This is a genomic window from Acinetobacter calcoaceticus (assembly GCF_051947995.1).
Lineage (GTDB): Bacteria > Pseudomonadota > Gammaproteobacteria > Pseudomonadales > Moraxellaceae > Acinetobacter.
Genome location: NZ_JBLVVH010000001.1, coordinates 288,358 through 346,028, shown reverse-complemented (window position 1 = coordinate 346,028; position 57,671 = coordinate 288,358). Strand labels below are relative to the sequence as shown.

The following is a 57,671-nucleotide window of genomic DNA, read 5'->3' as shown; positions in this document are numbered from 1 at the left end:
CAGAATACGAACACGGCCTGTTGTAGATGCACCACCAGCCTGTTCAATCAACATGCTCATCGGGTTTGCTTCATACATCAAACGTAAACGACCTGCTTTTTTAGGGTCTTTCAAGTCATATGGATAAAGGAAGATACCGCCACGGCATAAGATACGGTGAATGTCACCCACCATGCATGCAACCCAACGCATATTGAAGTCTTTTTCACGCACCGAAGTTTTACCCGCAAGTAACTCATCAATATAACGTTTTACCGGATTTTCCCAATGACGTTGATTAGACGAGTTAATGGCAAATTCTTGTGTATCTGCTGAAACCTGAACTTTTTCAGAGGTTAACAAGAAGCTTTGTGTCTTCGGGTCAAAAGTAAAGAATACAACACCCGCGCCAACAGTCAGGGCGAGCATGGTTGATGGCCCATAAAGTACATAACCAGCAGCAACTTGCTCAGTCCCTGCCTGCATAAAATCAGCAGCTTGGGTGACTGCATTTTTTGCTGGAAGGATAGAGAAAATGGTACCCACACACATATTGATGTCGATGTTGCTTGAACCGTCTAATGGGTCAAATAACACCAGATATTTACCGTTTTCTTGAGCAGGGGTGAAGTCATCCAGTTCTTCTGAAGCCAAGCCACCTACTTGTGGATGTACTTTCAATGCATCAATCAGGTAATCATTGGAAATGACATCTAATTTTTTCTGGGTTTCACCTTGGACATTTTCGTTGCCCGCGCTGCCTAAAATACCTGCTAAAGCACCTTTCTGTAAGGCTTGGTCAATGGTCTGGCAAGTTGCTGCAATTGTTTCAATGACTTGTGCCAACTCTGGAGTCAAATTCCCATTTTGTTGTTCTAGGTATTGGGTCAAAGTAAGGTTTGACATATTGAATAGCTCCGATTTAGCCGTGTCAAAAATTGATAAAAATGAATGTGGCTATTCTAGATGAGATCGTCCAAAAATAAAAATTATCTTACTTTATTTATGTTGCTTTTATGATTACAACTAAGCCATTACATGCTATGTTGCATAGATACTAAACAGGATGTTTGGAGGCTAAAGATGACAACCAAGAATTTTGAGGCAACGCCCACGCCAAGTGAACCCATTAACTTAGATACGATTTCCAAAGAAAGTGTGAAGGATGCATGGAAAGAGTATGAGGCCAAGCCAGAATATAAAGAGTTTAATAAGCATGATTTGATTGAGTCGATGCAAAATAAGCCTGACGCTCAATCCTCATCTTAAGCAATGAAATAAAAATGCTCACATGAAGTGAGCATTTTTATTTACAGCGAAACCACAATTATTTTAATAGTGGTGGAACTGCTTCGTAGTTAATTTCTACGCGGCGGTTCTCTTTCCATGCAGCTTCGTCATGACCTGCATTCACTGGAGATTCTTTACCGTAACTAACTGCTTCAAGCTGTTGCGGATTCACACCATTGGTAATCAAGAAGCTTTCAACGGCTTTGGCACGACGCTCACCAAGTGCCATGTTGTATTCACGTGTACCACGCTCATCGGTATGACCTGTAAGGGCAACACGAGAATTCGCATTTGCAACCAGGAACTGGGCATGGGCTTGTAATGTTTGATAATCTTCGTTTGATAAATCACTGCTGTCATAGTTGAAGTGAACAACACGTTTTGCCAAGAATGCTTTATTGGCAGCAGTGACGCCTTTTGAAGATGCGCCAGCAAGATTTTGTGCATTTAAAGCGGCATCTTCACTTAAACCGTCAGTGCTGACTGATGATGCGCCATTCGGATTCGTACCTGTAGTAATTTCAGCAGCAGGTTTACGGCTTGCACAACCCGTGAAAACCAGTGTCGCAGCAATCAGTGGCAGCGTTAGATATTTAATGTTCATATGATTCTCCAATCAATTAAATTTATTTTGGTGCCCAAGCAGGTTCACGAACTTCACCTTGTTCGCTTGGTAAATTCATGCGGAAACGACCATCAGTAGACATGACTGATAAAAGGCCACGATTTCCTTCACGCGTTGCGTAAACCACCATTTGACCATTTGGCGAGAAGCTCGGTGATTCATCTAAACTGGTTGGCGTGAGAATATTGGTGATCCCTGTATTAATATCCTGAATCGCAACTTTGTAGTTACTGCCACTTGGACGATGCACCAGGGCAATCTTTTTACCGTCTGCGCTTAAAGTACCGCGCGCATTAAATGCACCTTTAAAGGTAAGACGCTTGACTGAACTGTCATCAAAGCTATAGCGGTAAATCTGTGGTGAACCGCCACGATCCGAGGTAAAGATGAAGGATTTGCCATCTGGTGAGTAGCGTGCTTCGGTATCAATCGCAGAGTCATTGGTCATGCGTTGTACTTGGCGGGTGCTTAAATCCATTTGATAGACTTCAGGGTTGCCGTGCATCGATGCAGTAAATAGCATTGATTTACCATCTGGCGAGAAGCTTGGTGCACCGTTTAAACCACGGAAGCTAGCTAGCACTTCGCGCTGGCCAGTCGCTAAATCCTGTAGATAAATTGCAGGTCGTTTGGTTTCAAAAGACACATAGGCAATTTTCTTGGCATCAGGTGTCCAGGCCGGAGAAAGGATCGGATCACGTGATGACAGAACTGTTTTAGGTTGTTCGCCATCCGTATCTGCAATTTGCAAGGTATAACGTTGTGCAGGAGTGGCCTGATTACGTAATACATAGGCAATACGGCCGCTAAAGTCACCTGCGATACCAGTTAAGGCCTGATAAATCGTATCACTGATCAGGTGGCCTGCCTGACGCACACGTGAACGAGGCACAGTCAGGACTTCATTCAGTAGATATTGTTGTTTTTGTACGTCGTACAACTGGTAGTGAATTTCAAATGTATTTGCATCCACAGCCTTCATTTGGCCCACGACGACATAAGGCACACCTGCAGTTTGCCAATCGCCTGCCTGTACCTGATTGAGGCTGGCAGTTGCAGGTAAGTTCTGAGATGCACTGGTAAAACGGCCTGAACGATTCAAGTCGCTTTCCACAATTGGATAGATCGCATTGTCATTGGCAAATGGAATGATCGCGATTTTGGGTGCTTGTTCAGGTGCTTTGGCAATTTCTAGGTGTAATTGAGCAAAAGTTGCAGTAGGAACAACTGTGCTAATTGCAGCGAAAACTGCTAAAGAGAGGAGGTGTTTACGAGTCTTGTCCATAGTTACAATTACTTGCGTCGTATTTTTGTGGCTGTTGATTATTTAACACAGTTACAGGCTTTGTGCTATTAAAAGCCTGTAACGTTAACTATTCATTACTATTTTGCAGTAAAACTTGAAGTAAAGCTTCTTGCCTCACGGCGTGCAACCGGATCATCTGGCATTGGATAAGGTGCAGCAGCACGAACTGCAGCCTCTACACTTGCTTTCACATCTGGATCGCTCGCAGAAACAACAACAGATAATACAGCACCGCTATCGCTCAAGGTGACACGTGCACTGGCACGCTGACCTGATGAACCAGCAGGCATATTCCATGCACGATAGATTTTTTGTTCAAAATCCCGTTTAGCTGTTGAGGCGATGCGTTTTGCATCGGCTTTTTTCTGAGCTGCATCCTGTTCCGCTTTTTTAGCAGCAGCGGCTTTTGCGTCGGCTTCTGCCTCAGCTTTACGTTTCGCGTCTGCCTCAGCTTTGGCTTTTGCATCGGCATCGGCCTTGCGTTTGGCATCCGCGTCAGCTTTCGCTTTGGCATCTACATCAGCCTTACGTTTGGCGTCGGCCTCAGCTTTGCGTTTTGCATCGGCATCAGCTTTTGCTTTCGCATCTGCATCAGCTTTACGTTTGGCGTCGGCCTCAGCTTTGCGTTTTGCATCGGCGTCAGCCTTGCGTTTTGCATCGGTATCAGCTTTGGCTTTCGCATCTGCATCGGCTTTGCGTTTGGCATCGGCGTCAGCCTTACGTTTCGCATCGGCATCTGCTTTACGCTTGGCATCTGCATCGGCTTTACGTTTAGCATCTGCATCGGCTTTGCGTTTTGCATCGGCGTCAGCCTTACGTTTAGCATCTGCATCCGCTTTGGCTTTTGCATCTGCGTCGGCCTTGCGTTTGGCATCTGCCTCAGCTTTACGTTTCGCGTCCTGTTGAGCTTGAAGCTTGGCATTTTCAGCCGCTTTCTGCTGTTTTAACTTAGCATCTTGCTCTGCTTTCTGGCGAGCTTTAGCTTCAGCTTCAGCTTTCGCATTTTGTTCAGCTCTGCGTTTTGCTTCAGCTTCATTTTTAGCTTTTGCATCGGCTTGGCGTTTTGCTTCAGCTTCATTTTTTGCTTTCGTATCGGCCTGACGTTTTGCTTCAGCATCTGCACGTTGTTTTTGTGCTTGTGCTTCTGCAAGTTTACGTTGTTGTTCCTCTTGCTGAGCACGAGCAGCTTCTTCAGCTTTACGTTTTTGTTCAGCTAATTTTGCCTGCTGTGCTTGAGCTGCCTTTTGCTTCTCGGCTGCAAGTTGTTGAGCCGTTGGTGGTGGAGGGGCTACAGGAATATTTTCAGGCAGGGTCGGATCTACATTCGGACTGACCACTTCTGGTGCCTGTTTGTCAGCCGTGACTTGCTGTTCAGGCTGCTGTAGCGATGAAGGTAAATCTTCTGGCTTCACCAAAATAGTGGTGAGTTTTTTAGGCTCTTCCGGTGGTTTACTCAAGCCTAAAAACAGTAAGCCAACAATCGCGATTGCATGCACACCGAGTGTGAAACCCAGCGCAATCGCATTTTGTTTAAAAGGCGGCTCTTGAAATTTTTTCATAGCTTATTTTAACGGCTCGGTCAGTAAGCCAACTTGAGTTAGGCCGGCTTCTTGTAGACTCGCCATCAGTGAAACTACTTCACCATAAGGACGAGATTTATCACCATTCACCAGAACAGTCAGTTGCTTATTTTCTTGCTCGGCTTGAGTTTGTGCCTCACTTAAAAGGGTTTCAAGCTGGACAAGTGATAACGGTTCACTGCCTTTGTGTTCTTGATATTGCAAAAAGATATCACCATCTTTACCAATCGTGACCATTGCCGGCATGTCTTTAGATTCAATGGGGTGGTTATTGGCTTGAGGTAAATCCACTTTGATACCACTGGTGATCATGGGTGCGGTTACCATAAAAATGACCAGTAGCACCAACATGACGTCGATATAAGGAACCACGTTCATATCGCTTTTTAGTGGTTTCTTAATCCGCTCAAAACGTCCAGATCGTTGAATCGCCATTATGCATCTTCCTGTGTCGTTCCAATTGCTTGACGCTGTAAAAGAGCAACCATTTCTTCTGCAAATAAGGCACGGTCTGAATAGATTGATTCACCTTTGGCGGTATAGTGGTTAAACGCAAGTACCGCTGGAATGGCAGCAAATAAGCCGATTGCGGTAGCGATAAGGGCCTCGGCAATACCCGGTGCAACGGTGGCTAAAGTGACTTGATCAACTGCAGCGAGACCAATGAAGGCATTCATGATACCCCAGACAGTACCAAATAAACCGATATAAGGTGCAACCGAACCAATGCTGGCCAACGCGCCTAAACCTTGCTCCAAACCACCCTGATCACGGCTTAAACCGACACGAAGAATACGTTCAGTTCCTTCGATAGTCTGGTTGGTATCTGCTTTACGTTTTTGTAATTTAAAAAACTCACCCAACCCTTGATAGAAGATGTCTTCCAAACCACGACGTTTAGAGTTGAGTTGAGCATTGTTATAAAGGGTATTTAATTCGGCACCTGACCAGAACATCTTTTGAAAATGCTCATCATCTTGTCCTGCTTTTTTGAAGCCCATATGTAATTTTGCAATCAGATACCAGCTATAAATCGAAGCAAGTAATAAGATCAGCATGACCAGCTGTACAACAGGACTTGCTTGTAAAATAAGGTCGGAGATGTGTAGAGAAGATTCTAAATTAGTTGCCATAAGTTACTGTGCCGAAAGTTTATTTTAGTCCTGTGCCAATTCTTTTTGAATCAGGTCACGAATTTCATCAGGAAGACGACGTGGCATTAACTCTTTGTTTAAACATGCCAACACAACCTCACCTGAAGCCAGCAAGATTTCACCACGATAAATATTTTGTTGCAACACAAATGATGCGGCTTTACACGAAATAACACGTGCTGTAACGGTAATTAAATCATCCATTAATATAGGTCGTACATATTTGACCTGAATCTGATGCACTACAAAGTTGTAATCTTGTTGATGCCAGTAATGATCTACACCCGCAGCACGTAACCATTCAGTGCGCGCACGTTCCATAAAACGGATATGGTTGGCGTGATAGACGATACCACCCGCATCTGTATCTTCAATGTAAACGCGAATTTTAAATTCAAAATGATTAGCCATGTTTTTACCTATTTCCATGCTCAGTCGGCAGCAATCAGGGAATGATAGGGGGTCAATTCGAAGATGGAAATAGTAATAAATAACATATTGTTGAACTTGATAAAAAAGAAGCCCTCCGAGAGGAGGGCTTTTTTTAATAATTTAAATCTTGCCAGTCTACAACTTTAGGGAAGCCAGTTACGCTTAAACCGTTAGAATAGGCACGAATTAAAGCTTTATAATCACTGGTTCTTGTAATGGTGATTGCATTTTTACGGTTGCTACTATCCTCAATTACAATTTCAGCAAAACTTGGATAAAAAGCCAGTGCATCCTCAACACTTCCAAATTTGATTTGATTGTTAAAATTCACCGAGAACTCTTTGTTATTTGATATTCCAGTTAAGCTTCCTTTGGTGATAGATCCGGTAGACCAAGGTTCAAAACTATAGTTGGTGATTTTATAGGTTTCTGTATCGTTTTTATCGGTCCAGTTAGTTTCTATTTTGCTGATATCATATTTAAATGGACGTGAATTAGGGGAATAAGACAGGCTACTTTTGCTACCGTTATAGGTAGTTGTTTCGTTGTCTATTTCTGCTTTAAACTGAGTGAGTGTCGTATCAATTTTAAAGTTATTCTCTACCCAATAACCCTGAGTATTAATCTTTCCAGATAAAAACATGGGTTCCTCAAAGATAGGCTGTGTAATTCCATCTTTTGTAAATTGTAGTTCACATTTATTGAGCGTAACACTTTGGCTATCTTTGCTGAAACTACCGCCTTTGTTACGGCAAGATGCCTTATAGCCAGATTGTTCTCCGCCTTGTATTAAATAAAAAACAGATTCAGCAAGCGTGATAGTATCAATCAGTTGATTTCCATTAATGCTTGATAAATTGATAATGGGTGCATAAATGATTTCAAGATTCTCTGGTTTGCTATAATCTAGTTTTTCTTTTCCTTGAAATGAATTGCTATTATCTGCATTATCATTTCCGCCCCCACAGGCTGCTAGAAATAAACTACTCACAAATACGGCAGTTAAAGTTTTAATTTTCATTTTTATCCTAAAAATAATGAGATGATTAAAATCATGGATATGCTATTCCAATCATCTCATTATATGAAGGGTTTAATTGAAAATATTTATATTACTCAGGTGGCGTCATACCAAATTGCAAATACGCCATATTGGTTGCAATACGGCCGCGTGCCGTCCGCATCACATAACCTTGCTGAATCAAATACGGCTCAATCACATCTTCCAGCGTTCCGCTGTCTTCTGCCATCGCTGCGGCTAAAGCTTCAACACCGGTTGGTCGTCCTTCAAAACGTTCCAGTAACATACTGAGATAACGTCGATCGAGCGTATCTAAACCTGCTTTATCGACATTAAGCATGTCTAAAGCACGTTGTGCCATATCTTGAGTCACTTCACCTGTGCCCTTGACTTGGGCATAATCACGAACACGACGTAATAAACGGTTGGCAATACGTGGAGTGCCGCGTGCACGGCGGGCGATTTCGGTTGAACCCTCATGGGTAATCGGCACGTCCATCAAATTGGCAGAACGTGTCACGATATGGGTCAAATCCTCAACCGAATAGAACTCTAAGCGTTGCACAATCCCGAAACGGTCACGTAACGGCGAAGTGAGTAAACCCGCACGTGTGGTGGCTGCAACTAAAGTAAACGCAGGTAGATCGAGCTTGATTGAGCGGGCAGCAGGACCTTCACCGATCATGATATCCAGCTGATAATCTTCCATCGCCGGATAGAGGATTTCTTCAATCACGGGTGAAAGACGATGGATTTCGTCAATAAACAGAACATCACCTTCTTCCAGATTGGTCAGCATGGCAGCCAAATCTCCAGCACGCTCTAACACTGGACCAGAAGTCGATTTTAAATTACCGCCCATTTCACGTGCGATAATATTCGCCAAGGTGGTTTTACCCAAGCCTGGTGGGCCAAAGATCAGGGTATGATCGAGTGCCTCACCACGACCACGGGCCGCGCCAATGAAGATTTCCATTTGTTCACGCACTACAGGCTGACCGATATAATCAGCCAAAGACGTAGGGCGAATGGCACGATCAAAATGATCTTCCGGTTTTTCTGTTCCGCTAATAAGACGATCTTGCATATATCTATTACTTCATCATGGATTTAAGCGCAGCACGGATAATGTCGGCTGACTCAGTATAATCTGCTTTGACGGCTGCAACGGCTTTTTGTGCTTCAGCCGGCTTATAACCGAGTGATTGTAATGCGGCCTCGGCTTCGGCAACAGGTGAGTTTGACATGAACTGGATTTGCGTTGCCGCAGCATTGCTTGAGCCACCTGCAGGATGGGCCAATGCTTTAAATCGGTCACGTAATTCAATCATTAAGCGTTCAGCAGTTTTTTTACCTACACCCGGAACTTTAATCAGGGTATTTACATCGTCATGTTCAATGGTATGAATCAATAATTCAACACTCAAGGTTGAAAGAATACCGAGTGCCATTTTAGGTCCTACACCATTCACTTTGAGGAGTGTGCGGAAAATGGTTTTTTCCTGAGCATCGCTAAAACCATACAGTTGCTGCGCATCTTCACGGACCACTAAATGCGTCCATAAAGTGACTTTTTGTCCTTTTTGTAATTGGCAAAATGTCGAAAGTGGTGTGTCAATTTCATAACCTACACCATTTACATTGAGTAATACGGTTGGGGCTTCCAGGGCAAACACTTCGCCAATCAAACATCCGATCATTGAATCTTTCACTTATTTGTTAATGGTTGAATAGTAGTAGCCATTTGTTCTAAACGCAAAATAGCTTTCAGGATTTCTTTGCGATTTCGTGCGGATTTTATCCAGGCAGGCAATCGGCTTAAGTAAGTTTTATTCTTATTGGTATAGGTTCTCTGTCTTAGCTCAGCAGAGATGTAAGCCTTCAAATCATTTAACTGTTCCGTGTTATACACGAAAATAAGACCATGCCTTGTTTCTGTAGTGAGATACAGCCGATAACCAAAGAAAGGATCTTTATTGATTTCAAACCCTGATTTTCTCGGGATTTTATAGGTCAATAACGGATAAGGAGAATTATACACTTGCTCTTTTTGGCAGAAAGTACAATTCAGTTTGATAAAAGGCGGAAGAGTACTGGGCCGAGCATAAGAGTGGGAAAAGTAATATTTCCCACGTTTACAAGTGCAGGTTTGATTAATTTCTACGTTGATCTCGTCAAAATAGCCTAAGTTATTTTGTTGCTGCTGGTCTTGATCAAAAGTTTTACAGCAGAATATACAACTAAAAATTATTTTATTTTCAATCTGATCATTTTGTTCGGGTTGAATTACTCGTGCATGACTCTGGCAGAAAGGACATACAACTAAAATAGGATACTTCGCAAACGTACCCCAAGTCTTCCCGTCATCAATAAATCGCTTCACTAAAAAAAGCCTATCTTATTGCCTTGCAACTCTTGCGCCAGACTATAAGCCTGATGGTCTGAGAACTTACTAATAATATCAAGAACTTGCATAATATTATTATAATGGTTGTTTTGCAGATTTACGCCTGAATGTTGCAAAATTGACATCAATCGCTGCTCTTTAAAGCTGAGTGCCTTATGGGGCATGGTCAGAGGAATAAAGGCATCCAGAATGGTTTGCAAACTTTGATGTGCAATAATTTCTAAACCGGATTTTTGAGGATGTTCAAAGATACGGTCTCTGGCAAGATTCTTGGCGGTTTGAATACCGGCTTCAATATCCGGTGAACAATATTGTAGCAGGCTACCTTTGAGCTGGCCTGTCAGAATTTCAAAGTGATGCTTGGCAAAAGCAGTGGTGACTTCATCGACCAAACGCTTCATGACACGACCACGTAAAGCTGCGATCTTCTGCTGCCAGGTGGTATGCGGTAAATGGAGTTCCTCGGGATAACCGTAATCGGCAATCAGATTCAAAAAAATCGGTTCAACTTCGGCATAGTTCAACATATTCAGAATAATGCCATCTTCCAGATCAATCAGCGCATAACACATGTCATCAGCAGCTTCTAATAAATAGGTCAGGGGATGACGACAATAATGATATTCACCGAGTTGAATCAGGCCGAGCTGTTCAGCCAGTTGTTTTAAAATTTCTTTTTCAGATTGATAGCAACCAAATTTTTCCCGTTGATGGGAAGGCGTATCACCTTGTTCTTCAATGGTTTTGGATAGCCATGGATATTTTAAATAGGCGCCTAGCGTGGCACAGGTCAGGCGCATTCCGCCATCATCTGGATGATAATCAATCCGGCTAAGCAGGCGAAGTCCCTGGGCATTGCCCTCGAATTGACGCACATCGGCTTCTTCTTCAGGTGTCAGTTTGGTGAGGAAGTCCCGATGAGAGGCATCATCAAACCATTCACGAATGGCATATTCACCGGCATGACCGAAGGGTGGATTGCCAATATCATGTGCCAGACACGCCGCCTGAATGATCGCCCCGACATCGGCAGGTGAGATCCACATGGGTAATTCATCTTTAATTTTTTCAGCCGCAAGCATGCCGAGTGAGCGGCCGATACAAGACACTTCTAGCGAGTGTGTGAGGCGGGTATGAATCCCATCATGTTGAGTCAGTGGGTGAACCTGGGTTTTTCTATTGAGTTGGCGAAAGCTTTGGGAAAATATAATTCTGTCATAATCTTTATGGAATGGGCTTCGAGCCAATTCTGTACTGCTTTTTTTACTACCTAAACGAATTGCAGAAAGCAATTCTAACCAACGCATTTGTTCCATTTATCATTATTCACTATGAATTCAGTTTCATCATGCCAAAAAAAAGATTAAAGCACTAGAGTAGGGCGACATAAATTGTCTTGCTGCTTGTTTTAGGGGCTTAAGGCTATCGAAGCGACTGCTATGCTGCGCAATAAAAAGCCTAAGAGCAGCAGACTTATCGCAGAACGTCCTAGCAAGTCAGACAAAAGATCTGACTTATTCATACATGAAATAAAAACCTATAAATAAGTCAGAGCAAAGATATTGAATTGAGCTTAAAAAAATCTGGAGAAGAAGCCCGGTTTTTTCCATGACTTCTTGTAGTGGGCGGCAATAGGGATATGGTCGCTATATGACAGGATGTGATCCAGATGTTGGTGCGCCTGTTTGATCTGACCGCTGTTATAGTATGCTTCAGCTTCAAGCAGATAGATGTTTTCCATAAGATCATTATAGGCCCAGGCTTGCTGTTCATAAATCATTCGAGACTGTTCCGCCAGCTGATGTACCATTGCAAAATCACCCAATCTGAGAAAGCTTTTCATGAGATATTGATAGAGCAACGGATAATCTTCTGGATCAAATTCCTGCTCTATTCTGGCTGCATGGTGCTGATAAAACTGGATCGCTTGCTCATGTTGTTCAAGTAAGCAGTAACTTTTAATGATCAGGTAAATCGTCTTGTCCCAGTCCTGTTGTGCCATCATAAAACTGCGTTTCAACTTTAAATAACGATAAGCGGATGCATTTATATTTTCATAATCCTCTAACTCATTATAGACCTGCATTAACACATAATGGGGTTGAGACGCGAGAGGGAAGCGCGTAGTAACACCTTCATAATAGTCTTTGCGAATCAATGCATCCTGATCTTCATACAGTTCATAAATCAGATTCTCTACTGCACATTCTGCCACCTGTAGGTTGCGATAATCTTCATCATGCAGATGAGGTTTCTTAGCAGCATATTGATATAGCTTAAACAGGACTTTTTCAGCTTCTTCCTGAATATTGTCGATTTTGCCTAATTTTGCTTGGCAAGCCACATACTCTGCCACCCGAATTTGATGTTCAGTAAATGGCACACAGCTTTCATCATATTTTTCAAAATATTCTGCTAAGGCATGCTCCATGTCTTGGTAATTTTGCGCCTCTTTATAAGCCCAGATTCGGGTAAAATGTAATTCCATAAACTCGGAGTAATTTAATCCTTCCGTGGCAATAGCAGCTGCCTGTTCATAGTGTCCGGTTCTGATCAGCTTGATGGCATAGTTATTACAACACATCGCAAAATAATGGTAATTACCGTGATAGTCGCTTGGGTATTGATTCTGCTCATAGTACTGTTTAAAGGCGTGATAAGACTGACGATAAATTTCACAATTTAAATGAGTCAGCTCGGATGTGATCTGATCATCGAAATCGTAATTTTCCTCATAAAACTCGTTTAGACTCACCCCTGCAGCATAGAGATCTCTGGGCAGGGCCGTGCTGAATACCGGAACCTCCAGATTGATGGGTTGTTGCAGCAGATATTTTGATTCTAGCCATCTACGCCAGGTCACGACATCCGGTTTTAAGGCTTGGGCTTTTTCCAGATAAGTCAATGCTTGCTGATATTTTTCGTTTTCATATAGATAAGTTCCAGCAAAATGCAAAGCAGAAGCTTCATCTGGATATTTTTCAATAGTGGCTAAACTGCGTTGATAATAGGCAGATTCTGTCTTATTGAGTTGTTCATAATAGTTCCGCTCAATAATGATTTGGTAATAGCGCACTTCCGGATGCTCATAACCGTTGTTAATCAGCTCTTCAAAACGGTGATACCAGCGGACTAATCCAACCGGAACTTCGGGTTGGTAATTTAATCCTTTGATCAGTTTTAATAATATTTTTCGCGCCAGCGTGATTTCTTGATGCTCATACGCAATTTCTGCCAAATGCAAATACTCGGTTTCATCTTCAACAGAGAGCAGATCAATACCATTTTCGATTTGCGTGATTAAGTCAGGATGTTGTTGTGACGCTAAAAAATATACTTTGTCGAGCCAGAGCTGTGAAATCATGATATCGCGGCATTCACGGTTATGAGCATACTGCTGCTGATAAAGCTCAGTATATTCAGCATCATATTTTAAGAAATCGTTTACATCCTTCTGTTGTTTGGCGAGCAATAAATAATAACGCAGTGCTGCTTCTTTCTCACTTTCCTGCTGATAAAGGCGTTGTATCAGCGCTTTATATTGATCTGCATGTTCACTATTCAGTAAGGAGAGAGGTTGAGTTGTACTTTCTAAAGAGGCTTCATGCTCAAATAGATAGTCCAGCATGGTCTTGAGGGTATCCAGATCATTGGGATGTTCTGTTAGATATTCTTCAGCAGCTTCAATACATTGGGAAATTTTCTTTTGTTTAAATAGTTGCTCGATTATTTGCTTATTCATTAAAGCTCTCTAGGCTGTTCTAAGTTGTTAGGAAGACAGGTCTGTATTATATATTTTTTCAGGCAAGTTACTATCAAGCTATTGATCTGATCCAGGTCATGACAAATAGAGCTGAGAAAATTAAAGCTTAGCTATTGAGATAAACAGGAGATGGGCGCTGGTGTAGGTTTAAGTGATGCACCCATTCCACCGTATTTATCGAGTGGCTGAGCTTGTTATGATCTCTAGTGAGGTAGAGCGGCGCATCAGCGTATAGAAAAGTCGTTTTATGGTCGGCTTGATAGGGTGAGTGGTATTTGCTGCCCGATCAGGAAACCAAATTTGGAATGCACCGATATTTTGTCCCTCGCAGTAAATGAATTGTTACGAATAAAGTAAAATGGATAAAGCTACAATAAATTAAGTCATTTGAAGCAGAAAACTCTGATTTTTAAGATGGATATGGCTAGCTGAAAAGCGCCTTTCACAGTAGAATATGCGCTCTCTTATAAGTCACATTGTGGTAGGTTCGTTAGACCCGCCCGTGGAGCCAAAGTCAACATGTTTATCGTGGCCGGTGCATCAGCACATTCTTCTTTCAAGAAAGCTCAACTCTTAAACCGATTAACGTCAATGAGTTCTGTTCAATCTTTTGACAGCCAGTGGGTTTATTTGTTTGATCAAGCGCTCAACGAGCAGCAACATCAATCGGCATTACAACTTTTAAACGATGGTCAATCTTTCGAACTTCGCCAAGCTGCAAGTGATGAAATCCAGATTTTAGTGACACCGCGTGTCGGGACAATCTCGCCGTGGTCATCTAAAGCAACAGATATTTTCAAAAACTGTAATACCCCGGTTCACCGTTTGGAACGTGGTCTGTTATTTACCTTGAAAGGGGTGAAAGAGATTTCAAACGAAGTGAAACTGGCTTTGCATGACCGTATGACAGAAAGCGTTTTTGCTCATATTGATGATGCAAAAGCGTTATTCTCGGAAACTGCACCGAAGCCGTTAAACTCAATTGACATCTTGGGTCAAGGTAAAGAAGCATTAGTTAAAGCCAACAATGAGTTTGGCTTTGCTTTATCTGAGCAGGAAATTGATTACTTGACCGAAGCTTTTACCAAGCTCGGTCGTAATCCAAACGACATCGAATTGATGATGTTTGCTCAAGCGAACTCTGAACACTGTCGTCATAAAATCTTCGGTTCAGAATGGACAATTGATGGTGAGAAACAACCATTGTCCTTGTTCCAGATGATCAAGAATACCTATAAAGAATCGCCAACCGATGTGTTATCGGCATATAAAGATAACGCGTCTGTAATCGTGGGTTATGACACCATGCGTTTTTATCCGAAAGCGGATGAAAATGGCCATTTCGTTTATAAATATAAGAGCCAGGCTGCTCATATCCTGATGAAGGTGGAAACCCACAACCATCCAACTGCAATTGCGCCATTTGCGGGTGCTGCAACAGGTTCGGGCGGTGAAATCCGTGACGAAGGTGCAACCGGTCGTGGTGGTAAACCAAAAGCAGGCTTAACGGGCTTTACCGTTTCAAACTTGAATATTCCTGGTTTTGAACAACCTTGGGAAGAAAACTACGGCAAACCTTCACGTATGGCATCGCCATTACAAATCATGATTGAAGGTCCATTGGGTGGTGCTGCGTTTAACAACGAATTTGGTCGTCCTGCATTAAATGGTTATTTCCGTACTTTCGAACAGAATGTCAATGGGGAAGTGAAAGGCTTCCATAAGCCAATCATGATCGCTGGTGGTTACGGTAACATTCGCCCTGACCATGTTGAAAAAGATGCGATTCAACCGGGTGACTTGCTCATTGTATTGGGCGGTCCTGCCATGTTGATTGGTCTTGGTGGTGGTGCGGCATCTTCTGTAGACAGCGGCACCATGGGCGAGAGCTTAGACTTTGCTTCTGTTCAACGTGAAAACCCGGAAATGGAACGCCGTTGCCAGGAAGTCATCGATACTTGCTGGCGCTTGGAAGACTTTAACCCGATCGTGTCTGTACATGACGTGGGTGCGGGTGGTCTCTCCAATGCCATGCCTGAACTGGTGAATGATCACGAGTTAGGCGCGGTATTGAATCTTCGTAAGATTCCATCGTTAGAGCCGGGTATGAGCCCGATGGAAATCTGGTCAAATGAAGCGCAAGAGCGTTATGTACTTGCGATTCGCCCAGAGTCTTTAGAACAGTTTGAAGAAATTTGTGCACGTGAGCGTTGCCCGTTTGCAGTATTGGGTGAAGCGACTGAAGCGCGTCATTTAACTGTTGAAGATCCATTGTTCGACAACAATGCGGTCGACATTCCAATGCAAGTGATGTTGGGCGGTACGCCACGTATGCAACGTGCCTATGAAACGATTGAACGTACTGGCAATGACTTTGATGCTGCAAAAGTTGATTTAAAAGATGCGATTTTCCGCGTCTTGAAAAATCCAACCGTTGCGTCTAAATCGTTCCTGATCACCATCGGTGACCGTTCGATTACCGGTATGGTTGCACGTGATCAGATGGTGGGTCGCTGGCAGGTGCCTGTTGCTGATGCAGCAGTGACTACCACAAGTTTGCAGGGTTTCACTGGTGAAGCCATGGCTATGGGCGAACGTCCACCAGTCGCGTTGTTGAATCCGGCTGCATCTGCACGTTTAGCGGTTGCGGAAGCGATTACCAACATTGCGTGTGCCAACATCGAACAAATTAGCGATATCAAACTTTCAGCAAACTGGATGGCAGCGGCAGGTCAAAAAGGTGAAGACCAAGCCTTGTTTGAAGGTGTGAAAGCCATTGGTATGGAAATGTGTCCTGCTCTAGGTATCGCAATTCCAGTCGGTAAAGATTCACTTTCAATGCGTACGACGTGGAACGATGGTGAAGAGAAAGCCGTGACTTCGCCAATGTCGGGTGTTATTACTGCATTTGCACCTGTATTGGATGTACGTAAAACTTTAACACCTGAACTTAAAAATTTAGAAGATTCAGTCCTCGTGCGTATTGACCTATCTAAAGGGCAGTTCCGTTTAGGTGGTTCGATCTTGGCACAGGTGTATAAAGCCATCGGTTCAGTGACACCTGACGTCGATAGTTTTGATGACTTCAAAGCATTCTTTGCCTTGATTCAGGACTGGAATAATCGTGGTGTGATTAAGGCTTATCATGACATCGGTGATGGTGGTTTATTGGCGACTGTGGCTGAAATGATGTTTGCTTCACGCTTAGGTGTAACTTTAGAAAATCAAACAACGGAAAGCTTATTTGCTGAAGAAATTGGCGCTGTACTGCAAATCACAGCAGCTGATTGGGCGCAATTGCAAGTTGAAGTTGCAGCATCAAGCCTGAAAGATGCAATCGCAGTTGTCGGTCGTGTGAGTACAACTGATCAATTGGCTGTCAATGGTTTAACGCTAGAGCGTGCTGAATTGCAACAAGCATGGGCAGAAGTATCGCATCAGATCCAACGCTTACGTGACAACGTAGAAACGGCTGATCAAGAATTTGCATTGATTGCAGATAAAAATCATAAAGGTTTGATTGCACAAGCGACTTATGATTTGAATGAACCTGTTGAAGCGCCGTTTATCAATACACGTCGTCCAAACATGGCCATCTTGCGTGAGCAAGGTGTCAACGGTCACGTTGAAATGGCTGCTGCATTTGACAAAGTTGGCTTCAATACCATCGACGTACACATGAGTGACTTGCTTGCCGGTCGTGTCAGCTTGAGCGATTTTGAAGGTCTAGTGGCATGTGGTGGCTTCTCATACGGTGATGTCATGGGCGCAGGTGGTGGCTGGGCAAAATCAGTCTTGTTCAATGCCAAGTTACGTGACCAGTTTGAACAGTTCTTCCATCGTGAGAGTACCTTCAGCTTAGGCGTATGTAATGGCTGTCAAATGATGTCGCAACTTGCACCACTGATTCCGGGTGCAGAGCATTGGGGCCGTTTCCACCGTAATACCTCAGAAGTATTTGAAGCACGTGCTGTGAACGTTCGCGTAGAAAAATCAGTGTCGGTATTGCTTGAAGATATGCAAGGTTCGATTTTACCAATCGCGGTTGCGCATGGTGAAGGTCGTCTGGTTGCAACTGAACAGCAAATTGCTGCTTTAAATGCCGAGAATCAGGTGATCTTGCGTTATGTAGATAGCTTGGGTAATCCAACTCAGCACTATCCGTTGAACCCGAACGGTTCACCTGAAGCAATTACAGGCTTAACCTCTAAAGATGGCCGTGCAACAGTGATGATGCCGCATCCTGAGCGTAACTTCCGTGCTTTACAGCATTCTTGGAAGCCAGAAGACTGGGCTGAAGATGGTGCTTGGTTACGTATGTTCCGTAACGCACGTAAATTTATTGGTTAATCAATCCATGCCATAAGCCACCGTCAGGTGGCTTATTTAATTCCAAATACAATAATCATCAATGGACAACAAAAATGAAATCAAAAATCCATTTCCACGAATTTGCATTGTTGATGGCATTACTGATGTCGATCGTCTCTTTCTCGATTGATGCAGTTTTACCTGCACTGGGTGAAATTGGTCGTGTTTTTATCCTGCAAAATAGCAATCAGGCCCAGTGGGTCATCATTAGTATTTTCTCAGGCATGACCATTGGTCAATTGATAGCAGGACCATTGTCCGATGCGATTGGACGGAAACGGATTTTATTCACAGGTATTGTGATCTACTTTTTAGGCAGCTTATTGTGCTATTGCACTCAAAGCTTTGAATGGTTCTTAGTCGGACGTTTTATTCAGGGTGTAGGTGTTTCTGGACCTTATGTCGCTTCGATTTCGATTGTGCGTGATAAATATAGCGGTGCCCAAATGGCCCGCATTATGTCTCTGATCATGATGGTATTTATGGTCGCGCCTGCAATTGCGCCGAGTTTGGGTCAACTGATTATTCATTTCTTTGGCTGGCGTGATATTTTTGTATTGTATATGGTCTATGCCACGGTTGTGGGAGCATGGGTCGCGTTACGACTGGAAGAAACGCTAATTCCTGAAAATCGGTTGCCGATGCGAGTACAAGCTTTTAAGGATGGTTTTAAAGAAGTTGTGAGTAATAAAACTACCATGAGTTATCTGCTCTGTGCAGGTTTCTGTTTTGGCGGTTTTATTGGCTACTTGGGCACTTCACAACAAATCTTTATGCAGCAATTCGGTAAAACAGGTCAGGAATTCAGTGCCTACTTTGCTTTATTGGCAGGTGTGATGGGGATTGCGTCTTTTACCAATTCTAGAATTGTGATGAAGTTTGGCATGCGTCCGATCTGTATTTATGGCTTTCTTGGCCTATGTTTAATTTCATTGTTGTTCCTAATCATTCAGCTTGCGGGTGTCTCCGTTTCATTCTGGATGTTTATGTTGTATGCCTGCATTCTATTTTTATTGTTTGGCACGTTGTTTGGAAATCTGAATGCGATTGCCATGGAACCGATGGGGCATGTGGCAGGTATGGCTTCGGCGATTATTGGAGCATCTTCATCTGTACTGTCGTTAATTCTAGCTTCGATCATTGGGCAGCTTTATAACGGTACCTTGATTCCAATGACCAGTGGATTTGTGATTTTGTGTGGTTTGGCGTTTGCGATGACACTGTATGAGAAAAGACAGTTGAAAAATTCTAGGGTTATAGGTCATTAAGTGATTAATAATGGTGTAAGTCTTTACTCTAGACTGGTAGTGTTGGGAAAATGAAAAAAAGACTTCTAGATACAGCAACAATCTTGTTAGACAAATTTATTAATCGTTATCATGATTATGAAGATTTTTGGGGTATAGGTGTTTTATACACTTATTGCCAGTCTTTAGATCAATCCTTCTTAACATTTAATCTCATAGATCAGGACTGTTTTGGAAATGATGAGTTCTTGACGCAAGTTAATATTAAATTTTCGGACTATTTTGATAAGTATTTAGCTATTCATAAGAAAAAGAGAGGAGATTTAACTGAGGCAACAATAAAAATTGCATTTGATAAAGATCATAAAATATTGCCAGAAACTTTATTTGGTGATTATTTTCAAGTTAGAGTGAAACTAATTGATTCGTATGGTAGGAGTTTCATGCGATATAGTGATGGATTCTGCATGTCACATGCGTTGTGGATAGAACAACGTAATTACATAGATTCATTATCAATAGAAAGCCATCACATGATGGGGAGTATTCATTTTCCTTTAACACGACCTATAAAATCATTAACAGATACTGATATTTTATTTAGTCCATAGTAAGAAACTATACCTTATCAGTGGTTGTGGGAAATTTATCTTTGTATTGGATGTTTAGTTCATTTCAGTGGCTCAATTCTTGCTTCTTATATTTTCACAATGAATAAGATAGGCGAGAACGGCATGATGAAAAATGAAAACTATTTAAGAACAAGCTATTCAAAAGACAAAGGCTGGTTTTGGTTTGGCTTAACTGTGTTCATTCAACTGCTATTTATCATCGTGAGTTATCTCATCATCAATATTTCACTTTGATTGTTCAGCTTTTATCGCGTTATGATTGAAGTCTCATTGATTTCGATTTGAGCTGTTTTACGATGCTAAAGCTGATTTATTACGTGCCTGAATCTCATCTGGAAGCGACCAAACAAGCGGTTTTTGATGCTGGGGCAGGTGGAATTGGAAACTACGAACACTGTGCTTGGCAAGTCAAAGGCATCGGGCAATTTAAGCCCGTTAAAGGTGCCAATCCGTTCTTAGGACAACTGGATGAATTAGAGCAACTCGAAGAATGGCGAGTTGAAACCATTGTTGCAGAAGAGAAGGCCAGTGCGGTGGCAAAAGCTTTAAAGGCAAGCCATCCCTATGAAGAACCGGCCTTTGAGTTTATCCAGATTTTAGATATTCAATAAGCTTTATTATTTACAAGGCATCGTGCTTTGAATTAATCGGGCGACATCGGTTGTGCGTGCACAGATCAACTCTGCTGCATTTTGACAGGCTTGTTCTAGCGTGCTTGGGCCGGAAGTTAAAGAAAAGGCTGCGGTAATGCCATGTACGTATAAAGCTTGATAGTTTTGCCCAAGTGTTCCAGCAATCACAATCACAGGGATATTGGCAGCTTGTGCTATTTTGGCAACACCGAATGGGGTTTTGCCATTTAAGGTTTGTTCGTCAAGTTTACCTTCGCCAGTAATTACCCAATCTGCCCCCTGAATTTTATCGGCAAGTTGATTTAGTTCTGCAATGACTTCAACACCCGATCGAAACTCGGCCTTTAAGAATGTTTTAGCCGCAAAACCTAAGCCACCCGCAGCTCCCGAACCAGCCTCATGACGTTGATCAAAGCCAAAGTATTGAGTCGTAACATCGGCAAAACGGGAGAGGGCTTGATCTAACGCCAACACTTGTTGAGGTGAAGCCCCTTTTTGTGGTCCAAAAATATGAGAAGCGCCATTAGGACCACATAAAGGATTGGTCACATCGGCAGCCAATAAAAATTTAGTCTGTTGAATTCGTGAATCAAAATTTTCCAGATCAATCTGTGCCAAGTTTTGCAGGGCAAGACCACCAGTAGGTAAGTCTTGATGATCTATATCCAGAAATCTGGCACCTAAGGCATTGAGTAAGCCAGTACCTGCATCGTTGGTTGCGCTGCCACCCACGGTTAGTACAATTTCCTTGGCGCCCGCATCCAAAGCCGCAAGGATCAGTTCACCTGTACCAAAAGTACTGCTGATACAGGCATTACGTTGTGAAGGTTTTAGCAACTGGATACCACTGGCTTGTGCCATTTCAATGATGGCAATCTTTTTAGCATCTAACCAGCCCCATTTTGCCAGTACTGATTCACCAAGAGGGCCTTGTACTATTTGCTCACGCCATTGCCCAGAACAAGCTGCTAAAACAGCTTCAATTGATCCTTCACCACCATCCGCCATGGGGCAAGTAATGATTTCTGCATCAGAAAAAACCTGTTGCCAGCCTGAAGCAATTGCTTCTGCCACATGCTGTGCGGATAAGCTGTCTTTAAATGAATCAGGCGCAATGACGACTTTCATAGTTTTAAAATTTAGTTTTGATCTGAGTCGAGCTTAGACGGTCTATTCCTAAATATCTATATGGATACGCAAAATAAAAAACCACTTAACTTTTAGGCTAAGTGGTTTATTTAAATGATTTAGGCGGTGATTAATTAAACTGAGAAAAATCAGGCTTACGTTTTTGCATAAAGGCTTGTACCGCTTCCATCATTTCTGGAGAACGTACACGTTGCATAAAGATTTCAGCTTCATCATCAACACACTGAATGATTTCAGCCAAGTCCTGTTTCATCAGTGCTTTAGTTTGTTTGATCGACGCCAATGGTAATGCAGCTAAATGTTGCGCAGTTTGCTGTGCAGTGGCATAGACATCTTCAACCACATCATTGACCAGATTGGCTTTTACCGCCGTTGCTGCATCAAATTTTTTCGCCGTGAATAATAACTCGGCTGCTTTCTGGTAGCCTGCCTGTTTGACCAATAAACGGCTAGCTGCACCTTCTGGAGACAGACCAAGGCTGACAAATGGAATCTGGAACAGGGCCGTGTTATCTGCGAAAACGAGGTCAGCATGTAATAGCAGCGTTACACCAATACCAATTGCTACACCTTTGATGGCAATGATCAATGGCTTAGAAAAACGTGCAGCAGCTTTTAGCAATACAAATGGAGGTTGGTCGCCCGCTTTACCTTCATGCGGCTTTTGAATAAAGCCCATAAAGTCTTTCATGTCATTACCCGCAGTAAAGTCTTGTTCTGCACCACGGAAGATCACCACACGAACGTCTTTGTCGGCATCGGCTTCATCCAAAGCTTTTGCGATCCACAGGTAAAGTTCGCCATACAGTGCATTTTTTGCTTCTGAACGGTTAATGGCTAAGGTGAGTACGCCATCTTCTAAATTTGCTTGCAAATGTTGATGAGGTTGTTGAATACAGCTAAGTGTCATCGTACTATCCTTGCTTTAATCCAGATTGATTTTAAGTGCACTCATTATGTCGCATATTTACCAGAATGGCACAACTGATGAGTTCACAAAAAAGTGAAATTACGCCTATGTACACATTTGACTATCTCGTTTTTATTGGACGCTTCCAGCCATTTCATCTGGCACATATGCAAACCATTGAAATTGCGTTACAACAAAGTCAAAACGTAATCTTGGCTTTAGGTTCGGCTCAATCGGAACGTAACATCAAAAATCCTTTTCTGGCGGTTGAACGTGAGCAAATGATTTTGTCGAACTTTTCTGAGCAAGATCAAAAGCGAATTCATTTTGTGCATGTGGTTGACGTGTATAACGATGAAAAATGGGTCAAGCAGGTCAAAGATTTGGTCAATGGGATCATTCAACCAGATGCAAAAGTCGGTCTGATTGGTCATTTTAAGGATGAATCTTCCTATTATTTACGTTTATTTCCTGAGTGGCAGATGGTGGAACTGGAGAGTTTGAAAAACTCGATTTCTGCAACGCCCATGCGTGAAGCGTACTATCGTGGGGAGATTCAAACCGAGTTTTTCCCTGAGGGTACCATTCAGTTTTTAAATGATTTTCAGCAATCGGCAGTTTATCCAAAATTACAGCAAAAATTTAAGGATAATGATCGTTCCAATATTGATGAAGCTTGATCGCTTGGGGAGACTAGGCATCTTCCCAAAAGATAATTCGATTTGAAAATGGATCGCTCATACTCAGCTCCAAGGTTTCCCAATCGGTTTTCTGCATTTGAGGTTTGGCATATTTATAGTCTTTTGCATCCAGTTCCGCATGAAGCAAACTGAGATTTTCCCAGTAAATACGAATGCCACTGTGCGGGCTGGCATCCCCAAAATGCTCAGTTAAATGAATGATGCAATCCTCTCTGGAAATCTGTAGATAAAGCGGGAAGTTATCCCCAAAAGTATGTTGCCAGTCGAGTTGGAAGCCCAAATAGTCCAGATAAAATGATTGGGCAAGTTCGACATCGAAAATACGGAGAATGGGGGTAATTGAGCCAGATAGCATGCTTATTCCTTTTTATCGAACACCAAATTGTTGAGTCCAATACGTTTTTTGCTTCGCGGATTGATCAACTGTACAGGCGATCGCATAATCTGTAAATTTTGGATGCATCAAATTACGACAATGCACCGGACTGGCCAGCCATGTTGCCATCACTTCATTCAAGCTATTTTGTCCACGTGCCACATTTTCTCCACCGCCGTGGCCTTTAAATTGTGTCTTTAAGCGGCTTCTAAAATCGTGGCCTGTGCTACTGGTGTGTCCGAGCATACTGTGTTGAGCCATATCCTGCGCATGTGCAAACGCACTTTGAGATAAAGCATGACTCCATTTTAAGGGAGCTACGGCAGGGAAATGCTGACCGCCACATTGCTGTGGATGCTGTCGAATTTCATTGATTGCGTTCAGAATAGCCCGCTGATAAGCAGGGTTTTGTATATCCTGACAGCGTATTGAGGCGGTCGGCTGATTGATTTGTGCGACACTAAAGGACTGTTGTTGAGATGTCGCAGGTGTACTTGTACTACAAGCGGATAAGAACATGAGACAGCTAAGGCTAGAAAGTAGTTTTAGAGGATTCATTTTCAGTATCTTTTAATTATTTTTAATTTTCTTATCATACGCTAAGCAGCAAGTGATCAGCAATTTGCCTGAATAAAAAAAGCGGATATGGAATCCGCTTTTTTACAGAATCATCTTAAGCTGTTTGCAGGGCTTTTAAGTCTTCTAACACTTGTTCGGCATGTCCAGCCGCTTTGACTTTGCGATAGCTTTTGACTAACTGCTTGTTATGGAAAATAAAGGTTGAGCGTTCGATGCCCATGACCTGTTTGCCATACATGTTTTTTTCTTTAATCACGTCGAAATGTTTACACAGCACTTCTTCTTTATCGCTAATTAAATCAATACTGAGCGATTGCTTTTCGGTAAAGTTCTGATGTGCTTTAACTGAATCACGAGATACCCCGATAATCTGGCAGTTTAAGGCATCAAACTGATCTTTCAAGCAAGAAAAGCCTACTGCTTGAGTGGTACAACCTGGTGTTGAATCCTTAGGATAGAAATAGAGCACCAACCATTCACTGCCAGTCTCGGCCAGATTGATTTCACCTTGTGTGGTTGGGAATACATGATTTGGTAATTGAATATTCTCAGACATTGTTCATCCTTCGATAAAATTAGTTTTGCTCAAGCTCAAGCGGTAAAAAAGCATATTCTTCATGATAAACAATATCGCCGTGACGTACAGGAATAGCTTTGTTAAAAATTGGTCCATCAATCACGGTAGTGTGGAATTCTCCACCTTCGCCGCATGGATCAATACCACGATCTTCCAATTCTTGGATGTATTCCAGTGTGAGAATTTTGCCTAAATCTTCGACTTGCATACCCAGTTTCAGATTAACCGTTACGAGAATACTGCGAAAACCAAGATTGATAAATTCTTCGACCACTTCACGGTGAGGTCGTAACCAAAGTGGCATGCCCAGTTTCAGTCCCACTTGCTGGGTCACCCGATCATGCCAGCAACCATGCTCCGGCATATCCAGGTCACCGGTAACCAGTACTTCTGCGCCATGTTGTTTGGCTTGATTGAGCAGGGCAATGAACTTTGTTTCATAATCAGCCCAACTGGAAGAGGTCATATAAACGGGTAAACCAACCGCATCTGCTTGTGCCTGGATAATCTCCAGCGGCATGGCATGGGAACGAGAACGCTGTCCTTGTTCTTCCAGCATGACAATGAGCCCAATCACAGTGCCTGTTTGCATGGCATGGTATAAGGCGAGGGAACTATCTTTGCCGCCACTGAACGAAACGACTGACTGTCGTTGTTCGGCATTGTTTTTCCATTGATCTGGCATGGTGTTATTCAACTGATTCTAGATAAAGGAGATTTTAACAAAGCCCAATAAAAAAGCCTGCATAAATGCAGGCTTTGTTTTCAAGCATACAGGCTTATTTTTTCGGTGCCTGTTGTTGTTGTTGAGCAGCTTTCATTGCTTCTTCAGTCAGTTTCTCTAACTTGCTGACAAGTGGTGCACCTAAACACGCTTGTAGGTCTTTATTTTGCTGTTGTACAAAAGCTAAAGAGCTTGGGCTTTTCTTGGCATTGATTGCGCTCTGGATTTCCCATTTTTGCGCTTCAGTCACTTTACCTTGAGCATCAATCTGGCAACCACAGAATTTGCTGACTTCTGCCGCTGTTAATTTACCGCCTTTTGCAGTCTGGTCTTTACATACGTTGACCAATGCTGCTTTTACATTGGTACTTTTATACGCAGTTTGTAATGGATTATCAGCTGCGTGAGTTGCTGTCGCAAAAAGTGCAGCAGCTGACATCATTGTAGAAAGAATAAGATTTGATTTAGAAAACTTCATATAATGTACCTAATTTTTTACCCTAATATCGATTATTCAGCGTAACGCGTAGGATCCGCAATACCTGCTTCGATAAAACCTTGTTGACGTAAACGACAACTGTCGCATTTGCCACATGCACGTCCTTGAGCATCTGCCTGATAGCAGGATACCGTTTGACTGTAGTCTACGCCATGTTCGATGCCTAAGCGTATAATATTCGCTTTGGATAAATGTAACAAAGGTGTTTCTATTTTAAGAGGTTTTCCTTCAACGCCCGCTTTGGTTGCTAAATGCGCAAGATTGGCAAAAGCGTCAATAAATTCAGGTCTACAATCTGGATATCCTGAATAATCAACGGCATTGATACCAATTACAATGGCAGCAGCGTCAAAAACCTCTGCCGCAGCAAGGGCATAAGACAAGAAAATTGTGTTACGTGCTGGAACATAAGTTACAGGAATCCCTTCTTGTAATTGTTCTGGGACTTCAATGTTATGATCTGTAAGCGCGGAACCACCTAAATTGCCTAAATCAATATTAATGATACGGTGTTCAACGCCTGCACGTTGAGCAAGTGCTTTTGCTGCATCAAGTTCAGTGGTTGAACGTTGACCGTACATAAAGCTTAGGGCGATACATTCATAATTTGCCTGTGCCCAGGCCAGACACGTTGTTGAGTCTAAGCCGCCAGACAATAATACGATGGCACGAGAACGCATATTATTTTCCATTATTCAACCTAAAATAAATTTGAGGAAAACCATTCCTCTGGGAGATGTGGTTTTCATAAGCTTTTAACGACCGGATTCATCATTCCATAACAGTTTGTGTAACTGTAGCTGGAAGCGAACAGGGAGATGGTCTTCTAAAATCCACTGGGCCAAGTCGCGTGCCAATGCTGGCAGGACAACTGCACCTTTTTCCACTGCAAAAGCAGGTGAGAACCAAACCGTACTCACTTTGTCTTGCAATTGGAACTGTTCCAGCTGTTGTTTTGACCATTCATAGTCTTCACGATTACAGATCACAAATTTAATCTGGTCATGTGGGGTGAGATGGTCAAGATTGCTGAACAAATTACGGTGATCTTCTTTCGAGGTGGGTGTTTTTAAATCCAGCACTTTGGAAACACGTGGGTCAACCTTGGAAACATCCAAAGCGCCACTGGTTTCAAGAGAAACCTGAAAGCCAAGATCACAAAGACGCTGTAACAGGATCAGACAGTTTGGTTGTGCAAGCGGTTCGCCACCTGTGACACAAATATAAGGTGTTTTATGCTGGCTTGCGGTTTCGATAATCTGTTCCAGTGATAAACGCTCGCCGCCTTCAAAAGAATAGGTCGTATCACAATAACTGCAACGTAACGGACAACCTGTTAAGCGAATAAACACCGTCGGTAGACCAAAGGTATTCGCTTCGCCTTGCAAAGAGTAAAAGATCTCCGTAATGCGTAAACCAGCCGCAGGATCAGAGACAGGAATTGCAGAAGAACGTAAGGAAGCCATAAACAGTTACCACAAACAGGTGCCACACAAGTAGCATGCTACATAAAAAACAAAATCTCTACGACCATGACTGATCGTAGAGACGAGGAACCATTAAGTTCCGTATATATTACAAATTAGTCAGCGCGTAATAAATCGTTCAAGCTGGTTTTTGCACGTGTTTTTGCATCCACTTTTTTTACGATGATGGCTGCATATAAGCTGTAGGTACCACATTTTGATGGAAGGCTACCTGCAACAACCACAGAACCTGCTGGTACACGGCCGTAGTGAATTTCGCCCGTTTCACGATCAAAGATCTTGGTAGATTGACCAATGAAAACGCCCATTGAAATGACAGAGCCTTCTTCAACAATCACGCCTTCAACGATTTCAGAACGCGCACCGATGAAGCAGTTATCTTCAATAATGGTCGGGTTTGCCTGTAAAGGCTCTAAAACACCACCGATACCAACGCCACCAGACAAGTGAACATTTTTACCGATTTGTGCACATGAACCTACAGTTGCCCAAGTATCAACCATTGTGCCTTCGTCTACATAAGCACCAATGTTGACATAAGATGGCATTAACACCACATTTTTAGCCTGAAAGCTACCACGACGGGCAACCGCAGGAGGCACGACACGTACACCTGCAGCTTTGAACTGTTCTTCAGTCCAGCCTGAATGTTTGGTATCTACTTTGTCATAGAAACGAAGATCACACGATTCGATCGGTTTGTTATCATTGAGTTTGAATGAAAGCAAAACGGCTTTTTTCAGCCACTGGTGAACAACCCATTCACCATCGATTTTTTCTGCAACACGTAGTGTACCGTTATCTAATCCAGCCAATGCTTGTTCTACAGCTTGACGGATTTCGGTCGGGCAGTCCGCTGCACTATAGTTGGCACGGTCTTCAAATGCTTGCTCAATGATTGTAGAAAGCTGAGACATGATCTTCCTTCTTCCAAAAAAATTTTGAAGATTTTACACTACTTTGATGCAAGAATCTTTGAAAAAAGTGGTTACAATATTTTGTTTTAAAATTGAGCAACAAAACTGTCATAAAAATGGAGCCTATTGTTTTTTATCTATAATTTATAAATACATAATTCCTTCGAATTTGTATCAAAAAATAACAAAAAATAATCAGTTTCTGTATAAAAAAATAGCGCTATTTATTTTATGCTGTGTTCACAGTAACAATTATACTTTTAATAAGAGCATTTTTGAGGAGACTTCAATGAAAGCTTTGCGTGTTATGTTAGCAGCAGGTGCATTAACAGCGATTGCAGGTACTGCATTTGCGGCAGATGAGCAAGTTGTGCAGGAATCTGTTTACGCTTTTCCTTCATACTTAGATCCAGTTTCAGTTCGTGCTGAAGTTGGTACTACTGGTTACGGTGGTGCAATTTCATATAAAGTCAACCCATACGTTAGCTTAAGTCTTGGTTATAATGGTGGGGATATTTCTTGGTCAGACAGTTTGAAAATTGATGGCACGAAATATGATATGGATATGGATAATAAAAATGCATATTTAAATGCTGAAATTTATCCATGGGGTACAAATCAAAATGCATTTGCTCGTGCGTTGTACGTAGCAGCAGGTGTTGGCTATCTTGATAATAGCTATGATTTGAAAAAATCAGTATCTAACTCAAATGACACCATTAAGATTGATGGCTCTAACTACTATGCTCCTGGTGGGAATGGTTCGGTTAAAGGTCATTTAAACTATGATAACCAACTTGCTCCATACCTAGGTTTTGGTTTGAATACTCCAGTTTATAAAAACGTTGGTGTGTTTGGTGAAGTCGGCGCTTACTATACTGGCAACCCTGAAGTTGATTTAAAATCTGAAGGTCTGGTAAAAGTAGGTGGTGTTGAATCTGGTCAAGCGGCAGCTGATCGTGAAGCAGACAAAATTGCCAACAAAAACAAATATGAGTGGATGCCAGTTGCGAAAGTTGGTGTGAGCTTCAAGTTCTAATCCATGCATCCAGCATAAAAAAACGAGCGTTATGCTCGTTTTTTTATGCCTGTGAAATAGACAATATAAAAGGCGCATCATGCGCCTTTTATATTCAGGATCAATTATTCTTCTGGATAAGCCACTTTTTTCAAAGCCTTAATATCTGTTTCTGGGGAGCATAAGGAAATGAATTCATAGCCATAGCCACGTAGTAGATGGCCTTTACGCACTGCGATCCAGGTGGTATTTACACCAAACACATCAGTCTTGATCTGTTGTAGGCGATAATCACGTTCAGCATCATAAGCGACATCATTGACAATTCCGACGCCCATATTTAGTTCAACATAGGTTTTAATGACATCGGCATCGAGTGCTGACATCACGATGTCTGCATGGAGTTGTGCATCTTCAAAAGCTTTGTCGATTTTTGAACGACCCGTGAAACCGCCGTGGTAAGTAATCAGCGGATAGTCAGCCAATACCTCCAGGCTGATTTTATCTAGTTTTGCCAATGGATGGTCTTTCGGAGTAATAATGCTATGGTGCCATTCATAATACGGCACACTGGCCAGGTTTTCTTCTGTGGTTAATGATTCGGTTGCGATCCCGATATCAGCCTCACCCTGAAGCAGCATTTCTGCAATTTCAACAGGACTGGCTTGTTGTAAAACCAAATGAACTTTCGGGAATAATTTTTTGAACTGATTCACAATGGGTGGTAATACATAACGCGCTTGGGTATGTGTGGTGGCAATGGTCAGTGTGCCTTCATCAACTTTATTAAAATCGTCTGCGAGACGTTTAATATTATCGGCATCGACCAACATGCGTTCCACGATGCTCAATAAAGACTGACCGGGTTCAGTCAGACCCAATAAACGCTTTCCTTTACGTACAAATAACTGTACGCCTAATTCATCTTCTAGATCTTTGATGTGTTTACTGACACCAGATTGGGAGGTATACAATGCCGCAGATGCTTCAGTTAAATTAAAGTTTTGGCGAACAGTTTCTCGAATAATTCTGAGTTGTTGAAAGTTCATAATCGTTTTTCCACATAAGGTGAGGAAAGGCTAAGGTTCCATAAGGATATTTTAGCCACCCTCAAGGTATTATTCTAAGCAACTTGCGTTGTTTGATCTGCAAATAAATGAAGTTGAGCTGCGCTGATCCAGACCGTTTGATTTGGTTTGAATTGATGTAAATTCGCCTCTTCTACACTTAATAAAATTTCAATGGTTCGTCCACTACGATCTTGTAATTCAGCCACAACCCGGCCAGCAATCCATACCTCGCGTAAGAAGGTTGCCTCAATGGTATTGGCTTGAGGCTGGGTATGAATATGCAATTCATTTGGTCGTGCAAAAGCAATCACTTTGCCTTGTGGTGCTTCTAGGCTGGTAGGTAACTGAATACGATCATCGCCGATACGGATAATACCGTCAGTATGCTCGCCTTCAAAACGATTTGCTTGACCAAGGAAATCAAAAACAAAAGGTGTTGCCGGTTTTTCATACACTTCACGTGGTGAACCGATCTGTTCAACATCGCCTTTATTCATTACGATGATTTGATCCGCAACCTCCAAGGCTTCTTCTTGGTCATGGGTGACAAAGATCGAAGTGATATGCAGTTCATCATGTAAGGTACGTAACCAGCGACGTAATTCTTTACGAACTTTTGCATCTAGTGCACCAAATGGCTCATCCAGTAACAAAACGCGTGGCTCAACAGCTAAGGCGCGTGCCAAGGCGATACGTTGACGCTGACCACCAGAGAGCTGGGCAGGATAACGATCTGCAAGGAACCCAAGTTGCACCAGATCCAGTAAACGGGTTACACGTTTTTTGATTTCAGCTTCCGATGGACGTGTTGCACGTGGGCGGACGCGTAAACCAAAGGCAATATTGTCAAAAACAGTCATGTGGCGGAACAGGGCATAATGCTGGAATACAAAACCGACTTGACGTTCACGTACATGGATATTGGTCGCATCTTCGCCTTCAAGTAGAACCTGACCACCATCGGCAGATTCCAGACCTGCAATAATCCGTAATAAGGTGGTTTTTCCGCAGCCTGAAGGACCAAGTAGGGCAACCAATTCACCTTCAGGAAAGTCCAAAGAGATATTTTTCAGCGCATGGAATGCACCAAAGTGTTTTTCAATATTTTTAACTTGAATACTCATGTGTTTATTCCTTAGTGATTCGGCTGATGTTTATTTGCTTGCTCTTGACGTATTTCTAGCCATGTTTTCAAAATCAAAGTGATGATCGCTAAAAATGCCAGTAATGAAGACACAGCAAATGCAGCACTAAAGGTATATTCGTTATAAAGAATCTCGACGTGTAACGGTAAGGTATTGGTTTGGCCACGGATATGTCCAGAAACCACGGATACTGCGCCAAATTCACCCATTGCCCGGGCATTACACAGAATTACCCCGTAAATCAGACCCCATTTGATGTTAGGCAGGGTCACTTTCCAGAAGGTTTGCCAGCCAGAAGCACCGAGTACAATCGCGGCTTCTTCTTCCTCAGTCCCTTGAGCCTCCATTAAAGGAATTAATTCACGTGCTACAAATGGAACAGTAATAAAAATGGTGGCTAATACAATCGCAGGTACGGCATACAGGATTTTGATGTCGTTATCCATTAACCAGCCACCCATCCAGCCTTGTGCGCCAAAAATCAGCACCAGCATCAGACCCGCAATCACAGGAGAGACCGAGAACGGTATATCTATAATCGTGGTGAGAATCGCTTTACCTCGGAACTGGAATTTCGCAACAGCCCATGCCGCTGCTACACCAAATACCACATTAATCGGTACGGCAATGGCAGCTGTCAGCAGTGTCAACTTCACTGCCGATAAGGTGTCCGAATCGGTTAAGGCATTGATATAAACAGTTAGACCTTGTTTAAATGCTTCAACAAATACCAAAATCAGAGGAAGTAGTAAGCAACTTAAAAAAAAGATTATCGCAACACTGATTAAGCTATAACGTACCCAGGTCGGTTCACGGGTTGCGTCACGGGCTTGAAGCTTGACTGCTAAAGCATTGCTATTGGTATTTAAGCTCATTGCGCAACTCTCCCTGTACGGCGGCTTGCCCATGCTTGTACTAAATTAATTAAAAATAAGATGGCAAATGACAGAACAAGCATGACGACCGCAATCGTGGTTGCACCTGCATAATCATATTCTTCTAAGCGAGAAATAATCATCAATGGTGCGATTTCAGTTTTATAAGGCTGGTTGCCTGCAATAAAAATGACTGAACCATACTCACCGACACCACGGGCAAAAGCCAAAGCAAAACCTGTGAGCAGGGCCGGGAATAAAATCGGTAAAATGATTTTGGTAATGGTTTGCCAACGATTGGCACCTAAGGCAGAAGCAGCTTCTTCCAGTTCAGTTTCAATATCACTGAGCACAGGCTGAACTGTACGAACCACAAAGGGTAAACCGATAAAGATTAAGGCAAGAGTAATCCCGATTGGCGTATACGCTACTTCAATTCCAAGAGGCGAAAGATATTGTCCGATCCAGCCTGTTGGAGCATATAAGGAGGTGAGCGCGATACCGGCTACCGCTGTCGGCAGTGCAAAGGGTAAGTCGACTAATGCATCAACAAGACGTTTACCTGGAAAGTTATAGCGAACCAGACACCAAGCCAGTAACAAACCGAAAATAACATTCACTAATGCAGCAATAAGCGCTGCACTAAAGCTCAGCTGTAAGGATTTTAAAATCCGTTCTGAGGTTAAGATTTCCCATAAACCATCCCATCCAATCCCTAAAGATTTGATAAATACAGCAGATAAAGGAATAAGTACAATCAAAGACACGTAAGCGAGGGTGAAGCCTAATGAGAGACCAAACCCAGGCAGCACTCGGGAACGCTGCGACATGATATTTCCTCAAAGAGAAAGATTTGCTAAAACAAGCAAATAAATAATGCGAATACGACAATTACGGAAAGCTGGGGTTAGGCAAATTTCAGATTAAAATTTGCCTGACTCATTCGGACGATAGGTTGCATCTTTTTTTCAGGGAGCAAATAGTTGAGGATCTCAGGAAAGGGACCAAATCCAGATGCGACGTTGATATGACCGACAGGCCCTAGATTGATTGGCGTCAGTTTCCATGCCTGTGCCAGCTGGAGTGCATCGACATAACCTAACCAAGGGTCATTTTCACTAATCAATAAGGTGGTGGGTACCTCAATTTTGAGCTGCTGAAAATACTGTTGATAGTCTGTCAAGCTATGGCGTGCAAAACCGGCTTCACCAAAACGTGCTGGATTTGCAGGTGCAACCAGAAGCAGGTTCTTAACTTTGGTCCGGAGTTCTGGATGCTCAGCAAGTGCTGCAACACTGGTCAAGCAGCCAAAGCTATGTGCCACGATTTGCACTGGCGCAGGCGCGGCTGCGACTGTTTTTACAAATTGAGCAATCCATTCACTTAATACTGGACGATCCCAATGTTTCTGTTCAACGCGAGAGCTAGACACGAGTTGCTGTTGTAACCAAGACTGCCAATGCTGCGCTTCGCTACCACCTACACCTGGAACAATTACCGTATGAATCATGTCCGCTCTCCCTATTTACCCGCCAAGTAAATTATTTGCTTGTGCTGTTCTGTTTGACGATCTGGTCAAAGATACCGCCATTATCAAAGTGAGTTTTTTGCACTTTGGTCCAGCCACCGAATTCCTGGTCAATCGTGACAAGTTTTAGGGGTTTGAATACATTGCTATATTTCTTTAATACCGCTGCATTACGTGGGCGGTAGAAGTTACGTGCAGCAATCTCTTGTCCTGCCGGTGAATACAGGTAGTTCAAGTAACCACGGGCGATTTGTAGATTGCCTTTTTTCTCGGCATTCTTTTCAACCACAGCAACAGGCGGTTCTGCAAGAATAGAAAGAGAAGGTGTGACGATTTCGAATTTGCCTGGCTGTTCACGTACGGCTAGGTAGGCTTCATTTTCCCAAGCCAGCAATACATCACCGATACCGCGTTCAGCAAAAGTTGTGGTTGCGCCACGTGCGCCTGAATCAAGTACTTTGGTTTGTTTATAAATTTGACGAACAAATTCTTGAGCTTTGGCATCGTTGCCGCCTTTCTGGTGTTTTGCCCATGCCCAAGCACCTAAGTAGTTCCAGCGTGCACCGCCAGAGGTTTTCGGGTTTGGTGTAATGATTTCTACCCCTGGTTTAACCAAGTCACCCCAGTCTTTGATTTGTTTTGGATTTCCTTTACGAACCAGGAAAACAATGGTTGATGTGTATGGTGTAGAGTTATTCGGTAATTTCTTTTGCCAGTCTGCTGGAAGTAATTTTGCATTTTGAGCAATCTCATCGATATCTGCTGCAAGTGCAAGTGTAACTACATCTGCATTTAAGCCATCAATCACGGAACGGGCCTGTTTACCTGAGCCGCCGTGTGACTGTTTAAAATCGATGTCCTGACCGGTACGCTGTTTCCAGAAGGTACCGAACTGTTTGTTAAAATCGGTATAGAGTTCACGAGTTGGGTCATAAGAGACATTTAAGAACTCTTGTGCCGCAAATGAAGAAACTGAGAGTAATGCAGCAATGACGCCGACTTTAACTTGAGAAAAACGCATGACAAACCCCTTAAAACTAAATCACTGTTTGGAATATGTACGCAGCATAACGCCAGTTTTTTTGCAAAAAAAATAATTAAAATCGAATTTGTTATGAAAAAAATAGAAATAGATAAAATAGATAAGCTTTGCTGAATTGTTGATATATAACACATTTTTAATTCAATCTTTTAATTGTTATAATTGTTTAAAATCAAATGTTTATTTATTTTTGGTCGTGCGGTCTTGTTGAGTGAGTAGGTGCTTAGATCATGCAGTGTTATAAAAATGGACAGTTAATTGATGCCATTCCTTTATTAGACCGTGCTTTTCATTATGGTGATGGTTGCTTTACCACAGCACGTATTTTTCACGGAAATTTTGAGCTAAAAGAGTTGCACTTTGCACGTTTAAAACTGGCCTGTAATAGCCTAAGCCTCGATGCCGATTTATCCTTGATTGAAAAGTCACTTGTACATTTACAGCAGCAATATGCCATGCTGAATGGTACCTTAAAAGTGGTGATTAGTCGCGGTGAGGGAGATCGCGGCTATAGTCTACCGCTACATGCAGCCGATATTTATGTCTGGTATTACCCGAGAGTGACACAGGCTTTTCAACCGGAATGGATTGAAAGTGGCCTGTTAAATCATGCCTTGGGGTTGAATATGCCACATCTGGTTGGACTGAAAACATTAAATAGATTAGAGCAGGTATTACTCAAGCAAGAGGCAGATCAGCATGGCTGGCTGGAAGCATTGGTCAGTGATGTGCAGGGGGCTATTGTTGAAGGGGTGAGCAGTAATTGTTTTATTCGTATAAATGATCGGTGGATTACGCCTGAACTTCGTTATAATGGCGTCCACGGTGTCATGCGTGCCAAAATTCTATCGAGAATGCAGCAATATCAGGTTAAATGTGAGCAGCGTAGTATTGAGATGAACGAAATTGGCCGTATTCAGAGTTTATTCTTCTGCAACGCGTTGCACCCGATGAAAGCGGTGATTCGATTTCATGACCGTTGTCTAGAGCAACAACCTTATCTTGATTTATTTGAAACTTTAAAACTTAGCCAGATTGATTAATATGCCAAAGCCGCCTAGTTCCAGCAAAAGTAAAAAGAAGCCAAAAGCGAAACCGAAATCCAGTTTTTCTTTTTTCAAAGCATTTTTAATCGCCATTGTTGTTTTTGTTTTGGTGATCTTTGGCATTGTATGGTCAAGCCTATTCAAAGCTTATCCCGTAGAAGGCAAGAAACAACTTCTGGTCATTTCTTCTGGCGATACCTATTCACGTTTTATTGATCGTTTAGCCAAAGAAAATAATGTGAACTTTCCGATAGTTTTAAAGCTCTATCAGAAGTTTATGATTCATGACACCATGAAAGCAGGTGTTTATGAAATTACGCAAGGCATGTCGGTTCGTCAGGTCATGGATATGCTGTCTGATGCAGATAATGCGCAGATGAACCGTATTTTGGTGATTGAGGGAACGACCTTTTCTCAGTTGATTCAGAATTTAAGAAAAGATTCGAATGTCACCAATACCTTACTTGACCTTCCTCAATCTGAACTGTTAAAGCAATTAGACATTCCATATACACATCCAGAAGGTTTATTTGCACCAGATACTTATTTCTTTGCCAAAGGTGAAACGGACAAGAAAATCTTAACTGATTTGTATCGCCGTCAAATGAAATCATTAGATGAAGCCTGGGCCAAGAAAGCGCCGAACTTACCGTATAAAGATAAGTATGAAGCGTTGATCATGGCTTCAATTATCGAGAAAGAAACCAGTTTAGACAGTGAGTTGGAACAGGTTTCAGGTGTATTTGTCCGTCGTCTGAAAATAGGTATGCGCCTACAAACCGATCCAACCGTCATTTATGGCATGGGCGAGAACTATAAAGGCAATATCACGCGTAATGACCTGCGTACGCCAACGGCTTATAACACCTACACCATTAACGGTTTACCACCAACACCAATTGCTTTGCCAAGTAAAAAAGCGATTGAAGCAGCGATGCATCCAGACGATGCCAAAAATATTTACTTCGTTGCTACGGGCAATGGCGGGCATAAATTTACCGCGTCTCTAGAAGACCATAATCGTGCAGTGCAAGAATATTTAACTGTACTACGTTCAAAGAAAAAGCAGGGCGAATAATGTTTATTAGTTTTGAAGGTACGGAAGGTGTTGGTAAGACTACGCTGATTCGTAAAATTCATCAGTACTTTGAACAGCAAGGTAAAGAAGTGGTGTTGACCCGTGAACCAGGCGGCACACCATTGGCTGAGCAGATTCGTTCCTTATTATTAGCGGTGAATCATGAAGAGCAAATGAGTCATGATACTGAGCTGTTATTGATTTATGCAGCACGGGCACAGCATTTACAGCAAGTGATTTTACCCGCTTTAGAAGCAGGTAAAATTGTGCTGAGCGATCGTTTTACCGATGCCAGCTTTGCTTATCAATGTTCTGGTCGTGGTTTAAGTCAGGAAAAGCTGCAACTGTTAAATCAAACTTTTGTGGCGAAAATGCCGAATATCACCTTTTGGTTAGATGCACCGATTGAGTTGGGCATGACTCGTGCGCGAGAGCGTGGTGCACTGGATCGTTTTGAGCAAGAGAAGTTGAGTTTCTTTGCTAAAGTTCGTGCGGGTTATGAGACCTTGTGGCAAGCAGAGCCTGAGCGGATCAAACGTTTGGATGCAACACAGAATGCGGATGTAGTGTTTGAAGAGGCATTAAATTATATAAAACTGCTCTAAGAGCTGTTTTATTACAATTTATTTTCTATTATTGTGAACTAACAAATTATCAATGACTTACTTCTGTTTGGTTGGTTTTTTATGAAAAAATTAGCTGATAATGTTTATCAACATGTTATGGACTTATGTAAACAAGGCGATAAGCAGGTTGCAGAAGGGCAGTTTGAGGAGGCAAAGGATTTATATTTGGATGCTTTGCTTTTATTGCCTTCTAATCATAAAGAGTGGGAAGCAGCAACATGGATATACGTTGCAGTAGGTGATGCACATTTACACCTTAATAATAATGAGAAAGCTTTCAAAGCTTTTTATAATGCTTTGCAATGTCCAAATGGTTTGGGTAATCCATATATACACTTTCGTTTAGGACAGTATTATTTTGAACAAGAAAATTGGGAAAAAGCACAAGATGAATTTGTTCGAGCTTATATGGGAGGGGGCATCGATATTTTCATGGAAGATGACCCCAAATATTTAGAATTTTTAGAACAAAGGGTTAATATTTAATCAGATGGTTTATGTTGTATTAGGTGATGAGTGATGCAGAAAAATGACTATGTCTCTATTTGGGGGGGGGAGTATTAGATTCTCATGATTCGTTAAATAGTTATACATTTAATGATTATTCATTGGATGGTGAGTTTGTAGGATCTATTTTTTCAAAAGAATTTGAAATAGATTTTGTAGATGACGATTTTATTGAAAAGGATTTCCATAATTTAACTAGTAATTTCGAGATAATTTTAGAAGGTTTTTCTTATTCAGATAAGATAAAAGAGGAAATAACTTTAAAGGGCTTTAGGTTGCCTTTTCCTATTAATTCAATAATATTGATATATAATTTTTCATATGAATTAGACAAGACAACAGAAAACTTTACTTTTTTGTGCGCAGTTCCTTATAAATAATCAAGATTTGGCTGGGCCAACATTACTTATATCTAGTAATTCAGCCCAATTATTAATTTAGTATTTGTCTAAAATAAATATTACTCATTCACCAACGGCTGTTCCACTTTAAAATTCGGCGGTGTTAACACCGTCTTACGAATTTCATTGGAGAGTTCAGGATAATCCAGCGTGTAATGCAAACCACGTGATTCCTTACGCTCCATCGCACAGCGTACAATCATTTCTGAAACCAGAACCAGGTTACGCAATTCAATCAGGTTCTTGCTAACGCGATAATCCTGATAATACTCAGTGATTTCATGCTTGAGCATTTCAATACGATGTAAGGCGCGTTGTAAACGTTTAGTGGTACGGACAATCCCCACATAGTTCCACATGGTGGAACGTAGCTCATCCCAGTTTTGCAGGATCACCACATCTTCATCGGCATCGGTGACTTGCGTTTCATCCCAGGTTGGAACATCTGGAAATTGAAACTCAGCATCAAACTTCTGTTCAATATCTTCTGCTGCACTCATGCCATAAACGAAACATTCAAGGAGTGAGTTACTGGCCATACGGTTGGCGCCGTGTAGACCTGTATAAGAGGTTTCACCAATGGCATATAAACCATCGAGATCAGTCTGACTATGTTCATCGACCACCACACCACCACAGGTATAGTGTGCTGCAGGAACCACAGGAATCATATCTTTGGTGATATCAATGCCGAGTTCAAGTAGACGGGCATACAATGTCGGGAAATGTTCAGTAATAAACTCTGGTGATTTATGGGTGATGTCTAACCAGACATGACGAATACCTAAACGCTTGATTTCATGGTCGATGGTACGTGCCACGATATCACGCGGTGCAAGTTCAGCGCGTTCATCAAAACGCAGCATAAAACGTTCGCCGTCTGGTAAACGCAGATAAGCACCTTCACCACGCATCGCTTCGGTAATTAAGAAAGAACGCGCTTTCGGATGGTATAAACAGGTTGGATGGAACTGGTTAAATTCCATATTGGCGACACGACAACCGGCACGATAGGCCATGGCAATCCCATCACCTGTGGCAATATCAGGATTTGAGGTGTAGAGATAAGCTTTCATTGCACCGCCACAGGCAAGTGCGGTGAAGGGCGCTAGGAAAGTATGTACCTGTTCGCTGGCTTCATCTAAAGCATAGAGGCCGATCGCACGATTAGCTTGGTTTTGATGTCCAAGCTTGTGTCGGGTAATCAGATCAATCGCAATATAATTTTCAAAAATTGTAATATTTTTTCGTTCTTTGGCACGTTCGACCAGCGTAGTAGAAATGGCTTTACCGGTTGCATCGGCAGAGTGAATGATACGACGTTGTGAGTGACCACCTTCACGGGTGAGATGCAGTTGTTCATCATCATCTAGCGTAAATTGCACGCCTTGCTTGAGCAGGAAATCAACGGATGGTTTACCACCTTCGACGGTATGTTTGACGGCATCTAATTCACAAAGATGGCCGCCTGCAATCATAGTGTCATTAATATGTTGTTGAATTGAATCTGTTTCGTCTAAGACTGCAGCGACACCGCCTTGTGCATAGAAGGTACTGGCTTCTGTCAGCGCGGCTTTTGCCAGAATTGCAATGTTATAATGACTTGGTAAAGAGAGTGCGAGACTTAAACCTGCACCGCCACTGCCCACAATAATCACATCAAAATGGTGAATTGTTTTTAAATCAGGCATGTCAATCTGCTTCAGTTTTAAACGTTCGCTAATGACACCGCTTTTTTATCAAAAAGGCAAGGGCCAATCTGCCTGAAATTGAGTGAAATTTTAGCGAATGGAATTTATTCACTCATTATTATTTATATATTTTGTGGTGTATAAGAAAACGATGAGCTTTCAGTACAGGGTTTTAATCTAGACTTAAGCTGTTCAAGATAAAACCCTAGATGATCGGTGAATGCTTGGAATTCCTCCATAATTCATTCACATTTCATTGTTCTATTTCGTTGTATGCATTGAAAATATAAACATTTTTTTACGAAAAGAATGATATGGTTATGCTACAAACATAGACTATCACTTTTATTTTAATCATCAGTATGTAGGTTCTTGCTTCATGAAAAGTCGCTATTTACAACAAGGAATGTATGCTGCGGTATTTACGATAGCAGCTGCTCAAGTCAACGCTGCTTCGCCAGTAGATTTTTCAAATCTCGTTGAGCAGGTCAGTCCTGCTGTGGTGAGTGTCAATGTGGTCAAGAAAATGACTCAGGAAGAGTTATTACAACAACAGGTTCCGGAAATTTTGCGTCGTTTTTTTGGTAATCAGGTGATTATTCCGCAACAGCAGGGGCCACAGGAAAAAACGGGTTATGGCAGTGCCTTTTTTATTGGCAAGGACGGTTATTTATTAACGAATCGTCATGTGGTCGAGAATGCTTCCCGTATCAGTATTATCCTGAATGATCGCCGTGAACTTGATGCAACACTGGTGGGGAGTGATGAACGTACTGATATTGCTTTGCTTAAAGTCAATGGAACCAATTTCCCTGAATTAAGAATAGGGAATGTAGACCAGCTTCGCGTTGGTGAGCCTGTACTTGCAATTGGTTCACCATTTGGCTTCGACTACTCGGCTTCAGCGGGGATTGTCAGTGCCAAATCCCGTAACATGAGTGGTGAGACTTCAGTTCCATTTATTCAAACAGACGCCGCACTGAACCCGGGGAACTCTGGTGGTCCGTTGTTTAACCAGCGTGGTGAAGTGGTAGGGGTGAACTCGCGTATCTTTAGTGGTACCGGCGGATATATGGGCTTGTCCTTCTCGATTCCAATTGATGTGGCGATGGATGTCGTACAACAGTTGAAAACGACGGGTAAAGTGACACGTTCTTATCTTGGGATCATGATGCAGGATATCGATCGTAATTTGGCTGAAGCCTATAAGTTACCGAAACCGGAAGGTTCTTTGATCACGCAGGTTGCACCAAAATCACCTGCTGAAAAAGCAGGCCTAAAATCAGGCGACGTGATTTTGAAGGCCAATGGTGTGCCAATTTCGCGTACAGGCGATTTACTTTATTCATTAAATCGCATTGCGCCAAATCAAACCGTTCAGTTAGAAATTTTACGTGATGATAAAACACGTACCATTTCTGCAACACTGGGGACGGCACCAGATGACACGGCTGCTAATGCCGAGAAAAATAATCCAACCAGCGGTTTGGGAATGAGTATTCGAGACCTGACTGCGGCCGAGCAAGCACGTTTGGACATCCGCAGTGGTATTCTAATTCAGGATGTGAAGCGTGGTGGTCTTGCTTCATTATCGAATCTGGTCGCAGGTGATGTCATCGTCCAAGTTAATGGTACAGCCATTACCAACAGTCAGATGTTCGCTAAAACGGTAGGTGCCTTACCAAAAAATAGTGTTGCCCGTGTGACCATTATTCGTCAGGGACAACGCGCAATCTTGGGTTTACGTTTACCTTAAACCTGATTTCTATTGATAAAAGCCACTCTACAAAAGGGTGGTTTTTATTTTGTAATGCAGATGTATTTAGACTAGTGTATCTAACTGAACCTTGATTAATGAAACAAGCCAGATGATGAGTACGATTTTTGATTTAAAAATACAAGTTCAGCCTGAGCATATTGATGTGTTGGGCCATGTCAATAACGTGATGTATATCCAGTGGATGCAGGATGTTGCGTCAGCACATATTGAAACATTGGGGTTGGGACTGGCTCAATATCTTGAACTTAAACATGCAATGGTCGCGGTTGAACATCATGTGCAGTATCGCAAAGCCGCACTGGAAGGAGAGGAGGTCATCTTGCGAACCTGGCTAGATGATATTAATGCGCTGTATTCTTTCCGCCAGTATGCATTTTACCGCCCGAAAGACCAGAGTGTACTTTTTGTCGGAAATACAAAATGGGCCTGCATTGAAATCGAAACAGGACGCCCAAAACGGATGTCACCGAGTTTTACGCAAGCCTATCAGCCGATTTCACCAGATTTAAATCCAATGGACTTTTCAATTTCATATGAACAGTCTTAGTCGCTTTAACATTTAAAGACTGGAAGGCAGCTGGGCGGCAAATGCTTGGCTGCTTTTTATGATTTATTTATCAAAATAAATCAAAGAATAGTTAACCAATTAACATAATTTAAGTTTTTGAAATTAAAAAAACGTTTAAATACGATGATTTATGCGAAAAAATCAATATATTGGTCTGATTGTATAATTTTTGTATATTGTTTAATTTGTAGTCTCTTATATTATGTTTTGGGGAACATGATGAATGACAACGTGGGGGTTGTTGTTTTTTATTTACTGTGCTTGTTTGCAGGCATTGTACTTGTGATCGGAAGTGTTGTTTTTGATATGACACTTTTGTTTGTGGGGTTAGGTCTGATTGCTTGCGCTTTTTTAATTAAATACGAGTTTAATTTAACTGTGATGTTCTGGCATAAAATTGAATAATTAAAAAGAGAATAGGAAAGCCGTACTAATCAAGTGCGGCTTTTTTTTTTGGGTGAAATTTATACGGGTGGCCTATTTATTTAATTTTGGCTGGCTTGTCACCAGCCATACTAAACCTTATGGAGTTAAACAAGCGATGGGAGCAGTACGTACTTTGTGCATCTGTTCAAGTGCGGATTCCATTGTTAACGACGGCATAGAGATGAGTGATAAAGTGTACCTGACAGGAGTTGATGGTTTTTTGAATGCTTTATCAGTGCTCGAAAGCTTATAAAAACTGTTCTGAAAGTTAGTCGGATTAAATGGTGCTTTTATCGGCGGTTGTTTCACTATTTTTCGTCAAATCTGTGATAATAGTCACAACTTTTTTGAAAATCATGAAATATGGATATCTTAAAATTCGTAAAAAGCTTTAATACAGTAGGATGTTATTTAACGCTGGCAAGCATTTTGCTCGTAACGCTGATTTTGTATTTTTATTATATTAATCCAAATTAACTTTAAAAATAAGGGGCTTGGGCTAATTTGGGGCGTTAGCGATCAGGCCGCTTTTCCTTAATATGCTTTTCTCTTCTCGAATCGGTTATATCGAAAAAATTGTTAGCTGTTAAGGTGACGTGGTTTTTCCTGAATCCTGTAGCTCTGTTTTTAAGCGATTATCGCTAAGCCTGTCGTTTTCCCGTTTATATCGTTCTAAATTTTTCATGTAGTACATTAAAATAAATCAGCGTGACATCCTCCTGATCAATCTCATTCAAAGCCAATGTTTGATGATTTAAAAAGCCCTGCTTCACTTTTTTGACTGGATCGCTTTGAGGAGTCGGCAGAAATCGGTTCAACGTTGGCATATCGCTTTCTTGATCTTGATGCAGACGAGGTTACATATACTTTTAACACTATATTTTTAACATTGTTGTGCTTATACTGTGCCGAACTTTTTAAACATTATTTTTCGCAACAATAGTCAATTATTTAATTGGAAAGATTGTTGTGTACATATTCTTAAGGTAACCCATGGCGCAAGCTAAAAAATCCGTAGATATCAAAAATATACGCAATTTCTCGATCATTGCACACATTGACCATGGCAAGTCGACGCTGGCTGACCGTTTCATTCAAATGTGCGGTGGTTTACAAGATCGTGAGATGCAAGCTCAAGTATTAGACTCTATGGAGCTTGAGCGTGAGCGTGGGATTACAATTAAAGCCGCTTCGGTGACGTTGTATTACACCCATCCGAATGGTCAGGAATATCAATTAAACTTCATTGATACCCCAGGACACGTTGACTTCTCTTATGAAGTGTCACGATCTCTGGCCGCGTGCGAAGGCGCCTTGCTGGTTGTCGATGCTGCACAAGGGGTTGAGGCACAGTCTGTTGCTAACTGCTATACCGCAATTGAGCAGGGGCTGGAAGTTTTACCCATCTTGAACAAGATTGACTTACCTCAGGCAGAGCCTGAGCGTGTGATTCACGAAATTGAAGAAATTATCGGGATTGAAGCAACCGATGCACCAACCTGTTCTGCAAAAACCGGTCTAGGTGTGGAGGGTGTGCTAGAGCGTCTGGTTGATGTTATTCCAGCACCTGAAGGCGACCGTGATGCGCCATTACAGGCCTTAATCATTGATTCGTGGTTTGACAACTATTTAGGGGTTGTTTCCCTTGTCCGTATCAAGCAAGGTCGTATCCGTAAGGGCGACAAGATGCTGGTTAAATCGACAGGTCAAACTCATCCTGTAACTTCAGTGGGTGTATTCAACCCGAAACATACTGAAACCGATATCCTCGAAGCGGGTGAAGTTGGTTTCGTGATTGCAGGGATTAAAGATATTTTTGGTGCGCCAGTCGGTGATACCATTACGCTTGCATCGACCCCTGAAGTAGAAACTTTGCCTGGTTTTAAAAAGGTAAAACCTCAGGTATATGCCGGACTTTTCCCGATTGATTCAAGTGACTTTGAACCCTTCCGTGAAGCATTACAAAAATTACAGATTAACGATTCAGCTTTATTCTTTGAACCGGAAAGTTCAGATGCATTAGGCTTTGGTTTCCGTTGTGGCTTCTTGGGCATGCTCCACATGGAGATCGTACAAGAGCGTTTAGAGCGTGAATATGATCTTGACCTGATCAGTTCTGCACCCACGGTCATTTACGAAGCGCTGACTAAGAAAGGCGATATCATTTATATCGACAGTCCATCAAAAATGCCGGATGGTTCTACAGTTGAAGATTTACGCGAACCGATTGCCGAATGTCATATCCTTGTACCACAAGAATATTTAGGTAATGTCATGACCTTGTGTATCGAGCGTCGTGGTGTTCAAAAAGACATGAAATTCCTGGGGAATCAGGTTTCAGTGACCTTTGAAATTCCAATGGCAGAAGTGGTCATGGATTTCTTTGATAAATTAAAATCATGTTCACGTGGTTTTGCATCACTCGACTATAACTTCGTTCGTTTCGAAAGTTCAGCTTTGGTTAAGGTAGATGTATTAATTAATAGCGAGAAGGTCGATGCCTTGGCAATGATTTGCCATCGTCAGGATGCGCGTCATCGTGGTATTGCGTTGGTAGAGAAGATGAAAGATCTGATTCCTCGCCAGATGTATGATGTTGCGATTCAGGCGGCGATTGGTGCACAGATCATTGCCCGTTCTACCGTAAAAGCGATGCGTAAAAACGTATTGGCGAAATGTTATGGTGGTGACGTTTCACGTAAGAAGAAACTTCTTGCGAAGCAGAAAGAAGGTAAGAAACGTATGAAGCAAGTGGGAAGTGTTGAAATTCCACAAGAAGCGTTCCTTGCTGTATTGAAAGTCGATAGATAAAGAAATGAGGCCGGGAAAAGCGACTATGCTTGACCCGGCTGCAAAACGAGCAGTGAGACTGCAAGAGAGGGTTTGTGGATTTTGATTTTAATTTGATTCTGGTACCGGCGACACTGATTTTCTTTCTGGTGTGGTTGCTTGATAAATTTGTATTTAAACAACGTGCAAATAAAGGGCGGAATCAGGAACATTTTCTTATCACATGGGCATATGACTTCTGGCCAGTGTTGGCAGTCGTGCTGATCCTACGCTCTTTCTTGTATGAACCATTTAATATTCCTTCTGACTCGATGGTACCGACCTTGGAGACAGGCGATTTTATTCTGGTCAATAAATTTGATTATGGTTTACGCCTCCCTGTAGTCAACACCAAGGTTGTCAATGTAGGTGAGCCAAAACGTGGCGAGGTGATTGTATTCCGCTATCCGCCACAACCTACGATTAGCTATATTAAACGTGTCGTTGGTTTGCCGGGTGATCACATTCAGTTCAAGGCGGGTGAGTTGACGATTAACGGTCAGCAAATTGCCAAGGTCGCGACACAATTCTCACGTGAGAAAGACCAGCAAGACACGCCAACGGCTCTGTATTTTAAAGAAACATTAGGTGAGCATCAGCATCTAATCCGCTATCTGGAAGGGCGTAATCCGCTGGTTGAACAGTTCCAGTTTGCGCAGTTAAAAGGTGCTGAAGCCTTGGTGCCATTTGTTGCCAAAGCCAATGATGTCTTTATCAAAAGCAATGGACAGGATTGGGAAGTCACCGTGCCTGAAGGTCAATATTTCGCAATGGGCGATAACCGTGACCAAAGTGCGGACAGTCGTTTCTGGGGTTTTGTACCTGAAGCGAATTTAACAGGTCGAGCTTTTTATATATGGATGCATAAAGAGCCAGGCTTTAATCTTCCAAGTTTTAACCGAAATGGTAAGATTGATTGATAAAAACATAAAGGAAATATAAAGATGCGTAAATCTCAACTTGGGACTTCGTATATTGCAATTTTATTTGGGGTGGTTTTATTTGCAGTTGCTGTAAAAGCAGCAATTGCGATCTGGCCAGCATACTGGGATGACAAGTTGATTAATAATCAGATTGAAAGCTTATTAAAAGATAGCCCAGCAAACATTACACCAAGTAAGTTTGCCTCCCAGATGGATCAACGTTTTGATATGAACGGGATCCGTGACCTACATTTTAAGGATATTGCGCAAGTGACTTATAAAGATGATCTTGTCGTAGTAAAGAAGTATGAAATCCGTAAGCCTTTCATGCTAAATATTAGTCTAGTTATGACCTTTGAGAAGACTTTTGACCAAAAATCTGCAAAACAAGCTCAATGATACTCGGTTGCAAGGACGAATTGGTCACCAGTTTAAACAGATTGACTTGTTAAAACTGGCCTTAACCCATCGTTCTGTCAGCCATAAACACAATTATGAACGCCTAGAATTTCTAGGCGATTCGTTATTGGGAATGATCGTTGCGAATTATTTGTACAATGCCTATCCGCTGGAAAACGAAGGCCGTTTAACGCGAATGCGTGCGACGCTGGTTCGACAAGAAGCCTTAGGAAAAATTGCAAATGATTTACAACTGAGTCGGTCATTAATTTTAAGCACTGGCGAGCTAAAATCAGGTGGTCATCACCGTGAGTCGATTTTGGCGGATACAGTAGAGGCAATTATCGGTGCTATTTATTTAGACTGTAATGATCTCAACCTGCTGGAACGCATTGTGTTAAAATGGTATGAACCATATCTTGATCATATCGAACCGACAGATCAACTGAAAGACCCGAAATCACGTTTGCAAGAGTATTTACAAGCACGTAAAAAACCTCTCCCAGTTTACGAGGTTGTAGATATTCAGGGTGATGCACCGAATCAGCATTTCAAGGTGGAATGTTTAGTCGATGGATTGCCAAAAATTCAAGGCGAGGGCTCAAGTCGTCGTTTTGCCGAACAAACGGCAGCGGCAGAGATTTTAAAATTATTGGAGCAATAACCTGATGTCCCATTCAGAAGAAAATAAGCCAGAAGCAGCAGCTGAGCAGCAAGACGGCAATAACTTGATTGATCAATTTTTTAGTTCTCAAGGAACCACGATTCCTTCAGATTTTAAAAGCGGTTTTGTTGCGATCGTTGGTCGTCCAAACGTAGGTAAGTCGACCTTAATGAACCATTTATTGGGTCAAAAACTGTCAATTACTTCACGTAAGCCACAAACCACACGTCATAAGATTGTCGGTATTGATTCTCGTGAAAAATCACAGGCAGTATTTGTGGATACACCAGGGATGCACAAGAAAGAAGTACGTGCCATCAATAAGATGATGAACCGCGCTGCTCACTCGGCATTGCGTGATGTGAATCTGGTTTTATTTGTGGTGGATGCCCAGAAGTGGACTCAAAACGATGAACTGGTTCTGGAAAAGCTGAAAAATGCAGATATGCCCGTGATTCTTGTGATCAACAAACTGGATACCTTTGAGAACAAAAACGAAGCATTGCCATTGATTCGTGAACGTGCCAAGTTAATGAACTTTGCCGAGATTGTTCCGGTATCGGCATTACGTGGCGCCAATCTTGAGCATCTGCGTGATACCATTGAAAAGTATCTGCCTTATCAGCCACCATTGTATTCACTGGACCAGATTACTGACCGTTCAGAACGTTTCCTTGCGAGTGAAATTATTCGCGAGAAAATCATGCGCCAGTTGGGTGAAGAGCTGCCATACGATTTGACTGTACAGATTGAATCTTTTAAAACAGAAGAAGCGACTGTCAATGAAAAAACCGGTCGCTTAAAACCACCTTGTACCTATATTGATGCAACCATCTTTGTTGAGCGCCAAGGGCAAAAAGCCATTGTAATTGGTGATAAAGGTGCGAAGCTGAAAAGTATCGGTATGGATGCACGTGCAGACATGGAAAAAATGTTTGAACAAAAAATCATGCTTACGCTTTGGGTGAAAGTTAAAGGTGGCTGGTCTGATGATGAGCGTGCTTTAAAGAGCTTGGGCTATAGCGATATTTAAGCAATGGAAACAGGTATGAAAACAACAATTCGTGTATTCGCAATCGTGACATGTATTTTCATGTTGCAGGGCTGTATTCATAAGCTTGTGACCGTACCTGTTAAAGTGGCTTATAAGACAACTAAAGGGGTCGTCAAAGGTACGGCTGCCGTCGTTGGTGCGGTTATTCCTGATGGCGATGATGAAGAAAAGGATGACAAGAAGAAGGACTAATCTCGTTCCATGATGCGTAATGAAGTCCTGCATGGCTATTTGATTCATCATCGTAAATATCGTGAAAAAAGCCATATTGTGCATTTATTTACACAAGAATATGGCCGAGTGGATGGAATCTTAAGACAGATTCCTCCACCGCAGTATCAACCTATTTGCTTGCAAGCGACAGGCAAATCCGAGCTTAAAAATTTTACTAAACTGGAAATTCTGAACCAGCCTGTTTTCTTTCATGGCGATGCATTTTTTGCTGGCTTCTATCTCAATGAAATTGTGTTACGCCTTTGTCCTTTAGAAGAGGCATTGCCACAGACATTTGAGCAATATCAGTTGACCTTGTTGCAATTGCAGCAACTCGCCTCACATGAGCAAGCGTCCTTATTCTTGCGCCAAATCCTGCGCCAATTCGAGCACGTTTTATTGCAAGAGCTGGGCTATGCCATCGATTTTTCAGTAGATGCAAATCAGCAGCAAATTCTGCCACTGAGACATTACCAGTTTCAGTTGAATGATGGCTTTTTGCCGGTTGCGCAAGCATCACGTTCAACACTTTCAGGTACGTTGATTGCGGCTATGCAAAACTATGAAGATGGTCAGGATTTTTCTCACGAACAATTGCAATTATTGGGTAAACTATACCGTCAAATGATTAGCTCATTGCTGGGTGACCGGCCACTTAAAAGCCGTCAACTCTGGATTCAAAGTACACAAACTTGATATTCCTGATGTATTGAAAATCATTATTCAGGGCTCAACCGATAGGATATTTTTTATGGCTGCAATCTTGGGTGTAAACATTGATCATGTTGCAACATTAAGACAGGCACGTGGTACAACTTACCCTGATCCAGTTCAGGCTGCTTTGGTTTGTGAGCAAGCGGGTGCAGAGGGGATTACCTTACATTTACGTGAAGATCGTCGTCATATTCAGGATGATGATGTACGTCGTATGCGTCCATTATTGAAAACGCGAATGAATCTGGAACTGGCTGTGACAGATGAAATGGTTGCATTTGCCAAAGAGATTCAGCCTCAGCATGTTTGCTTCGTCCCAGAACGTCGTCAAGAAGTGACAACCGAAGGTGGTCTGGATGTTGTAGGGCACTTTGAAAAAGTGAAGGCGGCAACGGCAGCACTGACCGCAATTGGTAGTGATGTGTCGTTATTTATTGATGCAGATCTGGCACAGATTGATGCGGCTGTCGCATGTGGTGCGCCGACGATTGAAATTCATACTGGCGCTTATGCAGATGCAGAAACCGATGAACAGCAACAAGCCGAATTGGCGCGTATTATCAAAGGGGCAGAGTACGCAGCTGCCAAAGGTCTGGTGGTCAATGCAGGTCACGGTTTAAATCTGGATAATGTTGCGGCGATTGCAGCGATCCCGCAAATTCATGAGCTGAATATTGGGCATTCGATTATTGCCGATAGCGTATTCGTTGGACTGGCTCAAGCAGTAAAAGATATGAAAGCAGCAATTCAGGCTGCTGCGAGATAAATTGATGAGTAGTGTAAATTATAATGAGCTGATGCAACCCGTCATTGCATTCTTGGGTTGTACAACGCCTCAGGCATGGCTGGATGAAGCGGTGAATAACCTTGATATCTTGATGCAAGACCATGCCAATTGTGAGAAAAAAGCGGCAAGTACAGCCATGAACCTGATGTTCCGCTACAGCTTCTTTACAGATTTGCAAGTGAAATTGGCGCAATTGGTGCGTGAAGAAATGCTGCATTATGAGCAGGTGCTGGAATTCATGAACAAGCGCGGTCAAGAATGGAAAGGCTTGAGCGCAGGGCGTTATGCAGGTGGGCTACGTAAAGAAATCCGTACTTACGAGCCTGAAGCATTGATTGATGTCATGATTATTGGTGCTTTTGTAGAAGCACGTTCATGCGAGCGTTTCTATGCGCTGGCGCCGATTGTGGATGATGAACTGGGGCGTTACTACCGTTATTTGCTTAAATCGGAATCTCGCCATTTTGAGGACTATTTAGCGTTGGCTTTGGATGTTGCAAAATCAGCGAAACTCAAAGATCCAGAAGAAGATATTCAGCAACGCATTGAATATATCCGTGAAGTGGAAAAAAATCTGATTTTAACTCCAGATGATACCTTCCGTTTTCATAGTGGTATACCTGCAACAGTGGCTGCTTAATCTGAATCTGAAAGAAAAAACCTCTGATCAGCAGAGGTTTTTTTATGGGGATTTAATGTTATCGTGCCATAAAAAAAGCCCCGATCAATGATCAGGGCTTTTTAGAATCTTGGCTCTCCCACCTGGGCTCGAACCAGGGACCTGCGGATTAACAGTCCGTCGCTCTACCGACTGAGCTATTGGAGAATCTGATGCGCATTTTAGGCATGAAAAGCAGATGCGTCAACAACAATAGTAAATAAAATTAATCGTTTGCTTGATTAATAATCTTTTCAGCGTAAAGCGAGCAAAAAATGTGGAAAAAAGATCTTATTTACTTAAAAATTAATCAGTTAATGTGCTGTTCCTTGAACTTTGCCAACGCATCAATTCGATATTGAATCAGCATTTCTCCAATTTCAGGGCCGCTGACATGTTCGGGTAAATCCTGCGCACGTATATTTCTGACGATTTGCATTGCCTCTAACATATATTGGGCTTGCGGATAAGGACGTTGCTCTAAACCTAAACGACCTTTGGCATCACACTCACAGGCCTGTACAAAAGCTTCCACTTTCTCTGGTCGGCGTAGCACATCCAAACGTTGTAACAAGCGCCATAAGGTACCCGGTTTCAGATTCTTTACCTGATGACATTTTAAATGCTCTTTACATACGATCAGGGCCAGATTTTTCAGGGCAGTCGGTACTTTCAAGCGGTCACAGATCTCGGTAACGGGTGAGATGCCACGCTCTTCATGCATGATATGCCGTGGTAATTCATCTATAGGGGTGAGTGCTTTCCCCAAGTCATGGACCAGTACCGCAAAACGGACTTCAAGCGCATAATTTGCTAAACAGGCCTGTTTTAGTGCCATCAGGGTGTGAATGCCGCAATCAATTTCAGGATGATATTCTGGACGTTGAGGAACGCCGAATAATGCATTGATTTCCGGGAATAAGACTTCCAAGGCGTCACAGTCTTTTAAGATCTGGAAATACACATCTGCATGATCTTCCATTAAGGCACGAGAGGTTTCTTTCCAGACGCGTTCGGGGGTTAATGCGCTTAATTCACCTGACTGGGCAATCTTTCGCATCAATTGCAGGGTTTCTTCAGCAACCTTAAAGCCGTAAGTGGCATAACGTGCGGCAAAACGGGCTACGCGAAGTACACGTAATGGATCTTCGGTAAATGCATCTGAAACATGACGTAGAATTTTGTGTTGCAAGTCCTGCTGACCACCATAGGGATCATAGACTGTGCCAGTTTCATCCATTGCCATTGCATTAATGGTTAGGTCGCGACGAATCAGGTCATCTTCCAATTTGACCGAGGGGTCTGTAAAGAACTGGAAACCATGATAACCCACACCGGATTTGCGTTCGGTACGTGCCAGTGCATATTCTTCTTTTGTTTTTGGATGTAGAAATACAGGAAAATCTTTACCGACAGGTTGATAACCTTCGGCCAATAATTGCTCGGGCGTTGCTCCAACCACCACATAATCTTTTTCGTGATAGGGATGGCCGAGCAAATGATCCCGAACTGCACCGCCTACTAAATAAACTTGCATGAAAAAACCTCTATTCTTCACACAATCATGCTACAGAATAGAGGTTTTCTCAAGCGTAAAGCGAAGCTTTTCCAGAAAAGCTTTGCTTAGGTGAACTTAGTTCTGGCTTTGTTGAATTTCAGCAACTGTTAATGCTGTCATATTGACCAGACGACGAGTCGTTGCTGTAGGTGTCAGAATATGAACAGGTTTTGCAGCACCAAGTAAAATAGGACCAATGGTGACATTATTCCCCGAAGTTGCTTTTAACAGGTTGAATGAAATGTTTGCTGAATCAAGGTTAGGCATAATCAACAGATTTGCTGAACCTTTGAAGCGTGAATTCGGGAATGCAAAATGACGGATGTTTTCATCCAGTGCAGCATCACCGTGCATCTCGCCTTCCACTTCAAGTTCAGGAGCCTGTTCAGATAACAAACGGTAAACTTCACGCATTTTTTGTGCGCTTGGATCGGTTTGATCGCTACCAAAGCTCGAGTGTGAAAGCAGGGCAACACGCGGTGTAATACCAAAACGACGAACTTCTTCTGCTGCCAAAATTGTCATTTCAGCAAGCTGAGCCGCAGTTGGGTTGGTGTTTACATAGGTATCGGCAATAAATAAATTGCGATCTTCAAGCATCAAGGCGTTCAAGGTAAAGAATGTGCTACGACCTTCTTTCAAGCCAATGATATTTTTCACGAAATCTAAGTGAATATCATAGCTTGAATAGGTACCACATAACATACCATCTGCTTGACCAAACTTCACCAGCATGGCTGCGATGAGTGTAGAACGACGGCGTGCTTCACGTTGAGCGTATTCAACTGTAACGCCTTTACGTTGCATGATCTGGTGATATTCTTTAGAGAACTCTTCGTACTGAGGATTTTTTTCCTGATCGACGATTTCAATGTTTACACCATGTTGTAAGCGTAAACCAAGCTTTTTGATATTCTCTTCGATCACGGCGGTACGACCAACAAGAATCGGTTTTGCCAAGCCTTCATCAACAGCAATCTGAACCGCACGTAATACGCGTAGATCTTCACCTTCGGCATAAGCAATGCGTTTAGGATCGGTCTTCGCCTGTGCAAAGATTGGCTTCATCAAGAATGCCGAGTTATAAACAAACTCGGAAAGACGTTGACGATATGCAGAGAAATCTTCGATCGGGCGGGTTGCGACACCAGAATCCATCGCTGCTTTTGCAACGGCCGGTGCAATTTCCAGAATCAAACGTTGATCAAGTGGGCGAGGGATCAGGTAGTCACGACCAAATGAAGCTGATTTTTCACCATAAGTTGCGGCATCTGCTTCCACATGTGCCATACGCGCAATCGCGTGAACACAGGCAATTTTCATGTCTTCGTTAATGGTTGTTGCACCAACATCAAGCGCACCACGGAAGATATAAGGGAAACAAAGTGCATTGTTCACTTGGTTTGGATAGTCAGAGCGGCCTGTTGCCATGATGACATCTGGGCGAACTTCATGCGCATGTTCAGGTAAAATTTCCGGATCAGGATTTGCCAAGGCAAAAATGATCGGGTTCTCAGCCATTTCCTTAACCATTTCTTTAGTTAAGATACCTGCTGCTGAAAGCCCAAGGAACATGTCTGCGCCTGCCATGACTTCATGTAACTGGCTTGCCTGAATGTCTTGAACATAACGTTTTTTAGATTCGTCCAGACCTTCACGCGCAGTAGTCAGAAGTCCACGAGAGTCGGCGACAACAATGTTGTTTTTATTTACGCCTAAAGCGCAAAGTAAGTCTAGGCAAGAAAGTGCAGCAGCACCTGCGCCAGAGGCAACAATTTTAATTTCATCAATTTTCTTATTTACGATCTGTAAAGCATTGAGCAATGCTGAACCGACAATAATACTGGTTCCATGTTGGTCATCATGGAATACAGGAATTTTCATGCGTTCGCGAAGTTTCTTTTCGATATAGAAACATTCTGGCGCTTTGATATCTTCGAGGTTGATACCACCAAAAGTCGGCTCTAGCGCCGCAACGATATCAACGATCTTGTCTGGATCATTTTCATCAATTTCGATATCGAATACATCAACACCAGCGAACTTTTTAAATAGAACGCCTTTACCTTCCATCACTGGTTTAGAAGCAAGAGGACCAATATTTCCCAAACCAAGCACGGCAGTACCATTACTCACGACGGCGACCAGATTACCACGCGCTGTATATTTTGCTGCGGTAGAAGGGTCACGTTCGATTTCTAAACATGGAGCTGCAACACCAGGGGAATACGCAAGCGCTAGATCTCGTTGGTTAACGAGCTGCTTGTTCGGTGTCACACTGATTTTTCCAGGTGTAGGAAATTCATGGTAATACAAAGCGGCTTGTTTTAAAGATTGATCGTCCATCTGAGTCTCATTTGTTCCGATAATAATCAGACATATACACGTCCAATTACTATATTAAGATAAGTGCACAAGAATATAGCACTAGTTCATGCTTTCGCACAGTCAAAAAAGCTTATTTTCAGTGAACGATAACGCTATTCACAGTCGATACCGAGCACGAAAGAAAGGGCGAAAAAGCTTAAAATTTACGTTTAAATGGAATATCCTGCTGTTGACAGATGTAGATGCTGTTGCAGGTATTCGGTTGCACCAGTCGCAGTCAAGGGCTTGGAGAACAGGTAACCCTGCAATATGTCGCAGTTTTGTCTTTTTAGATATTCACGCTGCTGTTCTGTTTCCACACCTTCGGCAACAACTTTTAGGCCAATGGTTTTGCCCATGGCGATCATGGCATTAACGATCGCATCCTGTTTGGGATTGCCAATTTTTAAAATAAATGCACGATCAATTTTTAAAATGTCAATTGGATATTCGGTTAGGTAGGCAAGAGAAGAGTAGCCTGTACCAAAGTCATCCAGGGCAATTGAAATCTGACGTTGCTTGAGGGCATTGAGAATGGTTTTTACGTTTTCGGTATTTTCCAGAAAGGCAGACTCAGTAATTTCCAGTTCCAGATTTTTGCCGGAAATACCATAAGTCGTCAGAACCTCATCAATATCATGCAGTAACTGACCACGTAAAATCTGTTGCGCCACAATGTTGACGGCAATATTGATATTGCTAAAACCCAGTTGTTGCCAAGCCTGTAATTGTTTGGCTGCTTCATGTAGTACAAACTGTCCGATATCGGAGATCAAGCTGGTACTTTCTGCTAAAGGAATAAAAATGCTTGGCATAATTAGCCCTTTGCTTGGATGTTTCCAGCGAATCAGGGCCTCAAAACCATTCACCTGATCGTCGACTGTACTCATCTTCGGTTGATAGTAAACCACCAGTTCATTGTTTTGAATGGCTTTTCTCAGATCAAGCTCAAGATCACTATATTTGGCAACAAAATTTGCTCTTTCGTTGGAATAATAGTGAATGGTGTTACCGCCTAAGCGTTTGGCTTCATTCAACGCCTGTTCAGCATGGGTGTTTAGATTATCAACCTGACGGCCATGCTCTGGATATGTGGCTACCCCAATCGAGATGCTGACAAAATACTCCTGATCGGCAATATAAAATGCTTTGCTAAACGCTTCTACGATGTTGTTGCACAATTGGTGAATAGGTGGATGTAAATGTGATATTTCATAAATAATCGCAAAATCATCTGCACTTAAGTGAGCTACCAGCAGGGCATCAATATTACTGATCCGTAGACGTTGCGCCACTTGTTTAAGCAACTCGTTTCCTGCTTTATTGCTGATGATTTCATTAAGTGCACGGAAACGATCGATATTCAGGCGAATGACTGCCAGATGTTGAATGGCAGGTTCATTGACCAGATATTGATGCAGTTGTTGCTGATAATAAAAACGGTTAGGCAGGTCCGTTAGCGTATCGTAATTGGTCAAATAAGATAACCGCTGTTCCTGATGTTTGCGTTCAGTCTGATCTGAGACAATACCAATATAATTAATGACCCGATCCTGTTCATCTTTGACTGCATTGATATGAATCCAGAGGAAACATGATTTGTCAGAGGTATAGGTTTCCTGAAATTCACCTTCATATTCCTGCGCTTCGCGTAGCGTATCCAGAATGGACAGATGAAAATTATGATGATGCTGTTTATTCTGCTTGGTAATTTCAAATAGCTGGTTGCCTAGAATGGCCTGTTTATCCAGACCTGTAAGCTGTTCGTATTTAGGATTGATCTCAACATAATGAAAGTTTTCATCCAGAATGAAAATACCTTCAGAGGCCTGTTCAAACACATTGGCAGCTAACTTGAGGCGTTCCTGATCTTTCTTTTCCTGATTGATATCACGATGCACGCCAACCATACGTAAAGCGGTACCACTTTTCGGGTCTCTTAAAATGACCTGACCGACAGCATGAATCCAGGTCCAGTCGCCATTTTCATGTTTGACACGAAAAGTTTCTTCATAACGTGGTGATTGACCGGATAAATGTTGATGGAGCGTGTTTTTTACACGTTCAACGTCATTGGGATGTGCAACTTCATTTAGCAGGGCATAAAGATTCTGGGCATTATGTGCGACTTCATGGGCGGGTGGGGTCGTGTTGTGAATGGTGTTTTCAAGATTCCAGTCCCAATGTTGAATCCCGGCCGTTTCATGGGCCAGCGCCAGACTTTGCCGATGTTCCTCTAAACTTTCGTTCATCTGGGTTAAATCAAAGGTGCGCTCACGGACTTTCTGTTCTAACAAATGATTATTGAACTGGAGCTGGGCTTCGATATCTTTTGATTTATTCACT

58 protein-coding genes and 1 tRNA gene (2 of these 59 only partly in view) are annotated in these 57,671 nt (G+C 42.3%); 25 read left to right on the top strand and 34 right to left on the bottom strand.

What is annotated here, in order from left to right; translation table 11 throughout:
- Positions 1-885, bottom strand: partial view of a class 1 fructose-bisphosphatase gene (locus ACNQO6_RS01730; RefSeq protein WP_005284579.1) — the 5' portion only. 87 nt of this gene lie to the left of the window's left edge; the window shows 885 of its 972 coding nt (coding positions 1-885); the start codon lies at positions 883-885; its stop codon lies off the left edge, out of view.
- 177 nt (positions 886-1,062) lie between these two features.
- On the opposite strand from ACNQO6_RS01730, the gene ACNQO6_RS01725 reads away from it, so the two are divergent.
- Positions 1,063-1,248 carry an NF038105 family protein gene (locus ACNQO6_RS01725; RefSeq protein WP_440207908.1) on the top strand — a complete coding sequence of 62 codons (186 nt, stop codon included), beginning with the start codon at positions 1,063-1,065 and terminating at the stop codon, positions 1,246-1,248.
- A 58-nt stretch (positions 1,249-1,306) separates the two neighbouring features.
- Here the strand turns inward: ACNQO6_RS01725 and pal are convergent, their stop codons facing one another.
- From pal to ACNQO6_RS01665, 12 genes are all read right to left on the bottom strand, one after another.
- Positions 1,307-1,873, bottom strand: a complete 567-nt coding sequence (gene pal, locus ACNQO6_RS01720; protein WP_005229441.1) for a peptidoglycan-associated lipoprotein Pal — start codon at positions 1,871-1,873, stop codon at positions 1,307-1,309.
- A 22-nt stretch (positions 1,874-1,895) separates the two neighbouring features.
- Positions 1,896-3,179, bottom strand: coding sequence for a Tol-Pal system beta propeller repeat protein TolB (gene tolB / locus ACNQO6_RS01715; RefSeq protein ID WP_005229443.1), 1,284 nt, complete (start codon positions 3,177-3,179; stop codon positions 1,896-1,898).
- A 98-nt stretch (positions 3,180-3,277) separates the two neighbouring features.
- A complete protein-coding gene (tolA, locus tag ACNQO6_RS01710; RefSeq protein ID WP_440207907.1) occupies positions 3,278-4,759 on the bottom strand; it encodes a cell envelope integrity protein TolA in 1,482 nt (493 codons plus the stop codon).
- 3 nt (positions 4,760-4,762) lie between these two features.
- The gene (tolR, locus tag ACNQO6_RS01705; RefSeq protein WP_343578550.1) at positions 4,763-5,215 is read right to left on the bottom strand and encodes a protein TolR; all 453 of its coding nucleotides are present in this window, start codon (positions 5,213-5,215) and stop codon (positions 4,763-4,765) included.
- On the bottom strand, positions 5,215-5,913 hold the full coding sequence (tolQ, locus tag ACNQO6_RS01700) for a protein TolQ (RefSeq protein WP_004771450.1): 699 nt from the start codon (positions 5,911-5,913) through the stop codon (positions 5,215-5,217). The genes tolR and tolQ overlap by 1 nt, the downstream gene beginning before the upstream one ends.
- Positions 5,914-5,937: 24 nt before the next feature.
- Positions 5,938-6,345, bottom strand: a complete 408-nt coding sequence (gene ybgC, locus ACNQO6_RS01695; protein WP_004771451.1) for a tol-pal system-associated acyl-CoA thioesterase — start codon at positions 6,343-6,345, stop codon at positions 5,938-5,940.
- Positions 6,346-6,478: 133 nt separating this feature from the next.
- Complete coding sequence (locus ACNQO6_RS01690; RefSeq protein WP_440207906.1) at positions 6,479-7,387, bottom strand: hypothetical protein; 909 nt, start codon at positions 7,385-7,387, stop codon at positions 6,479-6,481.
- 91 nt (positions 7,388-7,478) lie between these two features.
- On the bottom strand, positions 7,479-8,474 hold the full coding sequence (gene ruvB, locus ACNQO6_RS01685) for a Holliday junction branch migration DNA helicase RuvB (RefSeq protein ID WP_005229454.1): 996 nt from the start codon (positions 8,472-8,474) through the stop codon (positions 7,479-7,481).
- Positions 8,475-8,481: 7 nt separating this feature from the next.
- Positions 8,482-9,087, bottom strand: a complete 606-nt coding sequence (ruvA, locus tag ACNQO6_RS01680) for a Holliday junction branch migration protein RuvA (RefSeq protein ID WP_005284596.1) — start codon at positions 9,085-9,087, stop codon at positions 8,482-8,484.
- Positions 9,088-9,095: 8 nt separating this feature from the next.
- Positions 9,096-9,770, bottom strand: a complete 675-nt coding sequence (locus ACNQO6_RS01675) for a hypothetical protein (protein ID WP_343578554.1) — start codon at positions 9,768-9,770, stop codon at positions 9,096-9,098.
- Positions 9,770-11,110, bottom strand: coding sequence for a deoxyguanosinetriphosphate triphosphohydrolase (locus tag ACNQO6_RS01670; RefSeq protein ID WP_440207905.1), 1,341 nt, complete (start codon positions 11,108-11,110; stop codon positions 9,770-9,772). Before ACNQO6_RS01670 ends, ACNQO6_RS01675 begins: the two co-directional genes overlap by 1 nt.
- A gap of 257 nt (positions 11,111-11,367) precedes the next feature.
- The gene (locus tag ACNQO6_RS01665) at positions 11,368-13,536 is read right to left on the bottom strand and encodes a tetratricopeptide repeat protein (protein ID WP_440207904.1); all 2,169 of its coding nucleotides are present in this window, start codon (positions 13,534-13,536) and stop codon (positions 11,368-11,370) included.
- Positions 13,537-14,076: 540 nt separating this feature from the next.
- On the opposite strand from ACNQO6_RS01665, the gene purL reads away from it, so the two are divergent.
- The 5 genes from purL (at position 14,077) to ACNQO6_RS01640 (ending at position 20,418) form a co-directional block, all read left to right on the top strand.
- Positions 14,077-17,907, top strand: coding sequence for a phosphoribosylformylglycinamidine synthase (purL, locus tag ACNQO6_RS01660; RefSeq protein ID WP_440207903.1), 3,831 nt, complete (start codon positions 14,077-14,079; stop codon positions 17,905-17,907).
- 74 nt (positions 17,908-17,981) lie between these two features.
- Positions 17,982-19,196, top strand: a complete 1,215-nt coding sequence (locus ACNQO6_RS01655; RefSeq protein ID WP_440207902.1) for a multidrug effflux MFS transporter — start codon at positions 17,982-17,984, stop codon at positions 19,194-19,196.
- Between the two features lie 50 nt (positions 19,197-19,246).
- Positions 19,247-19,786 carry a hypothetical protein gene (locus ACNQO6_RS01650; RefSeq protein WP_440207901.1) on the top strand — a complete coding sequence of 180 codons (540 nt, stop codon included), beginning with the start codon at positions 19,247-19,249 and terminating at the stop codon, positions 19,784-19,786.
- Positions 19,787-19,909: 123 nt separating this feature from the next.
- Complete coding sequence (locus ACNQO6_RS01645; protein ID WP_343578559.1) at positions 19,910-20,041, top strand: KGW motif small protein; 132 nt, start codon at positions 19,910-19,912, stop codon at positions 20,039-20,041.
- A gap of 62 nt (positions 20,042-20,103) precedes the next feature.
- The gene (locus tag ACNQO6_RS01640) at positions 20,104-20,418 is read left to right on the top strand and encodes an NGG1p interacting factor NIF3 (RefSeq protein ID WP_343578560.1); all 315 of its coding nucleotides are present in this window, start codon (positions 20,104-20,106) and stop codon (positions 20,416-20,418) included.
- Positions 20,419-20,424: 6 nt separating this feature from the next.
- Here ACNQO6_RS01640 and ACNQO6_RS01635 read toward each other — a convergent pair whose 3' ends face one another.
- The gene (locus ACNQO6_RS01635; RefSeq protein ID WP_343578561.1) at positions 20,425-21,567 is read right to left on the bottom strand and encodes a glycerate kinase; all 1,143 of its coding nucleotides are present in this window, start codon (positions 21,565-21,567) and stop codon (positions 20,425-20,427) included.
- Positions 21,568-21,697: 130 nt separating this feature from the next.
- Positions 21,698-22,498 carry an enoyl-CoA hydratase-related protein gene (locus ACNQO6_RS01630; RefSeq protein WP_262474874.1) on the bottom strand — a complete coding sequence of 267 codons (801 nt, stop codon included), beginning with the start codon at positions 22,496-22,498 and terminating at the stop codon, positions 21,698-21,700.
- Positions 22,499-22,605: 107 nt separating this feature from the next.
- Between ACNQO6_RS01630 and ACNQO6_RS01625 the strand changes: the two genes are divergently transcribed.
- Complete coding sequence (locus ACNQO6_RS01625; protein WP_440208064.1) at positions 22,606-23,178, top strand: nicotinate-nicotinamide nucleotide adenylyltransferase; 573 nt, start codon at positions 22,606-22,608, stop codon at positions 23,176-23,178.
- A gap of 13 nt (positions 23,179-23,191) precedes the next feature.
- Here ACNQO6_RS01625 and ACNQO6_RS01620 read toward each other — a convergent pair whose 3' ends face one another.
- From ACNQO6_RS01620 to dapD, 8 genes are all read right to left on the bottom strand, one after another.
- Positions 23,192-23,554, bottom strand: a complete 363-nt coding sequence (locus ACNQO6_RS01620) for a glyoxalase superfamily protein (RefSeq protein ID WP_440207900.1) — start codon at positions 23,552-23,554, stop codon at positions 23,192-23,194.
- Positions 23,555-23,566: 12 nt separating this feature from the next.
- Positions 23,567-24,133, bottom strand: a complete 567-nt coding sequence (locus tag ACNQO6_RS01615) for a CAP domain-containing protein (RefSeq protein ID WP_440207899.1) — start codon at positions 24,131-24,133, stop codon at positions 23,567-23,569.
- A 115-nt stretch (positions 24,134-24,248) separates the two neighbouring features.
- Complete coding sequence (locus ACNQO6_RS01610; RefSeq protein WP_005229490.1) at positions 24,249-24,710, bottom strand: peroxiredoxin; 462 nt, start codon at positions 24,708-24,710, stop codon at positions 24,249-24,251.
- A 19-nt stretch (positions 24,711-24,729) separates the two neighbouring features.
- Positions 24,730-25,416: a diphthine--ammonia ligase gene (locus ACNQO6_RS01605; protein ID WP_440207898.1), complete on the bottom strand. Its 687-nt coding sequence runs from the start codon at positions 25,414-25,416 to the stop codon at positions 24,730-24,732.
- A 94-nt stretch (positions 25,417-25,510) separates the two neighbouring features.
- Positions 25,511-25,933 carry a hypothetical protein gene (locus tag ACNQO6_RS01600; protein WP_343578566.1) on the bottom strand — a complete coding sequence of 141 codons (423 nt, stop codon included), beginning with the start codon at positions 25,931-25,933 and terminating at the stop codon, positions 25,511-25,513.
- Positions 25,934-25,965: 32 nt separating this feature from the next.
- On the bottom strand, positions 25,966-26,634 hold the full coding sequence (queC, locus tag ACNQO6_RS01595; RefSeq protein WP_199949367.1) for a 7-cyano-7-deazaguanine synthase QueC: 669 nt from the start codon (positions 26,632-26,634) through the stop codon (positions 25,966-25,968).
- Positions 26,635-26,709: 75 nt separating this feature from the next.
- Complete coding sequence (gene queE / locus ACNQO6_RS01590) at positions 26,710-27,420, bottom strand: 7-carboxy-7-deazaguanine synthase QueE (RefSeq protein ID WP_440207897.1); 711 nt, start codon at positions 27,418-27,420, stop codon at positions 26,710-26,712.
- A gap of 116 nt (positions 27,421-27,536) precedes the next feature.
- Positions 27,537-28,358, bottom strand: a complete 822-nt coding sequence (gene dapD, locus ACNQO6_RS01585; protein ID WP_005229497.1) for a 2,3,4,5-tetrahydropyridine-2,6-dicarboxylate N-succinyltransferase — start codon at positions 28,356-28,358, stop codon at positions 27,537-27,539.
- A gap of 289 nt (positions 28,359-28,647) precedes the next feature.
- Between dapD and carO the strand changes: the two genes are divergently transcribed.
- Complete coding sequence (gene carO / locus ACNQO6_RS01580; RefSeq protein ID WP_343578588.1) at positions 28,648-29,397, top strand: ornithine uptake porin CarO; 750 nt, start codon at positions 28,648-28,650, stop codon at positions 29,395-29,397.
- Positions 29,398-29,501: 104 nt separating this feature from the next.
- On the opposite strand, the gene ACNQO6_RS01575 is transcribed toward carO, so the two are convergent.
- The 6 genes from ACNQO6_RS01575 to ACNQO6_RS01550 form a co-directional block, all read right to left on the bottom strand.
- On the bottom strand, positions 29,502-30,425 hold the full coding sequence (locus ACNQO6_RS01575) for a CysB family HTH-type transcriptional regulator (protein ID WP_262765023.1): 924 nt from the start codon (positions 30,423-30,425) through the stop codon (positions 29,502-29,504).
- A gap of 74 nt (positions 30,426-30,499) precedes the next feature.
- The gene (locus tag ACNQO6_RS01570) at positions 30,500-31,570 is read right to left on the bottom strand and encodes a sulfate/molybdate ABC transporter ATP-binding protein (RefSeq protein ID WP_440207896.1); all 1,071 of its coding nucleotides are present in this window, start codon (positions 31,568-31,570) and stop codon (positions 30,500-30,502) included.
- An 11-nt stretch (positions 31,571-31,581) separates the two neighbouring features.
- Complete coding sequence (gene cysW / locus ACNQO6_RS01565) at positions 31,582-32,466, bottom strand: sulfate ABC transporter permease subunit CysW (protein ID WP_440207895.1); 885 nt, start codon at positions 32,464-32,466, stop codon at positions 31,582-31,584.
- Positions 32,463-33,296 carry a sulfate ABC transporter permease subunit CysT gene (cysT, locus tag ACNQO6_RS01560; RefSeq protein ID WP_343578571.1) on the bottom strand — a complete coding sequence of 278 codons (834 nt, stop codon included), beginning with the start codon at positions 33,294-33,296 and terminating at the stop codon, positions 32,463-32,465. The genes cysW and cysT overlap by 4 nt, the downstream gene beginning before the upstream one ends.
- Before the next feature lie 77 nt (positions 33,297-33,373).
- The gene (locus ACNQO6_RS01555) at positions 33,374-33,976 is read right to left on the bottom strand and encodes an RBBP9/YdeN family alpha/beta hydrolase (protein ID WP_440207894.1); all 603 of its coding nucleotides are present in this window, start codon (positions 33,974-33,976) and stop codon (positions 33,374-33,376) included.
- Positions 33,977-34,007: 31 nt separating this feature from the next.
- Complete coding sequence (locus ACNQO6_RS01550; RefSeq protein WP_440207893.1) at positions 34,008-35,015, bottom strand: sulfate ABC transporter substrate-binding protein; 1,008 nt, start codon at positions 35,013-35,015, stop codon at positions 34,008-34,010.
- Positions 35,016-35,266: 251 nt separating this feature from the next.
- Between ACNQO6_RS01550 and pabC the strand changes: the two genes are divergently transcribed.
- From pabC to ACNQO6_RS01525, 5 genes are all read left to right on the top strand, one after another.
- Entirely contained in the window at positions 35,267-36,079 is an 813-nt protein-coding gene (gene pabC, locus ACNQO6_RS01545; RefSeq protein WP_343578575.1) for an aminodeoxychorismate lyase, read from the top strand.
- 1 nt (position 36,080) lies between these two features.
- Positions 36,081-37,160, top strand: a complete 1,080-nt coding sequence (mltG, locus tag ACNQO6_RS01540; protein ID WP_343578576.1) for an endolytic transglycosylase MltG — start codon at positions 36,081-36,083, stop codon at positions 37,158-37,160.
- Positions 37,160-37,765, top strand: a complete 606-nt coding sequence (tmk, locus tag ACNQO6_RS01535) for a dTMP kinase (RefSeq protein ID WP_153568262.1) — start codon at positions 37,160-37,162, stop codon at positions 37,763-37,765. Before mltG ends, tmk begins: the two co-directional genes overlap by 1 nt.
- Positions 37,766-37,846: 81 nt before the next feature.
- Positions 37,847-38,272, top strand: coding sequence for a tetratricopeptide repeat protein (locus ACNQO6_RS01530; RefSeq protein WP_440207892.1), 426 nt, complete (start codon positions 37,847-37,849; stop codon positions 38,270-38,272).
- A gap of 122 nt (positions 38,273-38,394) precedes the next feature.
- Entirely contained in the window at positions 38,395-38,673 is a 279-nt protein-coding gene (locus ACNQO6_RS01525) for an immunity 22 family protein (protein ID WP_440207891.1), read from the top strand.
- Between the two features lie 80 nt (positions 38,674-38,753).
- Here ACNQO6_RS01525 and nadB read toward each other — a convergent pair whose 3' ends face one another.
- The gene (gene nadB / locus ACNQO6_RS01520; RefSeq protein WP_440208063.1) at positions 38,754-40,391 is read right to left on the bottom strand and encodes an L-aspartate oxidase; all 1,638 of its coding nucleotides are present in this window, start codon (positions 40,389-40,391) and stop codon (positions 38,754-38,756) included.
- A 373-nt stretch (positions 40,392-40,764) separates the two neighbouring features.
- On the opposite strand from nadB, the gene ACNQO6_RS01515 reads away from it, so the two are divergent.
- From ACNQO6_RS01515 to ACNQO6_RS01460, 12 genes are all read left to right on the top strand, one after another.
- Complete coding sequence (locus ACNQO6_RS01515; RefSeq protein ID WP_440207890.1) at positions 40,765-42,141, top strand: Do family serine endopeptidase; 1,377 nt, start codon at positions 40,765-40,767, stop codon at positions 42,139-42,141.
- A 115-nt stretch (positions 42,142-42,256) separates the two neighbouring features.
- Positions 42,257-42,712: an acyl-CoA thioesterase gene (locus ACNQO6_RS01510; protein ID WP_440208062.1), complete on the top strand. Its 456-nt coding sequence runs from the start codon at positions 42,257-42,259 to the stop codon at positions 42,710-42,712.
- Between the two features lie 493 nt (positions 42,713-43,205).
- Positions 43,206-43,412, top strand: coding sequence for a hypothetical protein (locus ACNQO6_RS01505; protein WP_440207889.1), 207 nt, complete (start codon positions 43,206-43,208; stop codon positions 43,410-43,412).
- Positions 43,413-44,152: 740 nt separating this feature from the next.
- Positions 44,153-45,970: a translation elongation factor 4 gene (lepA, locus tag ACNQO6_RS01500; protein ID WP_343578581.1), complete on the top strand. Its 1,818-nt coding sequence runs from the start codon at positions 44,153-44,155 to the stop codon at positions 45,968-45,970.
- 74 nt (positions 45,971-46,044) lie between these two features.
- Entirely contained in the window at positions 46,045-46,908 is an 864-nt protein-coding gene (gene lepB / locus ACNQO6_RS01495; RefSeq protein ID WP_199949374.1) for a signal peptidase I, read from the top strand.
- A 24-nt stretch (positions 46,909-46,932) separates the two neighbouring features.
- Positions 46,933-47,310, top strand: a complete 378-nt coding sequence (locus tag ACNQO6_RS01490) for a DUF4845 domain-containing protein (RefSeq protein ID WP_005229531.1) — start codon at positions 46,933-46,935, stop codon at positions 47,308-47,310.
- The gene (gene rnc / locus ACNQO6_RS01485) at positions 47,279-47,974 is read left to right on the top strand and encodes a ribonuclease III (protein WP_004771512.1); all 696 of its coding nucleotides are present in this window, start codon (positions 47,279-47,281) and stop codon (positions 47,972-47,974) included. Before ACNQO6_RS01490 ends, rnc begins: the two co-directional genes overlap by 32 nt.
- Positions 47,975-47,978: 4 nt before the next feature.
- Complete coding sequence (gene era / locus ACNQO6_RS01480; RefSeq protein WP_005229533.1) at positions 47,979-49,007, top strand: GTPase Era; 1,029 nt, start codon at positions 47,979-47,981, stop codon at positions 49,005-49,007.
- Positions 49,008-49,022: 15 nt separating this feature from the next.
- Positions 49,023-49,220 (top strand): NF038104 family lipoprotein, encoded by a 198-nt coding sequence (locus ACNQO6_RS01475; protein ID WP_005284684.1) that lies wholly within the window; start codon positions 49,023-49,025, stop codon positions 49,218-49,220.
- Between the two features lie 9 nt (positions 49,221-49,229).
- Positions 49,230-49,937 (top strand): DNA repair protein RecO, encoded by a 708-nt coding sequence (gene recO / locus ACNQO6_RS01470; RefSeq protein ID WP_440207888.1) that lies wholly within the window; start codon positions 49,230-49,232, stop codon positions 49,935-49,937.
- Between the two features lie 55 nt (positions 49,938-49,992).
- Positions 49,993-50,721 carry a pyridoxine 5'-phosphate synthase gene (gene pdxJ, locus ACNQO6_RS01465; protein ID WP_009514627.1) on the top strand — a complete coding sequence of 243 codons (729 nt, stop codon included), beginning with the start codon at positions 49,993-49,995 and terminating at the stop codon, positions 50,719-50,721.
- A gap of 4 nt (positions 50,722-50,725) precedes the next feature.
- Positions 50,726-51,382 carry a tRNA-(ms[2]io[6]A)-hydroxylase gene (locus ACNQO6_RS01460; protein WP_440207887.1) on the top strand — a complete coding sequence of 219 codons (657 nt, stop codon included), beginning with the start codon at positions 50,726-50,728 and terminating at the stop codon, positions 51,380-51,382.
- Positions 51,383-51,492: 110 nt separating this feature from the next.
- Here ACNQO6_RS01460 and ACNQO6_RS01455 read toward each other — a convergent pair.
- The 4 genes from ACNQO6_RS01455 to ACNQO6_RS01440 all read right to left on the bottom strand — a co-directional run.
- Positions 51,493-51,568: transfer RNA gene (locus tag ACNQO6_RS01455), tRNA-Asn, on the bottom strand.
- 142 nt (positions 51,569-51,710) lie between these two features.
- Entirely contained in the window at positions 51,711-52,937 is a 1,227-nt protein-coding gene (locus ACNQO6_RS01450; RefSeq protein WP_440207886.1) for a multifunctional CCA addition/repair protein, read from the bottom strand.
- A gap of 96 nt (positions 52,938-53,033) precedes the next feature.
- Positions 53,034-55,304 carry an NADP-dependent malic enzyme gene (locus ACNQO6_RS01445; RefSeq protein WP_009514604.1) on the bottom strand — a complete coding sequence of 757 codons (2,271 nt, stop codon included), beginning with the start codon at positions 55,302-55,304 and terminating at the stop codon, positions 53,034-53,036.
- 191 nt (positions 55,305-55,495) lie between these two features.
- Positions 55,496-57,671 carry the 3' portion of an EAL domain-containing protein gene (locus tag ACNQO6_RS01440; protein WP_440208061.1) on the bottom strand. Its footprint extends 698 nt past the window's final position, so 2,176 of the gene's 2,874 nt are visible here — the last part of the coding sequence; its start codon lies beyond the right edge, outside the window; the stop codon is at positions 55,496-55,498.

Coding starts and splice junctions, on each gene's coding strand:
- ACNQO6_RS01725 (WP_440207908.1), top strand. CDS start 1,063: ATGACAACCAAGAATTTTGAGGCAACGCCCACGCCAAGTGAACCCATT.
- pal (WP_005229441.1), bottom strand. CDS start 1,873: ATGAACATTAAATATCTAACGCTGCCACTGATTGCTGCGACACTGGTT.
- tolB (WP_005229443.1), bottom strand. CDS start 3,179: ATGGACAAGACTCGTAAACACCTCCTCTCTTTAGCAGTTTTCGCTGCA.
- tolA (WP_440207907.1), bottom strand. CDS start 4,759: ATGAAAAAATTTCAAGAGCCGCCTTTTAAACAAAATGCGATTGCGCTG.
- tolR (WP_343578550.1), bottom strand. CDS start 5,215: ATGGCGATTCAACGATCTGGACGTTTTGAGCGGATTAAGAAACCACTA.
- tolQ (WP_004771450.1), bottom strand. CDS start 5,913: ATGGCAACTAATTTAGAATCTTCTCTACACATCTCCGACCTTATTTTA.
- ybgC (WP_004771451.1), bottom strand. CDS start 6,345: ATGGCTAATCATTTTGAATTTAAAATTCGCGTTTACATTGAAGATACA.
- ACNQO6_RS01690 (WP_440207906.1), bottom strand. CDS start 7,387: ATGAAAATTAAAACTTTAACTGCCGTATTTGTGAGTAGTTTATTTCTA.
- ruvB (WP_005229454.1), bottom strand. CDS start 8,474: ATGCAAGATCGTCTTATTAGCGGAACAGAAAAACCGGAAGATCATTTT.
- ruvA (WP_005284596.1), bottom strand. CDS start 9,087: ATGATCGGATGTTTGATTGGCGAAGTGTTTGCCCTGGAAGCCCCAACC.
- ACNQO6_RS01670 (WP_440207905.1), bottom strand. CDS start 11,110: ATGGAACAAATGCGTTGGTTAGAATTGCTTTCTGCAATTCGTTTAGGT.
- ACNQO6_RS01665 (WP_440207904.1), bottom strand. CDS start 13,536: ATGAATAAGCAAATAATCGAGCAACTATTTAAACAAAAGAAAATTTCC.
- purL (WP_440207903.1), top strand. CDS start 14,077: ATGTTTATCGTGGCCGGTGCATCAGCACATTCTTCTTTCAAGAAAGCT.
- ACNQO6_RS01655 (WP_440207902.1), top strand. CDS start 17,982: ATGAAATCAAAAATCCATTTCCACGAATTTGCATTGTTGATGGCATTA.
- ACNQO6_RS01650 (WP_440207901.1), top strand. CDS start 19,247: ATGAAAAAAAGACTTCTAGATACAGCAACAATCTTGTTAGACAAATTT.
- ACNQO6_RS01645 (WP_343578559.1), top strand. CDS start 19,910: ATGATGAAAAATGAAAACTATTTAAGAACAAGCTATTCAAAAGACAAA.
- ACNQO6_RS01640 (WP_343578560.1), top strand. CDS start 20,104: ATGCTAAAGCTGATTTATTACGTGCCTGAATCTCATCTGGAAGCGACC.
- ACNQO6_RS01635 (WP_343578561.1), bottom strand. CDS start 21,567: ATGAAAGTCGTCATTGCGCCTGATTCATTTAAAGACAGCTTATCCGCA.
- ACNQO6_RS01630 (WP_262474874.1), bottom strand. CDS start 22,498: ATGACACTTAGCTGTATTCAACAACCTCATCAACATTTGCAAGCAAAT.
- ACNQO6_RS01625 (WP_440208064.1), top strand. CDS start 22,606: ATGTACACATTTGACTATCTCGTTTTTATTGGACGCTTCCAGCCATTT.
- ACNQO6_RS01620 (WP_440207900.1), bottom strand. CDS start 23,554: ATGCTATCTGGCTCAATTACCCCCATTCTCCGTATTTTCGATGTCGAA.
- ACNQO6_RS01615 (WP_440207899.1), bottom strand. CDS start 24,133: ATGAATCCTCTAAAACTACTTTCTAGCCTTAGCTGTCTCATGTTCTTA.
- ACNQO6_RS01610 (WP_005229490.1), bottom strand. CDS start 24,710: ATGTCTGAGAATATTCAATTACCAAATCATGTATTCCCAACCACACAA.
- ACNQO6_RS01605 (WP_440207898.1), bottom strand. CDS start 25,416: ATGCCAGATCAATGGAAAAACAATGCCGAACAACGACAGTCAGTCGTT.
- ACNQO6_RS01600 (WP_343578566.1), bottom strand. CDS start 25,933: ATGAAGTTTTCTAAATCAAATCTTATTCTTTCTACAATGATGTCAGCT.
- queC (WP_199949367.1), bottom strand. CDS start 26,634: ATGCGTTCTCGTGCCATCGTATTATTGTCTGGCGGCTTAGACTCAACA.
- queE (WP_440207897.1), bottom strand. CDS start 27,420: ATGGCTTCCTTACGTTCTTCTGCAATTCCTGTCTCTGATCCTGCGGCT.
- dapD (WP_005229497.1), bottom strand. CDS start 28,358: ATGTCTCAGCTTTCTACAATCATTGAGCAAGCATTTGAAGACCGTGCC.
- carO (WP_343578588.1), top strand. CDS start 28,648: ATGAAAGCTTTGCGTGTTATGTTAGCAGCAGGTGCATTAACAGCGATT.
- ACNQO6_RS01575 (WP_262765023.1), bottom strand. CDS start 30,425: ATGAACTTTCAACAACTCAGAATTATTCGAGAAACTGTTCGCCAAAAC.
- ACNQO6_RS01570 (WP_440207896.1), bottom strand. CDS start 31,570: ATGAGTATTCAAGTTAAAAATATTGAAAAACACTTTGGTGCATTCCAT.
- cysW (WP_440207895.1), bottom strand. CDS start 32,466: ATGAGCTTAAATACCAATAGCAATGCTTTAGCAGTCAAGCTTCAAGCC.
- cysT (WP_343578571.1), bottom strand. CDS start 33,296: ATGTCGCAGCGTTCCCGAGTGCTGCCTGGGTTTGGTCTCTCATTAGGC.
- ACNQO6_RS01555 (WP_440207894.1), bottom strand. CDS start 33,976: ATGATTCATACGGTAATTGTTCCAGGTGTAGGTGGTAGCGAAGCGCAG.
- ACNQO6_RS01550 (WP_440207893.1), bottom strand. CDS start 35,015: ATGCGTTTTTCTCAAGTTAAAGTCGGCGTCATTGCTGCATTACTCTCA.
- pabC (WP_343578575.1), top strand. CDS start 35,267: ATGCAGTGTTATAAAAATGGACAGTTAATTGATGCCATTCCTTTATTA.
- mltG (WP_343578576.1), top strand. CDS start 36,081: ATGCCAAAGCCGCCTAGTTCCAGCAAAAGTAAAAAGAAGCCAAAAGCG.
- tmk (WP_153568262.1), top strand. CDS start 37,160: ATGTTTATTAGTTTTGAAGGTACGGAAGGTGTTGGTAAGACTACGCTG.
- ACNQO6_RS01530 (WP_440207892.1), top strand. CDS start 37,847: ATGAAAAAATTAGCTGATAATGTTTATCAACATGTTATGGACTTATGT.
- ACNQO6_RS01515 (WP_440207890.1), top strand. CDS start 40,765: ATGAAAAGTCGCTATTTACAACAAGGAATGTATGCTGCGGTATTTACG.
- ACNQO6_RS01510 (WP_440208062.1), top strand. CDS start 42,257: ATGAGTACGATTTTTGATTTAAAAATACAAGTTCAGCCTGAGCATATT.
- lepA (WP_343578581.1), top strand. CDS start 44,153: ATGGCGCAAGCTAAAAAATCCGTAGATATCAAAAATATACGCAATTTC.
- ACNQO6_RS01490 (WP_005229531.1), top strand. CDS start 46,933: ATGCGTAAATCTCAACTTGGGACTTCGTATATTGCAATTTTATTTGGG.
- era (WP_005229533.1), top strand. CDS start 47,979: ATGTCCCATTCAGAAGAAAATAAGCCAGAAGCAGCAGCTGAGCAGCAA.
- ACNQO6_RS01475 (WP_005284684.1), top strand. CDS start 49,023: ATGAAAACAACAATTCGTGTATTCGCAATCGTGACATGTATTTTCATG.
- recO (WP_440207888.1), top strand. CDS start 49,230: ATGATGCGTAATGAAGTCCTGCATGGCTATTTGATTCATCATCGTAAA.
- pdxJ (WP_009514627.1), top strand. CDS start 49,993: ATGGCTGCAATCTTGGGTGTAAACATTGATCATGTTGCAACATTAAGA.
- ACNQO6_RS01460 (WP_440207887.1), top strand. CDS start 50,726: ATGAGTAGTGTAAATTATAATGAGCTGATGCAACCCGTCATTGCATTC.
- ACNQO6_RS01450 (WP_440207886.1), bottom strand. CDS start 52,937: ATGCAAGTTTATTTAGTAGGCGGTGCAGTTCGGGATCATTTGCTCGGC.
- ACNQO6_RS01445 (WP_009514604.1), bottom strand. CDS start 55,304: ATGGACGATCAATCTTTAAAACAAGCCGCTTTGTATTACCATGAATTT.